This is a genomic window from Pseudomonas sp. NS1(2017) (assembly GCF_002269425.1).
Lineage (GTDB): Bacteria > Pseudomonadota > Gammaproteobacteria > Pseudomonadales > Pseudomonadaceae > Aquipseudomonas > Aquipseudomonas reactans.
Map to the genome: position 1 here is coordinate 926,626 of NZ_CP022960.1, position 45,839 is coordinate 972,464.

The following is a 45,839-nucleotide window of genomic DNA, read 5'->3' on the forward strand; positions in this document are numbered from 1 at the left end:
GGAGCGAGCTTGCTCGCGAAAAACGTCAACGATTACGCGCGCATCCAGTGATGCACGCGGCGCCTGTGAGTTCTTCGCGAGCAAGCTCGCTCCTACAGTGTCTTTTACGTTTGAGCCCGGACCTTGCCTGCGCCAAGGTCCTGAAGGAGCCTGCATGAGCCTGCCGAACCCCGCCGAACTGATCAGCCAGATGGCCACAAGCCTCACGGCCCATCTGCAACACCGCAACATCAGCGAGCCGCGCTTCATCGGCATTCGCACCGGTGGTGTGTGGGTGGCCCAGGCATTGCTGGAAGCACTGGGCAGCGACTCGCCCCTCGGCACCCTCGACGTGTCCTTCTACCGTGACGATTTCAGCCAGAACGGCCTGCACCCACAAGTGCGCCCGTCGGCCCTGCCATTCGAGATTGAAGGCCAGCACCTGGTGCTGATCGACGACGTGCTGATGAGCGGCCGCACCATCCGCGCCGCCATGAACGAACTGTTCGACTATGGCCGCCCGGCCAGCGTGACCCTGGTGTGCCTGCTCGACCTGGATGCCGGCGAACTGCCGATCAGCCCGGATGTGGTCGGCGCCACACTGTCGCTGCAAGCCCACCAACGGGTAAAATTGTCCGGTCCCACGCCGCTCGAACTCGAACTGCAAGACCTCGCCCTTTAAACCGCCTTGTAAAGAGTCCCCGCGATGACGCCTCTCGATGCCAAGCGCCCGCTGCAGCTCAATGCTCAGGGCCAGTTGCAACACTTCTTGTCCCTTGACGGTTTGCCCCGCGAACTGCTCACCGAAATCCTCGACACCGCCGACTCGTTCCTTGAAGTCGGTGGCCGCGCGGTGAAGAAGGTCCCGCTGCTGCGCGGCAAGACCATCTGCAATGTGTTCTTCGAGAACTCCACGCGCACCCGTACCACCTTTGAACTGGCGGCCCAGCGGCTGTCGGCCGACGTGATCACGCTGAACGTGTCCACCTCGTCAGCGAGCAAGGGCGAAACCCTGCTCGACACCCTGCGCAACCTGGAAGCCATGGCCGCCGACATGTTCGTGGTCCGCCACGGCGATTCCGGCGCCGCGCACTTCATCGCCGAACACGTGTGCCCGCAGGTGGCGATCATCAACGGCGGCGACGGCCGTCACGCCCACCCGACCCAAGGCATGCTCGACATGCTCACCATCCGTCGGCACAAGGGCAGCTTTGAAAACCTCTCGGTGGCCATTGTCGGCGACATCCTGCACTCGCGGGTTGCACGCTCGAACATGCTGGCCCTCAAAGCCCTGGGTTGCCCGGATATCCGCGTGATCGCCCCGAAAACCCTGCTGCCGATCGGCATCGAGCAGTACGGCGTGAAGGTCTACACCGATATGGCCGCAGGCCTCAAGGATGTGGACGTGGTGATCATGCTGCGCCTGCAACGCGAGCGCATGGCCGGTGGCCTGCTGCCGAGCGAAGGCGAGTTCTACCGCCTGTTCGGCCTGACCACCGCACGCCTGGCCGGCGCCAAGCCGGATGCCATCGTGATGCACCCAGGCCCGATCAACCGTGGGGTGGAGATTGAGTCGGCGGTGGCCGACGGCCCTCAGTCGGTGATCCTGAACCAGGTCACCTACGGCATCGCCGTCCGCATGGCCGTGCTGTCCATGGCCATGAGCGGGCAAACCGCGCAACGTCAATTCGAGCAGGAGAACGCCCAGTGAAGCTCAGCATTCTTAGCGCTCGCGTTATCGATCCGGCCAGTGGCCTGGATCAGGTTACTGATCTGCACTTGGAAGCCGGCAAGCTTATCGCCATCGGCGCCGCCCCTGCGGGTTTCAGCGCGACTGAAACCCTCGACGCCAAAGGCCTGGTGGCCGCGCCTGGTCTGGTCGACCTGAACGTCGCCCTGCGCGAGCCGGGTTACAGCCGCAAGGGCAACATCATCAGCGAAACCCGCGCCGCCGCTGCCGGTGGCGTGACCAGCCTGTGCTGCCCGCCGCACACCAAACCGATCCTCGACACCTCGGCCGTGACCGAGCTGATCCTCGACCGCGCCCGCGAAGCCGGCAATTGCAAGGTGTTCCCTATCGGCGCCTTGAGCAAAGGCCTGGAAGGCGAACAACTCGCCGAACTGATCGCCCTGCGCGACGCCGGTTGCGTGGCGTTCGGCAATGGCCTGGAAAGCTTCCGCAGCACCCGCACGCTGCTGCGCGCTCTGGAATACGCGGCCACCTTCGACCTGACGGTGATCTTCCATTCCCAGGACCGCGACCTGGCCGAAGGCGGCCTGGCCCATGAAGGCGCCGTGGCCAGCTTCCTCGGCCTGCCGGGCATTCCGGAAACCGCCGAGACCGTGGCCCTGGCCCGTGACCTGTTGCTGGTGGAACAAAGCGGGGTGCGTGCGCACTTCAGCCAGTTGACCAGCGCTCGCGGAGTCGCCCTGATCGCCCAGGCCCAGGCCCGTGGTTTGCCGGTGACGGCAGATGTGGCGCTGTATCAGCTGATTCTGACGGATGAAGCGCTAATCGACTTCTCCAGCCTGTACCACGTGCAGCCGCCGCTGCGCACCCTGGCCGACCGCGACGGGTTGCGCGCGGCGGTGAAATCGGGTGTGGTTTCGGCGATTTCCAGCCATCACCAGCCCCATGAGCGGGATGCCAAGCTGGCACCGTTTGGCGCGACAGAGCCGGGTATCAGCAGTGTTGAACTGTTGCTGCCGTTGGCGATGACGTTGGTGGAAGATGGGTTGCTGGACTTGCCGACCTTGCTGGCACGCCTGAGTGCCGGCCCGGCTGAGGCATTGCGCCTGCCGGCGGGCAAGCTGGCGGTGGGTTCGGCGGCGGACCTGGTGCTGTTTGACCCGGCCAGCTCCACGGTTGCCGGGGAGCGGTGGTTGTCCAAGGGTGAAAACTGCCCGTTCATCGGCCATAGCCTGCCGGCGACGGTGCGTTACACCCTGGTTGACGGCCGCATCAGCTACCAGGCTTGACGCTACCAACACTGTAGGAGCGAGCTTGCTCGCGAAGAACGGACAGGCAACGCGGGCTACCTGAGAGCGCTGCGTTTTCGTTAACGTTCTTCGCGAGCAAGCTCGCTCCTACCGCTTATTTACCGCCCGGAATTGCGTTCGGCATTGCGGATCGAAATCTGCGTATTCAACGTCCAGAAGTCATACAGCACCCCCACCAGGAACAAGCCGCCGGTCAGCAGGTAGATCAGGCCGGTGATCCATTTGCCCTGGTACATGCGGTGCACGCCAAATACCCCCAGAAACGCCAACAGGATCCAGGCCACGTTGTATTCGATGGGCCCGGCGGTAAAACGCATGTCCGCTTCACGGTCCATGGCCGGGATCAGGAACAGGTCGATCAACCAGCCGATTCCCAGCAAGCCGAAGGTGAAAAACCAGATCGTGCCGGTGACGGGTTTGCCGTAATAGAAGCGATGCGCTCCGGTAAAACCGAAAATCCACAGCAGGTAACCGATCACCTTACTGTGGGTGTCTTGCTGCGGGCCAATCTGCTGATAGGTGTTCATCGCGTACCTCTTTTGCCTCAATAGATAAATTTTTTCATTTTCTTTGTGACTTTTTTACAGGCGCCCGACGTACGGCAAATGGTATCTTCCCTGCCCTGAAAGCCTTATGCCACCTGACTTGTGTAGGACAATTGCGGCGAATCGTCGCGTTTTTCCTGATTTTGACGTCAAGGTTCAGTCGACAAACGGCCTGAGAACGACACAAAAAGCTGTTATAAAGTTGCGCGCAAACCCATAAGAGCCACGCCTAATGCGACCATTTTTCAAGACATGGCTAACCATTTGCCTATTAATGCCACTGGCCGCCCACGCCACCAATCGTGAGCAACGACTTCCTAACGTTAACGGTTTCACCCCTAAAGTCCACAGCACGCCAAGCACCGCCAAGTCGGTAAAGCTGACCGTCAACCGCCCGACTCAACTGAGCAAGGCCCACAACGGTAAAGCAGTCCCGGGCCTGGTCGGCGTCAACACCAAGCAGAGCAGCACCGTCCTCAGCCGCGCCGTCAACGTGCTCGGTACTCCTTATCGTTGGGGCGGCAGCAGCCCAAGTAAAGGGTTCGACTGCAGCGGTTTGGTGAAATATGCGTTTAACGACGTCGCTGCCGTGGACCTGCCGCGTACTTCCAACGCCATGGCCGCCGGCCACGGGCAGAAGGTTGATCGCAAGGACCTGAAACCCGGTGACCTGTTGTTTTTCAAACTGAAGAGCCGCCAGGTGAACCACGTTGCCATCTACCTGGGCAACGATCGCTTCATCCACGCACCGCGTCGTGGCAAGGCGGTCAGTATCGACACGCTGAAGAAGCCGTTCTGGGACAAGAACTACGTGATTGCCAAGCGCGTGTTGCCGAAAGAGCAGAACAACAACCTGCGGGTCGTCCAGCGCTGATCGATCTACTGTAGGAGCGAGCTTGCTCGCGAAGAACGATAACGATGACGCGGGCATTCAGAATGAACGCGGCGCCTGTCAGTTTTTCGCGAGCAAGCTCGCTCCTACAGGTCTGTCGGCACCCTCGCCTTCTCCCGTGCGTCCTCGCGGCTGATCACCCCGCCCACGACCAGCGCCTTCAAACTCATATCCAGCGTCTTCATCCCCAACGCCCCACCGGTCTGGATCGCTGAAACCATCTGCGCCACCTTGTCCTCCCGAATCAAATTGCGAATGGCCGGCGTGCCCAGCATGATTTCATGGGCCGCCACGCGTCCGCCGCCGATCTTCTTTACCAGCACCTGGGACACCACCGCCTGCAACGACTCCGACAGCATCGAGCGGACCATGGCCTTTTCCCCAGCCGGGAACACGTCCACCAGCCGGTCTACGGTCTTTGCCGCCGAACTGGTGTGCAGGGTGCCAAACACCAGGTGCCCGGTCTCAGCCGCCGTCAGCGCCAGACGGATAGTTTCCAGGTCACGCAGTTCGCCCACCAGGATCACGTCCGGGTCTTCCCGCAGCGCCGAGCGCAGGGCGGTGGAAAAACCATGGGTGTCGCGATGCACCTGGCGCTGATTGATCAACGCCATTTTCGGCGTGTGGATAAATTCGATGGGGTCTTCAAGGGTAAGAATGTGATGGCGCCGATGCTGATTGAGGAAATCGATCATCGCCGCCAGAGTCGTAGACTTGCCCGAGCCGGTCGGGCCGGTAACCAGCACCAAGCCCCGTGGCAACTGGGCGATACGCTGAAACACTTCGCCAAGGCCAAGGCTTTCCAGGCTCTGGACCTCAGACGGGATGGTGCGAAACACCGCACTCATGCCGCGATCCTGCCGGAACACATTGGCCCGGAAGCGCGCCACGCCAGGCAGTTCGAAGGCAAAATCTGTTTCTAGAGATGTTTCGAAATCCTTTTGCTGGTGCTGAGCGAGCAAAGGGCTCAATAAGTCCGCTACTTGCGTAGGTGAAAGCACCGGCCCCTCCAGCGGCCAGACCTCGCCATCCAGGCGCAGCATCGGCGTCAGGCCGGCGGACACATGCAAGTCGGAGGCGCCACGGCGCACGCTGGCCGTGAGTAATTCAGTGATATCCATAGGGCTTTCCATTTCCAGTAGAATGCCGCGGACTCCATATCCACGGGCGCATCTTGAATGTCGACGATAGCAGACAACATCGGCCAGGTTAGCCAGCGCATCCGCGGCGCAGCCGACGCCGTGCAACGTGACGCAAGCAGCATCCACCTGCTGGCCGTGAGCAAGACCAAACCCGCGCAAGCCGTGCGCGAAGCCTATGCCGCCGGCATGCGCGACTTTGGCGAGAACTATCTGCAAGAAGCCTTGGGCAAACAGGCCGAATTAACCGACCTGCCCTTGAGTTGGCACTTCATCGGCCCCATTCAATCGAACAAGACGCGCGCTATCGCCGAGAACTTCGCTTGGGTGCATTCCGTGGACCGCCTCAAAATCGCTCAACGTTTGTCCGAACAACGCCCGGCCGACCTGCCGCCGCTGAACATCTGCATCCAGGTCAACGTCAGTGGCGAGGCCAGCAAGTCCGGCTGTACGCCCGCCGACCTGCCAGCCCTGGCCGACGCCATCAGCGCCCTGCCGCGCTTGAAGCTGCGCGGCCTGATGGCGATTCCTGAGCCGACTGAAGATCGGACCGCGCAAGACGCAGCGTTCGCCGCGGTACGCGACCTGCAAAACAGCCTGAACCTGCCGCTGGACACACTTTCCATGGGCATGAGCCACGACCTAGAGTCGGCCATTGCCCAAGGCGCCACCTGGGTGCGGATCGGTACCGCCCTGTTTGGTGCCCGCGACTACGGCCAGCCATGAAATGGCTGACTTCCCTCTGAGTAAGGACCTGTCATGAGCAACACGCGTATTGCCTTTATCGGCGCCGGTAACATGGCGGCCAGCCTGATCGGTGGCCTGCGGGCCAAGGGCCTGGACGCCGCGCAGATCCGCGCCAGCGACCCAGGCGCCGACACCCGTGCCCGTGCCAGCGCCGAGCACGGCATTGAAACCTTTGCCGATAACGCCGAGGCCATCCAGGGCGTCGATGTGATTGTGCTGGCCGTTAAGCCGCAGGCCATGAAAGCCGTGTGCGAAAGCCTGCGTCCGAGCCTGCAGCCGCAGCAACTGGTGGTGTCCATCGCCGCCGGCATCACCTGCGCCAGCATGAACACCTGGCTCGGTGCCCAGCCGATCGTGCGCTGCATGCCCAATACGCCAGCACTGGTCAGCCAAGGTGTGAGCGGGCTGTATGCCACCGCGCAAGTGAGCGCCGAACAACGTGACCAGGCGCAGGAGCTGCTGTCTGCCGTGGGCCTCGCCCTGTGGCTGGAGCAGGAACAGCAACTGGACGCGGTCACCGCCGTGTCCGGCAGCGGCCCGGCGTACTTCTTCCTGCTGATCGAGGCCATGACTGCCGCTGGCGTGAAACTGGGCCTGTCCAAGGACGTCGCCGAGCAACTGGCCGAGCAGACTGCCCTGGGCGCCGCGCATATGGCGGTGGCCAGCGATGTGGACGCCGCCGAGTTGCGCCGTCGCGTGACCTCGCCAGGCGGTACCACACAGGCGGCCATCGAGTCGTTCCAGGCCGGGGGCTTTGAAGCCCTGGTGGAAAAAGCATTGGGTGCCGCTGCGCACCGCTCGGCGGAACTCGCCGAACAACTGGGCAAATAAGGAGCCAACATGATTGGTTTGAACACCGCAGCCGTCTATGTGCTGCAAACCCTTGGCAGTCTGTACCTGCTGATCGTACTGATGCGCTTCGTGCTGCAACTGGTGCGTGCGAACTTCTACAACCCGCTCTGCCAGTTCATCGTCAAGGCCACGCAGCCGCTGCTCAAGCCGCTGCGCCGGATCATTCCGAGCCTGTTCGGCCTGGACATGTCGTCGCTGGTCCTGGCGATCCTGGTACAGCTGGCCTTGATGGCGCTGACCCTGCTCCTGACCTACGGCACCACCGGCAACTTCGTGCAACTGCTGGTCTGGGCCATCATCGGCGTGACCGCGCTGTTCCTGAAAATCTTCTTCTTCGCCCTGATCATCAGCGTGATCCTGTCCTGGGTCGCCCCCGGCAGCCACAACCCTGGCGCCGAGCTGGTGAACCAGATCTGCGAACCTGCCCTGGCGCCGTTCCGCAAGCTGCTGCCGAACCTGGGTGGCCTGGATATTTCGCCGATCCTGGCGTTCATGGTGCTCAAGTTGCTGGACATGCTGGTGATCAACAACCTGGCAGCCATGACCGGCATGCCAGAGATTCTGCGCCTGCTGATCTGATGTTCCCTGGCGAGGGAGGCCCCTCCCTCGCCATTGCTTGCCGCTAGGTGCAGCGGTCTTTAGACTTACGCCTCATTTAAACGAGAGCAGGGTCGATGCCAGCTGCCTTCCCCCCCGATTCTGTTGGACTGGTCGTGCCCCAAGTGGCGCACTTCAGCGAACCGTTGGCCCTGGCCTGCGGGCGTTCGCTGCCTGCCTATGACCTGATCTATGAAACCTACGGCCAACTGAATGCCACGGCGAGCAACGCCGTGCTGATCTGCCACGCCTTGTCCGGCCATCATCATGCCGCCGGTTTTCACTCGGTCGACGAGCGCAAGCCCGGCTGGTGGGACAGTTGCATCGGCCCCGGCAAGCCCATCGACACCAACAAGTTCTTTGTGGTCAGCCTGAACAACCTCGGGGGCTGCAACGGTTCCACCGGCCCGAGCAGCATCAACCCGGAAACCGGCAAACCGTTCGGCGCCGATTTCCCCGTGCTGACGGTGGAAGACTGGGTGCACAGCCAGGCGCGTCTCGCCGACCTGCTGGGCATCCACCAATGGGCCGCCGTGATCGGCGGCAGCCTCGGCGGTATGCAGGCGCTGCAATGGACCATCACCTACCCGGATCGCGTGCGCCATTGCCTGGCCATCGCCTCGGCCCCCAAATTGTCAGCGCAGAACATCGCCTTCAACGAAGTGGCGCGCCAGGCCATCCTGACTGACCCTGAGTTCCACGGCGGTTCGTTCCAGGAAGCCGGGGTGATCCCCAAGCGCGGCCTGATGCTGGCGCGGATGGTGGGGCATATCACCTACCTGTCCGATGACTCCATGGGCGAGAAATTCGGCCGTGGCCTCAAGAGCGAGAAGCTCAACTACGACTTCCACAGCGTCGAGTTCCAGGTGGAAAGCTACCTGCGTTATCAGGGTGAGGAGTTCTCCGGGCGTTTCGACGCCAACACCTACCTGCTGATGACCAAGGCGCTGGACTATTTCGACCCGGCGGCCAACCATGACGACGACCTGGCGAAAACCTTCGAAGGCGCCACGGCCAAGTTCTGCGTGATGTCGTTCACCACCGACTGGCGCTTCTCGCCGGCCCGCTCCCGTGAGCTGGTGGACGCGCTGATGGCCGCGCGCAAAGACGTCTGCTACCTGGAAATCGATGCGCCGCAAGGCCACGACGCCTTCCTGATTCCGATCCCGCGTTACTTGCAGGCGTTCGGCAATTACATGAACCGGATTACTGTGTGAGAACGCCATGAGAGCCGACCTGGAAATCATCCAAGAATGGATCCCCGCCGGCAGCCGCGTGCTCGACCTTGGCTGCGGCGATGGCGAACTGCTGAGCTGGCTGCGCGACAACAAGCAAGTCACCGGCTACGGCCTGGAAAACGACCCGGACAATATCGCCCAGTGCGTGGCCAAGGGCATCAACGTGATCGAGCAGGACCTGGACAAGGGCCTGGGCAACTTTGCCAGCAACAGCTTCGACATCGTGGTGATGACCCAGGCACTGCAAGCCGTGCACTACCCGGACCGCATCCTCGACGAAATGCTGCGCGTCGGCCGCCAGTGCATCATCACTTTCCCCAACTTCGGCCACTGGCGCTGCCGCTGGTACCTGGCCACCAAGGGCCGCATGCCGGTGTCGGACTTCCTGCCCTACACCTGGTACAACACGCCGAACATCCACTTCTGCACCTTCGAAGACTTCGAAGCGCTGTGTGGCGAACGTGAAGCCAAGGTGATCAACCGCCTCGCTGTCGATCAACAGCACCGCCACGGCTGGGCGAGTAAACTATGGCCCAACCTGTTGGGCGAAATTGGTATTTACCGGGTCAGCAGCCCTGGCTTGACCGACCACAAGATTGCCGTCTAATCATCTTCAAGAGGGACGCTCATGAGTCGTTTGGCTATTTTTCTATTGACCGCCTGCCTGGGCGCCAGCGCCGTGGCCGCAGACGCAATAGACGCTAACCGCAAGAAAGACTTCGGTGACATCACCGTGCACTACAACACCTTCACCTCCAGCTTCCTGCAACCGGAAACGGCCCAGGCTGCTGGCGTGGTACGCAGCAAGGAGAAGGGCCTGATCAACGTGACCGTGATCAAGGGCGTGACCCCGGTGGCCGCGCAAGTCACCGGCACCATCAAGGACCTGGGCGGCAAGAGCGAGATCCTGACCTTCAAGCAGATCAACGAGAAAGGCGGCGTCAACTATCTCGCGCCCTACTCCGTGACCCAGCGGGAATACAAGACGTTTACCATCAATGTTGAAACCGGTGGCAAAGCCCATAGCTTCCAATTCAACCAAGAACTGTTCCCGGCCGAATGATGAAACTCACCCAACTCGTACTGGCCAGCCATAACGCCGGCAAACTCAAAGAATTGCAGGCGATGCTCGGCGACTCCGTGCACCTGCGCTCCATTGGCGAATTCAGCCAGGTGGAGCCGGAAGAGACCGGCTTGTCGTTCGTCGAGAACGCCATCCTCAAGGCGCGTAATGCCGCACGTATCTCCGGCCTGCCGGCACTGGCGGACGACTCGGGCCTGGCGGTGGACTTCCTCGGCGGCGCCCCTGGCATCTATTCGGCGCGTTATGCCGACGGCAAGGGCGATGCGGCCAACAACGCCAAGCTGCTGGACGCGCTCAAGGACGTGCCGGACGCCGAGCGCGGCGCGCAGTTCGTCTGCGTGCTGGCCCTGGTGCGCCACGCCGACGACCCGCTGCCGATCCTGTGTGAAGGCCTGTGGCACGGGCGCATCCTGCATGCGGCCAGTGGCGAACATGGCTTTGGCTATGACCCGCTGTTCTGGGTGCCGGAGCGCAATGTCTCCAGCGCCGAATTGAGCCCAGCCGACAAGAACCAGATCAGCCACCGTGCTCGCGCAATGGATTTGCTGCGCCAACGCCTGAGCCTGAAATGACCCAGAACACCTCTGCGCAGCCGCTGATCCACGGCGGCGCGCAAACACCTCGGGCGGCCTTGCCGGTACTGCCGCCCCTGGCGCTGTATATCCACATCCCGTGGTGTGTGCGCAAATGCCCTTATTGCGACTTCAACTCCCACACCGCCAGCAAGGTGCTGCCGGAAGAGGAGTATGTGGATGCACTGCTGGCCGACCTCGATCAGGACCTGCACGCCGTGTACGGTCGCGAGCTGAGTTCGATCTTCTTTGGCGGGGGTACGCCGAGCCTTTTCAGCGCCGCCGCATTGGGCCGCCTGCTCAAGGGTGTGGAAGCGCGCATCCCGTTTGCCAGTGATATCGAAATCACCCTGGAAGCCAACCCAGGGACCTTCGAACAAGAGAAGTTCGTCGCCTATCGCAAGCTGGGGATCAACCGCCTGTCCATCGGCATTCAGAGCTTCCAGCAGGAAAAGCTTGAGGCCCTCGGCCGTATCCACAATGGCGACGAAGCCGTGCGCGCCGCCGGCATGGCGCGTCAGGCCGGGTTTGATAACTTCAATCTGGACCTGATGCACGGTTTGCCCGATCAGTCCCTGGACGACGCCCTGAGCGACTTGCGCCAGGCCATCGCGCTGAAGCCGACGCATCTGTCCTGGTACCAACTTACGTTAGAGCCGAACACCGTATTCTGGAACCAACCACCTGCGCTGCCGGAAGACGACACGTTGTGGGACATTCAGGAGGCCGGCCAGGCGCTGCTTGCCGAACACGGTTACGCGCAATATGAAGTGTCGGCCTACGCCCAACCGGGTCGCCCGGCGCGGCATAACCTGAATTACTGGAGCTTCGGCGACTTTATCGGCATCGGCGCCGGTGCCCACGGCAAGCTCAGCCACCCCGACGGGCGCATCGTGCGCACCTGGAAGACCCGAGCACCGAAGGACTACCTCAACCCGGCCAAAAGCTTTCAGGCCGGCGCGAAGGAACTGACCAACGAAGAATTGCCATTCGAGTTCCTGATGAACGCGTTGCGCCTCACCGAGGGCGTCGAGGCCAAGCTTTACGCCGAGCGCACCGGCCTCGATCTGGCGAGCCTCGATGAAGGCCGTCGCGAGGCCGAACAAAGTGGCTTAATGCAGGTCGAACCGTCACGCCTGGCGGCGACCGACCGTGGGCAACTCTTTCTCAATGACCTGTTGCAGAAGTTTTTGAGCTGATCGCTCTTAAGGAAATCGAATGGATTTGGTACTCGACCTGCTCGCCACCGTATCCCGCTGGAGCCGTAGCAACCTGTCGGAAATCTCCCTGGCCCTTGTGGGCTGCCTGCTGGTGCTGTTTGGCGCCGATATCAAAGGCTGGGTGGAAGCGCGTTTGGGCAGCATCGCCGGCGCGTTGCGCGTACCGTTGATGGCGCTGGTGTGCATGATCGGCAGCGGCGCCGCACTGATCTACGCCACGCCGTGGATTGTGCGGGGGTTGAGCCAGTTCAATAACTACAGCCTGGCGCCAGTGTTGGTGGTGGTGCTGGTGTTGATTGGCGTAGTAGCAGACCGCCGCTGATCCAGACCCAACACCACACTGTAGGAGCGAGCTTGCTCGCGAAGAACGTCAACGATAACGCAGCGCTATCAGGTAGCCCGCGTCGCCGATGGTTTTTTCGCGAGCAAGCTCGCTCCTACAAGGGTTGCGTTTAGGTCAGGCCAGCTTCTCGAACTTCAAATCCCAAACCCCATGCCCCAGCCGCTCGCCGCGGCGTTCGAACTTGGTGATCGGACGCTCAGCCGGGCGTGGCACGCATTTGCCGTCTTCGGCGATGTTGCGGTAGCCAGGGGCGACGTTCATCACTTCCAGCATGTATTCCGCATACGGCTCCCAGTCGGTGGCCATATGCAGGATGCCGCCAACCTTAAGCTTGCTGCGTACCAGTTCCGCAAAGGAGGCCTGGACGATACGGCGCTTGTGGTGACGGGCCTTGTGCCACGGGTCGGGGAAGAACAGCATCAGGCGGTCGAGGCTGTTGTCGGCGATGCAGCGGTTGAGCACTTCGATCGCGTCGCAGTCATACACACGCAGGTTGGTCAGCCCTTGGGTGAGCACGCCATTGAGCAGCGCGCCGACACCTGGGCGGTGCACTTCCACACCGATGAAATCCTGGTCTGGCGCGGCGGCGGCCATTTCCAGCAGGGAGTGGCCCATGCCGAAGCCGATTTCCAGGGAACGCGGGGCCGAACGGCCGAACACCTGGTCGTAATCCACCGGCGCGTCGGCCAGGGGCAACACGAACAGCGGCGTACCTTGCTCCAGGCCCTTTTGCTGGCCTTCGGTCATGCGGCCGGCGCGCATCACAAAACTCTTGATGCGGCGGTGCTTGGACTCGTCGCCTTCTTCTACAGTGTTCGGCGTTTCGTTTGATTCAGTCATCAATGGCTCTTACTTGATCAGACCATCCAGCGGCGAGGAGGCGCTGGCGTAGAGTTTTTTCGGCATGCGGCCGGCGAGGTAGGCCAGGCGGCCCGCGACGATGGCGTGGTTCATGGCTTGCGCCATCATGATCGGCTGCTGGGCGTGGGCAATGGCGGAGTTCATCAGCACCGCGTCGCAGCCCAGCTCCATGGCGATGGTTGCGTCTGAGGCCGTGCCTACGCCCGCATCCACCAGCACCGGGATCTTGGCCTCTTCGAGGATGATCTGCAGGTTGTACGGATTGCAGATACCCAGGCCGGAACCGATCAGGCCCGCCAACGGCATCACGGCGATGCAGCCGATTTCTGCCAGTTGGCGCGCGATGATCGGGTCATCGCTGGTGTAGACCATCACATCGAAACCTTCCTTGACCAGGGTTTCGGCGGCCTTGAGGGTTTCGATCACGTTGGGGAACAGGGTTTTCTGGTCGGCCAGCACTTCCAGCTTCACCAGGTTATGGCCGTCGAGCAGCTCACGGGCCAGGCGGCAGGTGCGCACGGCTTCGATGGCGTCGTAGCAACCGGCGGTGTTCGGCAGGAAGGTGTAGCGATCCGGCGACAGCACTTCGAGCAGGTTTGGCTCGCCTTCGATCTGGCCGAGGTTGGTGCGGCGCACGGCGAAGGTGACGATCTCGGCGCCCGAGGCTTCGATGGCCAGGCGGGTTTCTTCCATGTCGCGGTATTTGCCGGTGCCGACCAACAGACGGGACTGGAAGGTACGACCGGCCAGGACGAAGGGCTTGTCGCTACGAACGATGCTCATGGGAAATCCTCGAAATGGGGTGAGGTTCTGCAGAATTCAGGAAGTTGCGCGACTAGCCGCCGCCGATGGCGTGGACCACTTCGACCTGGTCACCTTCGGTGAGCGCGGTCTCGGCGTGCTGGCTACGCGGGACGATATCCAGGTTGAGTTCGACTGCGACACGACGTCCGGTCAGGTCCAGACGGGTCAGCAGGGCCGCAACGGTTTCACCGTCGGGCAGTTCAAAGGATTCGCCGTTCAACTGAATGCGCATGCCACGGGCCGCCATCGTTTTAAGGGGCCCGCATTCTAGCCCGATTGGCGTTGCCGGCCCAAGCCCCTTGGTCAGGCGGCCTGCAAGCGCCACGCCGCCAGACCGAGGAAAAACCAACCTAAAAGGAACGCTAGCCCGCCAAACGGCGTAATGATGCCTAGCTTGCTGATCCCGGTCAGGGTCAGCACATACAGGCTGCCGGAGAACAGCAGGATGCCGACGGTAAACGAGATGCCCGCCCAGCTGACCAACCGGCCAGGAATATGCGCCGCCAGCAACGCCACGCCGAACAACGCCAGGGTATGCACCAGTTGGTAAGTCACGCCAGTATGGAAGATCGCCAGGTACTCGGCGCTCAAGCGGTTTTTCAGGCCATGGGCGGCGAACGCACCGAGGGCCACGCCGGTGAAGCCGAAAAAGGCAGCCAACATCAGAAAGCCACGCAACATGAGGAACTCCAGTCAGACTCAAAGGGCCGGGTCTGTATAATGGCCCGCTCAACGGGTTCGGCCAAGCCATCTCTATGCTGCGTCTCCTCTTCAAACGCTTTCTCAACGTCGTGAAATGGTTTGCCATCGGCAGTGTGCTGCTGGTGTTGCTGTTTCGTGTCGTCCCGCCGCCGTTCACCGCGCTGATGGTGGAACGCAAGGTTGAATCCTGGTTCGACGGCGAACCCATCGACCTGCAGCGCAGCTGGGTGCCGTGGGATGAGATCTCCGACGACCTCAAAGTGGCGGTGATGGCCGGCGAAGACCAGCGCTTCCCGCAGCATTGGGGGTTTGACTTCGGTGCGATCCAGGCGGCGATCCTGCACAACGAGCGCGGCGGCTCGATTCGCGGCGCCAGTACGTTGAGCCAGCAGGTGTCGAAGAACCTGTTCCTGTGGGCCGGCCGCAGTTATTTGCGCAAAGGCCTGGAAGCCTGGTTTACCGGGCTGATCGAGGTGTTGTGGCCCAAACAGCGGATTCTTGAGGTGTATCTCAACAGTGTTGAGTGGGATGAAGGCGTGTTTGGCGCGCAAGCTGCGGCGCAGCATCACTTCGGCGTGAGTGCCAATGGGCTTTCGCGCCAGCAGGCCAGCTACCTGGCGGCAGTGCTGCCTAACCCTCGGGTGTGGAGTGCCAGTCATCCGACGGCGTATGTGGCGCGGCGCGCGGCGTGGATTCGGCAGCAGATGAGTCAGTTGGGTGGGGATGGCTATTTGGTGGAGTTGAACAATTCACGCAAAGCACCTTGGTCCGACTGACCCTACACCTCAAACAAAAATGCCCCGATCTTTCGATCGGGGCATTTTTTTGTCTTTTCGCTGCGTTTTAGGCGGCGATCGACAACTTCAGCTTGTTCATCGCGCTCTTCTCAAGCTGACGAATCCGCTCGGCCGACACGTTGTACTTCTGTGCCAGGTCGTGCAGCGTGGCTTTGTCTTCCGCCAGCCAGCGCTGGTAGAGGATGTCGCGGCTGCGGTCGTCCAGCACTTCCAGCGCTTCGTGCAGGTTGTGGTTGGAGTTGTCGCTCCAGTCCGCATCCTCCAGTTGACGCGCCGGGTCGTACCGGTGGTCTTCCAGGTAGTTGGCCGGCGATTGGAAGGCGCTGTCGTCGTCCGCTTCAGCAGCGGGGTCGAAGGCCATGTCATGGCCGGTCAGGCGGCTTTCCATCTCGCGCACTTCACGGGGCTCCACGCCGAGGCTTTCGGCCACGCGATGGACTTCCTCGTTGTTCAGCCACGCCAGGCGTTTCTTCTGGCTGCGCAGGTTGAAGAACAGCTTGCGCTGGGCCTTGGTGGTCGCCACTTTCACGATGCGCCAGTTGCGCAGGATGAACTCGTGGATTTCCGCCTTGATCCAGTGCACAGCAAACGACACCAGACGCACACCCATTTCCGGGTTGAAGCGTTTCACAGCCTTCATCAGGCCAACGTTGCCTTCCTGAATCAGGTCAGCCTGGGCCAAGCCGTAGCCGCTGTAGCTACGGGCGATATGTACGACAAAACGCAGGTGGGCGAGCACCATCTGCCGAGCCGCCCCCAAATCCTGCTCATAGTAGAGACTCTCGGCCAGTTCACGCTCCTGCTCGGGCGTCAGCAATGGAATGCTGTTGACCGTGTGCACATAGGCTTCCAGGTTCGCACCCGGGACCAAGGCATAAGCAGGTTGCAAAGAAGTGGTCATACGAAAAAACCTCCGACTCACATAACTCGTGCAGTGAAGCACTGCGAAAATTGACCGGGAACCGTAGGACAAGTTCCCTAAACCACCAATACGGTCAATACAAACGAAACCACATTAATCTGACATTAACTACTTCGGTGCCAACTCGCGTAAATGACGAGCGACCGCAATCCAAGCACCGATATACCCCAACAATACCGCGCCAAGCAAGAGACTCAGACCATCGGCTACCGGCACGCCGGCCAGCGCGAAATCACTGCCGTAGAGTCCGGCCAGCCCGACCACCGCGTCATTCAGCCAGTCCAGGCCAAAAGCCAGCACGCCCCAGGACAAAATCCCGGCACCGAAGCCATAAAGCGCGCCCATGTACAGAAAAGGACGACGCACATAGCTGTCCGTGCCGCCGACCAGTTTAATCACTTCTATCTCGGTGCGACGGTTTTCAATATGAAGACGAATGGTATTACCTATCACCAAAAGTAATGCAGACACCAACAGCACCGTCAGGCCGAACACGAAGCGGTCGCCCAGCTTGAGGATCGCCGCCAGGCGCTCTACCCAGACTAGATCAAGCTGCGCCTGCTGCACCTTGGGCATCTCTGCGAGTTTTTGTCGCAGGGCTTCCAGCGCCGGCTTGTCGACTTCATTCGGCGTCACCAGCACCACGCCCGGCAGCGGGTTCTGTGGCAGCTCTTTAAGCGCCTCGCCCAGGCCGGATTGTTGCTGGAACTCTTCAAGGGCTTGGTCGCGGCTGATGTACTCGGCATCCGCCACACCTGGGATGTTCTTGATGTCGTCGCGCAACGCTTCGCCGTCTTTGGCGCTGGCGTCGATGTTCAGGTACAGCGAGATCTGCGCCGCGCGCTGCCAGGAACCGCCGAGGCGCTCCACATTATTGAGCAGCAGCGACAACCCCATCGGCAGGCTCAAGGCCACTGCCATCACCAGGCAGGTGAAAAAGCTGCCGATCGGCTGCTTGCCCAGGCGGCGCAGGCTGTCGACCAGGCTGGCGCGATGGCTTTCGACCCAAGCGCGCAGCAGGGTGCTGAAGTCCGGGCCGTCATCGTCGTGATCGTGTTTTTTCTTCGGTGGTTGCGGATCGGCCGGTTTCGGCGCCACGCGCTCGGAGACTTTAGGGCTGCGTGTCGCACTCATACGCCGGCCTCCCCGTCACCGATCAAGCGGCCGCGTTGCAGGGTAAGCATGCGATGGCGCATGCGCGCGATCAGCGCCAGGTCGTGACTGGCGATCAGCACGCTGGTGCCCAGGCGGTTGATGTCTTCGAACACCCCCATGATCTCGGCCGCCAGGCGCGGATCGAGGTTACCGGTGGGTTCGTCCGCCAGCAGCAGGGCCGGGCGGTGGACGATGGCGCGGGCGATGCCCACGCGCTGTTGCTGGCCGGTGGAAAGGTCGCCGGGGTAGAGGTCGGTCTTGTCCGACAGCGCCACGCGCTCCAAGGCCGAATCCACGCGCTTGACGATCTCGGCCTTGGACAGCCCGAGGATCTGCAACGGCAGCGCCACGTTATTGAACACGGTGCGGTCGAACAGCAACTGATGGTTCTGGAACACCACGCCGATCTGGCGGCGCAGGAACGGAATCTGCGCATTGCTAATGGTGGCCAGGTCCTGGCCCGCCAGCAGCAGTTTGCCGGTGGTCGGGCGTTCCATGGCCAGCAGCAGGCGCAACAGGGTACTTTTGCCGGCACCGGAGTGGCCGGTTACAAACAGAAACTCGCCGCGACGCACTCGAAAGCTCAGCTCATGCAAGCCCACATGCCCGTTGGCATAGCGTTTACCGACCTGCTCGAATCGAATCATGAACGCTCCCGCTCGGCAAACAGTGCCTGTACAAAGGGTTCGGCTTCAAAGGTGCGCAGGTCGTCGATGCCTTCACCGACGCCGATATAACGAATCGGCAACCCGAACTGTTTGGCCAGGGCGAAGATCACGCCGCCCTTGGCCGTGCCGTCGAGCTTAGTCAATGCCAGGCCAGTCAGTTGCACCGTCTGGTTGAATTGTTTGGCCTGGCTGATGGCGTTCTGGCCGGTACCGGCATCCAGCACCAACAGAACCTCGTGCGGGGCGTCTGCATCGAGCTTGCCGATCACGCGACGGACTTTCTTCAGCTCTTCCATCAAGTTGTCTTTGGTGTGCAGGCGACCGGCGGTATCGGCGATCAGCACATCAATGTTACGGGCCTTGGCGGCTTGCACGGCGTCGAAGATCACCGAAGCGGAATCCGCGCCAGTGTGCTGGGCGATCACCGGGATCTTGTTGCGCTCGCCCCACACCTGCAACTGCTCAACCGCTGCGGCGCGGAAGGTGTCACCGGCGGCCAGCATGACTTTCTTGCCTTCGGACTGCAGCTTCTTGGCCAGCTTGCCGATGGTGGTGGTCTTGCCGGCACCGTTGACGCCCACTACCAGAATCACGAACGGCTTGTTCGGGGTGATTACCAGCGGTGCCTCAACAGGCTTTAGCATCGCCGCCAGTTCGGCCTGCAGGGATTTGTACAGCGCGTCGGCATCGGTCAGTTGCTTGCGCGCGACCTTCTGGGTGAGGCTCTGGATGATCACGGCGGTGGCTTCGACGCCCACGTCGGCGGTGAGCAGGCGGGTTTCGATGTCTTCCAGCAGTTCGTCATCGATGACTTTTTTGCCGAGGAACAGGCTGGCCATGCCTTCGCCAATGCTGGCGCTGGTCTTGCTCAGGCCCTGCTTGAGGCGGGCGAAGAAGCCGGTCTTGCTGGTTTCGACGGCAGCTGCCACGGGTTCTGGCTCGATCACCGCGGGCGCAGCGACCTCGACCACAGCCGGAATGGGCGGCGTGACGTGCTCAGCCTGCACATCTTCAACCAAGGCCACAGGTTCTTCGGCCACCGGCAGTTCCAGCCACGGCTTGTGCTCTGGCTCTGGCTCTGGCTCTGGCTCTGGCTCAGCTTCCACCACCGGCTGCAACACCGGCTCGGCCATCGGCAACACCACTGGCGCCGGGGTTTCAACAACCGGTTCGGCTTCTACTACAGGCTCAGGGATGGGTTCAGGCTGAACCGGCGGCTGTTCGTCGACGGTTTCCTGCGGCTTTTTGCGCAGCCATCCGAACAGGCCTTTTTTCTCGCCAGCCGCAGCTGGGGTCTTCTTGTCGTCGTTGGAACCAAACATGGAGACGGCTATCTCAAGGTAGCGACGCGCCACTAGGCGCGTCGGTAAATAAAATTCGATGCGTAACAGACTGTTTTTTAGCCAGCTCGTTCATGCGCAACATTTTGAAGGCCAAAATAGGGCCTCAACAAGACAGCCGCAGTGGCCGTCACTCAGTCGGATCAGTATCCTAGCACCTCCTCGCCCGCCGACGCTAAGACCAAGCGGGCAGCCCAACAGGTTTAAAAACGAATGAATGCTCTAGCCCGCCGCGCCGCAGGCCTGCTGTTCAGCACAGTTTGTCTGCCTCTTTCAGCCTTGGCTGCCGACCCACAACCCACCCATGAATTCACCCTGGATAACGGCCTGAAGGTGGTCGTACGCGAAGATCATCGCGCGCCTGTGGTGGTTTCCCAGGTTTGGTACAAGGTCGGTTCGAGCTACGAAACCCCGGGCCAGACCGGTTTGTCCCACGCCCTGGAACATATGATGTTCAAGGGCAGCGCCAAAGTCGGCCCCGGCGAAGCCTCGCTGATCCTGCGCGACCTGGGCGCCGAAGAGAACGCCTTCACCAGCGACGATTACACCGCCTACTACCAAGTACTGGCCCGTGATCGCCTGGGCGTCGCCTTCGAGCTGGAAGCCGACCGCATGGCCAGCCTGCGCCTGCCGGCCGACGAATTCAGCCGCGAAATCGAGGTTATCAAAGAGGAGCGCCGCCTGCGCACCGACGATAACCCGATGTCCAAGGCCTACGAGCGCTTCAAGGCCATGGCCTTCCCCGCCAGCGGCTACCACACGCCGACCATCGGCTGGATGGCCGACCTGGACCGCATGAAGGTCGAAGAGCTGCGCCACTGGTACCAATCCTGGTACGTGCCGAACAATGCCACCTTGGTGGTGGTCGGCGACGTCACCCCGGACGAAGTGAAAAACCTGGCCCAGCGCTACTTTGGCCCTATTCCCAAGCGTGACGTGCCACCGGCCAAGATCCCGATGGAACTGGCCGAACCCGGCGAGCGCCTGTTGACCATGAAAGTGCAGACCCAACTGCCGAGCGTGATCCTGGGCTTCAACGTGCCCGGCCTGGCCACCGCCGAAGACAAACGCTCGGTGCAGGCCCTGCGCCTGATCTCGGCGTTGCTGGACGGCGGCTACAGTGCACGGATCTCGGAACAGTTGGAGCGAGGTGAAGAGCTGGTCTCTGCCGCCTCCACCAACTACGACGCCTACACCCGTGGCGACACCCTGTTCATGCTGACCGCCACCCCCAACCAGCAGAAGAAAAAGACCGTCGCCCAAGCCGAAGCCGGCCTGTGGCGCCTGCTGGAAGAGCTGAAGGCCAAGCCGCCGACCGCCGAAGAACTGGAACGTATCCGCGCCCAGGTCATTGCCGGCCTGGTCTACCAGCGTGATTCCATCACCAGCCAGGCCACAGCCATTGGCTCCCTGGAGACCGTGGGCCTGTCCTGGAAACTGATGGACACGGAACTGGCCGACCTGCAAAGCGTGACCCCGGACGATATCCAGAAAGCCGCGCGCACCTATTTCACCCGCGAACGTCTCAGCGTCGCCCATGTCTTGCCTCTGGAGACCGCTCATGAGTGATCGCAAAAGCAGCCGCCTGATCTTCCCCAGCCTGATCGTTGTCACGCTGATCGCCGCCAGTGCCGTGTATTTCCTGCGCCCGAGTGACTCCGTCGCCAGCCCGGCACTGGAAAAAGCCCAGTCGAGCAACAAGCTGCAATCCCTGGCAGAGCTGGATGACAAGGCACCGACCAACCGCAAGCTCGACGTACAAACCTGGAACACCGCCGAAGGCGCCAAGGTGCTGTTCGTCGAGGCCCATGAACTGCCGATGTTCGACGTGCGCATCCTGTTCGCCGCCGGCAGCAGCCAGGACGGCAATGTGCCGGGCCTGGCGTTGATGACCAACGCCATGCTCAACGAAGGCGTACCAGGCAAGGATGTAAGCCAGATCGCCCGTGACTTCGAGGGCCTGGGCGCAGACTTTGGCAATGGCGCCTACCGCGACATGGCGCTGGTGTCCCTGCGCAGCCTCAGCGACAGCGATAAACGCGACGCCGCCCTGAGCCTGTTTGACCAGGTGATCGGCAAGCCCACCTTCCCAGCCGACTCCCTGGCGCGGATCAAGAACCAGATCCTCGCCGGCTTCGAGTACCAGAAGCAGAACCCAGGCAAGCTGGCGAGTCTGGAGCTGTTCAAGCGCTTGTACGGCGATCACCCTTACGCACACCCGAGCGAAGGCACGCCAGAAAGCGTTCCGAAGATTACCCTGGCGCAGTTGCAGGCATTCCACGCCAAAGGCTATGCGGCCGGCAACGCGGTGATCGCGGTGGTGGGCGACCTGACCCGCGCCGAGGCCGAAGCCATGACCGGCAAGATTTCCGCCTCGCTGCCTAAAGGCCCGGCCTTGCCGAAAATCGCCCAACCGACCGAACCCAAGCCAGGCTTGAACCGCATCGAATTCCCGTCCAAGCAGACGCACCTGTTGTTCGCGCAACTGGGCATCGACCGCGCAGACCCGGACTATGCAGCCCTGTCCCTGGGTAACCAGATCCTCGGCGGCGGTGGTTTTGGCACCCGACTGATGAGCGAAGTGCGTGAAAAACGCGGCCTCACCTATGGCGTGTACTCCGGTTTCTCGCCCATGCAGGTGCGCGGCCCGTTCATGATCCAGCTGCAGACCCGCGCCGAAATGAGCGGCGGCACCCTGCGCCTAGTGGAAGACGTGGTGAAGGACTACCTCGACAACGGCCCGACGCAAAAAGAACTGGATGACGCCAAGCGTGAGCTGGCTGGCAGCTTCCCACTGTCCACCGCGAGCAACGCCGATATCGTCGGGCAGCTGGGTGCGATGGGTTTCTACAACCTGCCGCTGACCTATCTGGAAGATTTCATGAAACAATCCCAGGCCCTGACCGTAGAGCAGGTCAAGGCTGCCATGAACAAACACTTGAGCGCCGACAAGATGGTCATCGTGACCGCCGGCCCGACGATTGCGCAAAAGCCACTACCGCCCCCCACTGACAAACCCGCCGAGCAGCCGCTCGGGGTTCCGGAGCATTAATGGCCAGTTCATCTCGCCCGAAAAAACCTGTCCACAACGTGCATAACGGTGTGGGCCAGCTGCGCATCATTGGCGGCGAATGGCGCAGCCGCAAGCTGAGCTTCCCTGACGTGGTCGGCCTGCGCCCGACGCCGGACCGCGTGCGTGAAACCCTGTTCAACTGGCTCGCGCCGTACATCGCGGGCGCCAAGGTGCTGGACCCGTTCGCCGGCAGTGGCGCGCTGTTCCTGGAGTCGCTGTCCCGTGGCGCTGCCCTGGGCCAGGCGCTGGACGCCAGCAACGTGGCGGTCTCCAGCCTCAAGGAACACCTGGGCACCCTGCGCTGCACCACCGGCCAGGTCCAGACCGCCGACGCCCTGCGCTACCTGGAAACCCAGCCGGCCAGCCAGTTCGACGTGGTGTTCCTCGACCCTCCGTTCAACCAGAACCTGCTGCCGACCGTGTGCACGCTGCTGGAAGAACGCCAGTGGCTGGCACCGGATGCGTGGATCTACACTGAGAGCGAGACCGCGCCTTCGACACTGGGCCTGCCGGCAGGCTGGCGCCTGCACCGGGAACAGAAGTCCGGGCGGGTGTATTACGCGTTGTGGCATCGTACTGCACACACTGACTCACTGTAGGAGCGGGCTTGCCCGCGAAGATCGACAACGATCACGCTGGCATCCTGAATGAACGCGGCGCCCTTACGTTTTTCGCGAGCAAGCTCGCTCCTACAGGGGGTTTGGGCAGCCCCGTCCGGCATAGAGCATTTCATGACGCCTTCTTCCGATCTGTTCACCCCCGCCTTCGGCCTCGGCAACCCCCACCTGCAAACACTGTGGGGGCCGTTGTGGCGTTCCACCACCCACATCGACCGCCAACGCGAGCGCCTGTGGCTGGACGACGGCGACTTCCTCGACCTCGACTGGCACGGCCCCCACGACGCGCAAGCGCCGTTGGTGCTGGTGCTGCACGGCCTGACCGGCTCATCCAACTCGCCCTACGTGGCCGGCCTGCAAAAAGCCCTGGCTGCGCAAGGCTGGGCCAGCGTCGCGCTGAATTGGCGTGGTTGCTCGGGGGAACCGAACTTGTTGGCGCGCAGCTATCACTCGGGTGCCAGCGAAGACCTGGCGGCGGCGATTACCCATCTGCGCGCCAAGCGGCCGTTGGCGCCGCTGTATGCAGTGGGTTATTCGCTGGGCGGCAATGTGCTGCTCAAGCATTTGGGTGAAACCGGCGCGGCATCGGGACTGCAAGGCGCTGCGGCGGTGTCGGTGCCGTTTCGCCTGGACCAATGTGCGGACCGCATCGGCCTGGGCTTCTCGCGGGTGTATCAGAGGCATTTCATGCGTGAGATGCTGGCGTATATCCGCGTCAAACAGAGCCGCTTTCTACAGGATGGCCGGGCAGACGGGCTCAAAACCCTGGAAGCCTTGGGCTCACTGGAGAAGATGCGTACGTTCTGGGATTTCGATGGCCGGGTGACTGCGCCGCTCCATGGGTTTCTGAGTGCCGAGGACTATTACCGCCGCGCGTCGAGCCGTTATTACCTGGGCGATATCCGCACGCCCACCCTGATCATTCAGGCTGCCGATGACCCGTTTGTGTTCGCCCACAGCCTGCCTGAGGCGAGCGAATTGTCGGCATGCACGGAGTTTGAGCTGCTGGCCAAGGGTGGGCATGTGGGGTTTGTCGACGGCACACTCAAGCGCCCCGGGTATTACCTGGAGCGCCGTATTCCTGACTGGCTGCTCAGTCGCCGGTAGCGATTGCCCGCGCTGGATCGGTAATCCACTCGCTCCACGACCCCGCATACAACTTGCCCAACGGATAACCCGCCAGGCTCAAGGCGAACAGATTGTGGCAGGCCGTCACGCCGGAACCGCAATACGCCACCAGCTCATCCGGCGAGCGGCCTTGCAGTTGGGCGGCGAAACGCTGCTTGAGCTGTTCAGCCGGAAGGAAGCGGCCATCGGCGCCAAGGTTTTCGTTGAAGGCCGCACATTGCGCGCCAGGGATGTGCCCGGCGATCGGGTCGATCGGCTCCACTTCGCCGCGAAAACGTGGTTGAGCGCGGGCGTCGATCAGGGTCAGACCCGGCTGGCCCAGGCGTTTTTGCAGGTGCTCAGCGTCCAGCAGCAGACGGTTGTCCGGCGTACCGGCGAAGCTCCCAGGCTCAACCAGCGGCGCGTCCAGGCTCAACGGGAAACCGGCGGCATGCCAAGCTTTGAGGCCGCCATCCAGGATAAACACGCCGTCGCGCTTGCCCAGCCAGGTCAGCAGCCACCAGGCGCGGGCGGCATAGGCACCGGGGCCGTCGTCATACAGCACGATATCGGTATCTGCGCTGATGCCCCAGGCCCGCAACTGCTGAACCAAAGTGTCCGCCGCCGGCAATGGGTGACGGCCGGTGACGCCTTTGGTCACCGGGCCACTGAGGTGTCGCTCCAGGTCGGCGTATTGCGCGCCTTCGATATGCCCTTCGGCATAGCTGCAACGCCCGTAGTCCGGGTCTTCCAAGGCAAAACGGCAATCCAGGATCACCACCCCGCCGGCCTTCAGGCGCTCGGCCAGTTGTTGGGGGCTGATCAGTTGGGCAAGCGGCATGACGGACTCCTAGTGAACAGATTCGGGAAAGGTCCTACTTCACTTCTTCCAATGCCTGATTCAACGGCACGTAAAATTCCTTGAACAAGGCATCTACCGCCTCTTTGGCCTGGGGCGTGACAAACCCCGCCTCCAGCACCAGCACCTGATACACCCCGCGCTTGATCGCCTCGGCGCTCAAATGGGCAGAGTTTTCATTGGTGGTGCACAGGAAACGCACCCACGAGGTGAGGATGATCCAGGCGTTGAGGGTCAGGGCTTCGGTTTGCACCGGGTCCATATTGAGGATGCCGGCGTCGACAAACCCTTGGTAAATAGCCCCGCCCTGGGTCAGGCAGCGCTGGGAAAAGCGCCGATATCCGGTGGCCAGTTCCGGATCGCTTTCCAGCAGGTGTTCGAGGTCGCGGTGCAGGAAACGGTAGCGCCACATGCCGGCCAGCACGGCCTGCAGGTAGAAACGCTTGTCTTCGACAGTAACGGCGCGGCCTTGGGGCGGGCGCAGGAAACTGTCCACCAGCGCTTCATATTCGCGAAACAGCACGGCGATGATCGCCTGCTTGTTGGGGAAGTGGTAGTACAGGTTGCCCGGCGAAATTTCCATATGGGCGGCGATGTGGTTGGTGCTCACACTGCGCTCGCCCTGCTGGTTAAAAAGCTCCAGGCTGGTTTGCACAATGCGCTCGCTGGTCTTTACTCGTGGTGCCATAGGGGATCAGCTTCTGTACACGTGATGGGGCATCTTACGGCCTAATCTTGCAGGGATAAATCCGCATCTACGTAATGATATTTGACAATTTAGAGCAATGACTCTAAAAATCCAGGCAGACCTATAACAATCGGGAACGCCGCCATGTCTGCCAACGTTGCCTATCTGCAAGATTCCCAAGTGCTGGATCAGCTCCAGGACCTGTTCGACACCCAGCGCCGTGCCTACGCCGCCAACCCGATGCCGCCGGCCGCACAGCGCCAGCAATGGCTCAAGGCCCTGCGTGACCTGCTCAGCGATGAGCGCCAGGCGCTGATCAACGCGATCAGCCAGGACTTCAGTCATCGCAGCGCCGATGAAACCCTGTTCGCCGAACTGATGCCCAGCCTGCATGGCATTCATTACGCCAGCAAACACCTCAAAGGCTGGATGAAACCTTCCCGCCGTGCCGTAGGCATTGCCTTCCAGCCCGCGTCAGCCAAAGTCATTTATCAACCCTTGGGCGTGGTCGGCGTGATCGTGCCCTGGAATTACCCGCTGTACCTGGCCATCGGCCCGCTGGTCGGCGCGTTGGCGGCGGGCAATCGGGTGATGCTCAAGCTCAGCGAGTCCACCCCCGCCACCGGCGAGTTGCTCAAGGCACTGCTGGCGAAGATCTTCCCCGAGGACCTGGTGTGCGTGGTGCTGGGTGAGGCCGAAGTCGGCATGGCCTTCTCCAAGCTGCCCTTCGACCACCTGCTGTTTACCGGCGCCACCAGCATTGGCAAGCACGTGATGCGTGCGGCGGCCGAACACCTCACGCCGGTCACCCTGGAATTGGGTGGCAAGTCGCCGGCCATTGTGTCCGCCGATGTGCCGCTCAAGGACGCCGCCGAACGCATCGCCTTCGGCAAAGCGCTGAACGCTGGGCAAACCTGCGTGGCACCGGATTACGTGTTGGTGCCGGAAGATCGCGTCGAGGGTTTCGTGGAGGCCTACACCCAGGCCGTTCGCGGGTTCTATCCGACCCTGGTCGACAACCCGGACTACACGGCCATCATCAACGAACGACAACTTGCCCGGCTCAACGCCTACGTCAAGGACGCCACCGACAAAGGCGCCACCCTGATTCCGCTGTACGACCAAGGCCAGGCGCGGCGCATGGCCCATAGCCTTTTGCTGAATGTCAGCGACGACATGACAGTGATGCAGGACGAAATCTTCGGCCCGGTGCTGCCGATCGTGCCCTATCGCGGCATCGACCAAGCCTTTGCCTACATCAACCAACGCCCTCGCCCACTGGCCCTGTATTACTTCGGCTACAACAAGGGCGAGCAGGATCGTGTGCTCCACGAAACCCATTCCGGCGGCGTCTGCCTGAACGACACCTTGCTGCATGTGGCCCAGGACGACATGCCGTTCGGCGGCATCGGCCCGTCGGGCATGGGCCATTACCACGGCCACGAGGGCTTCCTCACCTTCAGCAAAGCCAAAGGCGTGCTGGTGAAACAGCGCCTGAACGCGGCGAAGTTGATCTATCCGCCTTACGGCAAATCGATCCAGAAGTTGATCCAGAAGCTGTTCGTCCGCTGAAACCGCCACCCACGGGATAACAATAACAATGAACCCTAGCCTGACTGAAACACCCGCGCTGTCGCGGCGCGGCGTCCTGAAAATCGGCCTGTGTGCCAGCGCCTTCCTGGCTACCGCCGGGCTGGGCGCCAGCCTCAGCGGTTGCTCTAGTAGCACGCCGGCCAGCGGTTTCGTGATGTTGCGTAGCAGTGATCTGCCGTTCCTGCGCGCCGTGATCCCGGTGTTGCTGGAAGGTGTCGCCAGTGCTCAGGCAGTTGCCAGCGGCGTTGAAGACACCCTCAAGAAACTCGACTTCAGCCTGCAACGCCTGTCGCCGGAGATGTTCAAGCTCACCCAGCAACTGTTCGACGTGCTGGGCATGGCCATCACCCGTGGCCCGCTGACCGGGATCTGGGGCAGTTGGGAAAACGCCAGCAGCGAGCAAATCCGCAACTTTCTGCACCGCTGGGAAAACAGCTACCTCAACCTGCTGCGCATGGGCCAGGGCTCGCTGCTCAAGCTGGTGATCATGGCCTGGTACTTCCAGCCGGCGTCCTGGGCCCATTGCGGCTACCCCGGCCCTCCAAAAATCTGACGTTCCTTGTAGGAGCCGGCTTGCCGGCGATAGCGTCCTCAAGACCGCCATCGCCGGCAAGCCGGCTCCTACAGGGGGTTAAACACAACAATAAGAGTGCCTGTTTATGCCCGTACCCGACCTGTTCCGCGACGGCATGGCCCGTGGCTGGAAAACCCACAATGGCGCCGCCCTCGACAACGACCTGACCCTGGAAGCCGATGTGGCGATCATCGGCAGCGGTGCCGGTGGCGGCACCACCGCCGAAATCCTCAGCGCCGCCGGCTACAAAGTACTGCTGATCGAAGAAGGCCCGCTCAAGACCAGCAGCGACTTCAAGCTGTTGGAAGACGAGGCCTACACCAGCCTGTATCAGGAGGGCATCGGCCGCATGAGCAAGGATGGCGCGATCACCATCCTGCAGGGCCGTGCAGTGGGCGGCACGACGCTGATCAACTGGACGTCGAGCTTCCGTACGCCGGACGCCACCCTCAGCCACTGGGCCAGCGAATACGCGGTGAAGGGCCACAGCAGCGCCGAAATGGCACCATGGTTCGAAAAGATGGAGCAGCGCCTGGGCATCGCGCCCTGGGCCCTGCCGCCCAATCCCAATAACGACGTGATCCGCAAAGGCTGCGAAAAGCTCGGTTATAGCTGGCACGTGATCCCACGCAATGTGCGCGGCTGCTTCAACCTGGGGTATTGCGGCATGGGTTGCCCGGTCAATGCCAAGCAGTCGATGTTGGTAACCACAATTCCGTCCACCCTGGAAAAGGGCGGCGAACTGCTCTACCTGGCCCGCGCCGAACGCCTGATCTACAGCGGCGACACGATCAGCAGCCTGGAATGCGTGGCCATGGATAACCTGTGCGTGACGCCGACTGGCCGCAAAATCACCGTGAAGGCCAAGCACTATGTGCTCTCCGGCGGCGGCATCAACAGCCCGGCGTTGTTGATGCGCTCGGATGCACCCGACCCGCACAAGCGCCTCGGCAAACGCACCTTCCTGCACCTGGTGAATTTTTCCGCCGGGTTGTTCGACGAGGTGATCAACCCGTTCTACGGCGCGCCGCAGTCAATCTACTCCGACCATTTCCAGTGGCAGGATGGCACCACTGGCAAAATGTCTTACAAGCTGGAGGCACCGCCCTTACATCCTGCGCTAGCCAGTACGTTGCTCGGTGGTTATGGCACTCAGAACGCCTTGGACATGAGCCAATTGCCCAATACCCATGCGATGCTGGCGCTGCTGCGCGATGGTTTCCACCCCGACAGCCCGGGCGGCAGCGTGGAACTGCGCGGTGACGGCACGCCGGTGCTCGACTACCAGGTATCGGATTACGCCTGGGATGGATTGCGCCGTGCGTTCCACAGCATGGCCGAGATCCAGTTCGCCGCGGGCGCGAAGTCGGTCAAGCCGCTGCATCACGATGCGCGCTACGTGAAAACACTGGGCGAAGCCCGAACGATGATCGAGGAGCTCAACCTGGAATTGCACCGCACCTGTCTGGGCAGCGCCCATGTGATGGGCGGTTGTGCCATGGGGGAGGATCCGAAAAATGCAGTGGCCGACAGCCTCGGTCGCCACCACCAATTGCGCAACCTGTCGATCCACGATGGGTCTTTATTCCCCACCAGCATTGGGGCCAACCCACAATTATCGGTGTACGGTTTAACTGCCCAACTGGCGACAGCTTTGGCCGAACGTCTGAAAACGGCATGAAAAAACGCGCGATTAGCGGTATGTATCTACATAAGTCGACTTGGCCGACCGGGATGGCTGCGATACCATCCGGTTCCCCAACGGACTCCGCCAGGACGACGCGATGAACCGAGTGTTGTACCCAGGAACCTTCGACCCGATTACCAAAGGCCATGGCGATCTGGTCGAACGTGCCTCACGCTTGTTCGACCATGTGATCATCGCGGTCGCAGCCAGCCCCAAGAAAAACCCGCTGTTTCCCCTGGAACAGCGCGTGGAGCTGGCGCGTGAGGTCACCAAGCACCTGCCCAACGTGGAAGTGGTGGGCTTTTCCACGCTGCTGGCGCATTTCGCCAAAGAACAGAACGCCAATGTGTTCCTGCGCGGCCTGCGTGCGGTGTCGGACTTCGAATACGAATTCCAGTTGGCCAACATGAACCGCCAACTGGCGCCGGACGTGGAAAGCCTGTTCCTCACGCCGTCGGAACGTTATTCGTTCATTTCCTCGACGTTGGTCCGTGAAATCGCCGCTTTGGGCGGGGATATCACCAAGTTCGTGCATCCGGCCGTGGCGGATGCGCTGACCCTGCGTTTCAAGAAGTAATCTTGCTGAAGGGCTTTCTGTGGCGAGCGGGCTTGCCCCGCGTTGGGCTGCGAGCAGCCCCAAAACCCGGCGATGAGGTTTCTGCCTGAAACTACGTGGTGCCTTTACTGGGGCCGCTTCGCAGCCCAACGCGGGGTAAGCCCGCTCGCCACAAGTTACCTGCGACGGATAAATGGCGGCTGGCCATAGGTCATGTGCACTCGCACTGCGGGCGCCAATGCGGCACAATTGCGCGCATTAGTTTTCAGATGCCTTGGCTGATAGCCCTGGCAGGAGTTTCCATGTCCCTGATCATCACCGACGATTGCATCAACTGCGACGTCTGCGAACCCGAGTGCCCGAACGCCGCGATTTCCCAGGGCGAAGAGATCTACGTGATCGACCCCAACCTGTGCACCCAGTGCGTCGGCCACTACGACGAGCCTCAGTGCCAGCAAGTGTGCCCGGTGGATTGCATCCCGCTGGATGAAGCGCATCCGGAGACGGAAGAGCAGTTGATGGCCAAGTACCGGTTGATTACCGGTAAAGCCTAAGACTGGCACTTGGGGCAAAACACGCTCGCGCGCTGCCCCAGCACCACATTGCGCAATTCGCTCCCGCAGACCTTGCACGCCTCGCCGCCCCGGCCATAGACGAACAATTCCTGCTGGAAATACCCTGGTTGCCCGTCGCCGCCGATAAAGTCGCGCAGCGTGGTGCCGCCGCGCTCGATGGCAGCCGCCAGCACGCGTTTGATCTCGATCGCCAGCTTCAAGTAACGCGCCCGCGAAATGCCGCCCGCCTCGCGACGCGGGTCGATCCCCGCCGCAAACAGCGCTTCCGTCGCGTAGATATTGCCCACGCCCACCACCACCGCGTTGTCCATGATGAACGGTTTCACCGCCATCGAACGGCCACGGGACAACTGGAACAAGCGCTCGCCATCAAACAGGTCAGTCAGCGGCTCGGGCCCCAGGCGGATCAGCAGCTCGTGGTTGTGCGGGTCCTGGCTCCAGAGCATCGCGCCGAAACGTCGGGGGTCGGTGTAACGCAGGGCCAGGCCCGACTCCAACTCGATATCCACATGCTCATGCTTGGCCGCCGGCATGCCGACTTCCACCAGGCGCAAGTTGCCCGACATGCCCAGGTGGCTGATCAAGGTGCCCACTTCGGCATTGATCAGCAGGTACTTGGCCCGCCGTTCCACCAGCACGATGCGCTGCCCGGACAGGCGCACATCGAGGTCTTCCGGGATCGGCCAGCGCAGGCGCCGCTCACGCACCACCACGCGGCTGACCCGCTGGCCTTCCAGGTGTGGCGCGATGCCGCGCCGGGTGGTTTCGACTTCGGGTAACTCGGGCATGTGTACCTCTTGAAGAAAGGGTCAGTGGGCGCCCAGCTCGCGGATCGACAACTTCATGCTTTCGAAGTCGTAGTCCGACAGGCCCACGTAGTCCAGCACCAGATGGCCGATGGCATTCCACTCATGGTCCACCGCCTGGTTGCCCAGCACGCGATAGGACGAGCAGATGTGCTCGGCCATCTTCAGGATCGCCAGCAGGTTTTTCAGCTGCGAATTGCGCGACGACTCATCGCTGAACACCGCCAGGGCGTTGTGGTGGTTGGCGATGGCGTCGGTCACGTGCTCCGGCAGACGCCAGGATTTGGCGGTGTAGTAACCGACCACGGCGTGGTTGGTGTTGAACGCGTTGTTCTCGGTGTCGACCACGCGGCAGTCGGGGCCGGCATTGGCATAAGCCTGCTCCAGCACCGACATGTAGTTGGGGAAACGCTTGAGCATCAGCGGCACGCCGCAATCGTGGAACAGGCCCAAGGCATAGGCTTCGTCCACCGCCTGGGCGCCGGTACGCTTGGCCAGGGTGAGGCAGGTCATCGCCACATCCTGGGCGGTGTCCCAGAAGCGGTTGAGGGTGACGATGGTGTCGTCGCTCATTTCGCCCTTGATCGACAGCGCGTTGATCAGGTTGATGATCGAACGGCTGCCCAGCAGGTTCACCGCGCGCTGGATCGAGGCGATCTTGTTGCTCAGGCCGAAATACGACGAGTTGACGATCTTCAGCAATGCGCCGGAAAGACCCGGGTCTTGGGCGATCAACCGTGCGATCACTTCCAGGTCCGGATCGGGCATGTACTGCTCCATCTGCAAATCCACCATGATTTGCGGTTGGGGCGGCACGCTGATGCCTTGCAGGGCCTGCTGGATCTGTTCGGAGGAAAGCTCTTGGGACATAAGTACACACTCTGGGCTAGGCGGGGATTCTAACCCTTATCCGCCGCGTGCCGACACCTTCCCGCACATCCGGCTACCCGGCCATTTCCTACACAACAAGGTATACTCCCGCTCTTTTTTCCGGAGCGACGTCATGTCCCTGCCAAGCCTGCGTCTCAAAGCCAACGCCGATCGTCGTTTGCGCAACGGCCACCTGTGGGTCTACAGCAACGAAATCGACGTGGCTGCCACCCCACTCCACGGCTTCCAGGCAGGCGACCAGGCTATCCTGGAAGCGGCCGGCGGCAAGACCCTGGGCATCGTGGCCATGAGCCCGAACAACCTGATTTGCGCCCGCCTGCTTTCGCGCGACATCAAGTTGCCGCTGGACAAGTCGCTGCTGGTACACCGCCTGAACGTCGCCCTGTCCCTGCGTGATCGCCTGTTCGACAAGCCGTTCTACCGCCTGGTCTACGGTGATTCCGACCTGTTGCCAGGCCTGGTGGTCGACCGTTTCGGCGACATCCTGGTGGTGCAGATCGCCTCGGCGACCATGGAAGCGCATAAAGAAGACGTGATTGCTGCACTGACCCAAGTGCTCAAGCCAAGCGGCATCCTGTTCAAGAACGACTCCGCCGCGCGCGACGCCGAAGGCCTCAACCGCTACGTCGAAACCGTGTTCGGCCTGGTGCCGGAGTGGGTTGCGCTGGAAGAAAACGGCGTGAAATTCGAAGCCCCGGTGATCCAGGGCCAGAAAACCGGCTGGTTCTACGACCACCGCATGAACCGCGCACGCCTGGCCCCGTATGCCAAAGGCAAGCGCGTGCTCGACCTGTACAGCTACATCGGCGGCTGGGGCGTGCAAGCTGCGGCCTTCGGCGCCAGCGAAGTGTTCTGCGTCGACGCCTCCGCCTTCGCCCTCGACGGCGTGGAGCGCAATGCCGCACTGAACGGTTTTGCCGAGAAAATGACCTGCATCGAAGGCGACGTGTTTGAAGCCTTGAAAGAACTGAAAGCCAGCGAAGAGCGCTTCGACGTGATCGTCGCCGACCCACCGGCCTTCATCAAGCGCAAGAAAGACATGAAAAACGGCGAAGGCGCCTATCGCCGCCTGAACGAACAGGCCATGCGTCTGCTCAGCAAGGACGGCATCCTGGTCAGCGCGTCGTGCTCCATGCACTTGCCGGAAGATGACCTGCAGAACATCCTGCTGACCAGCGCACGTCATTTGGATCGCAATATCCAGATGCTGGAGCGTGGCGGTCAGGGTCCGGATCATCCGGTGCACCCGGCGATTGCCGAGACCCGTTACATCAAAAGCATTACTTGCCGGTTGCTGCCAAACAGCTGATGCCGTTGGCCTGTAGGCGCTTTAGGGCTCCTACAGGCTTTTAAGAAGCTTCGTACCTCTCCAGTCTTTGACTTTCCCTTACATAAACTTGATCCTCGACCGCCTCACGGAATCGAGGCTCGCCCATGTCAACGGAAATCACACACGCTGAAAAACCCTTCATTGTTTTCTGGCTGATGACCATGACGCTGTTGAGCGTCTTCCCGCTTGACGTCGTGCTGCCTTCCTTTCCCGCCCTGGCGGAACACTTCTCCACCTCAACCACCCAGATCGCCCGCTCAGTCAGTCTGTTCGCCATTGGCTTTTCCTGCTCCATGCTGTTGATCGGCCCACTGTCCGACAGAATCGGCCGCAAGAAGCTGCTGCTGGCCAGCATGGCCGTTGCAATCATGGGCGCGGCCGGGTGTCTGACGGCCAAAAACACGCCTCAATTCCTGTTCTTTCGCGTCATTCAAGCCATAGGCTGTGGTGGTTTCATACTGTCCCAAGCGCTGGTGCAAGACCTTTTCTTCGGCAGAGAACAGGAGCGGCTGCGGATCGCAATGGTCACGGCCGGGGGCATCTTCATTTCGATTTCCCCGCTGATGGGCGCCTGGCTGCAACTGCACGGAGGCTGGCAAGCCAGCTTCTATGTGTTTATAGCGCTTTGTGCAGTCACCTTGATCATGGCTCATCGACTGCTCCACGGCGGTGTGCCTCAAGCGGCACCGAGCCACCAGAGCTTGTTCAAGGCCTACGCCAAGGTCTTCGCCAACCGCCACTTCGCCAGCTATGCCACGATCTCCGCGATTACCTTCTCCTGCCACTTCTCGTTCATCGTGGTGTCACCGCTGATTTTCATGGACCAGCTGCAGCTGTCGCCCCATGAATACTCCTTGACCCTGCTTCTCTACGGCGCCGCTTACGTATTGGGTGGCGTCAGTGCAGGCTTCCTGCACAAACGGCTCCCGGCTGCGACCCAGATGGCCATCGGGCTGGTGCTGATCGCAATCTCGGGCGTGGTCATGCTGTTCCTGGCCTATCAGTTCGGCCTATCAACACTGACCGTGCTGATGCCCATGCTGCTCTGCACCGCAGGCACCACCATCACCCGACCTATTGCCAACTCCAAGGCCATGAGCTTGTTTCCAGACAACGCTGGTACGGCGGCTTCAGCCGTTGCTGCGGAGTTATTCATTGCCGGTGGTCTTATCAGTGCCTTCATCAGCACCTTTGCCCACCACCTGAGCACGGCGCTGGGTCTGTGCTTTCTGATCCTGAGCATCATCGCCTTGGTCTTGAACACATGGGCGCGGCGCCACCCGCACGTCCCGTAGCGGTTATCTTCACGGTTTCGGCCATTCCCTCCAGCCGCCAGCGGTGTAGAATCGGCCCTATTCATCGCCAGTCATCCCCCGGCGGGTTTATGAGCTCGAGGCCCAAGCAAGCGGCGATCCCGCGACGCGAGTGGCAACTTCCGGACACACGGCCATTTTTCGGGTGTTCCAGACGTCAATAGAAGCTCACTCCCCTTTGATACCGATTAGCCGCCCGGAGTGCTCCATGCCAGATTACCGCTCGAAAACATCCACCCACGGCCGCAACATGGCCGGCGCGCGCGCACTGTGGCGTGCCACGGGGATGAAAGATGACGACTTCAAGAAGCCGATCATCGCGATTGCCAACTCGTTCACCCAATTCGTACCGGGCCACGTCCACCTCAAGGACCTGGGCCAACTGGTCGCCCGCGAGATCGAACGCGCTGGCGGTGTCGCCAAGGAATTCAACACCATTGCCGTGGATGACGGCATCGCCATGGGCCATGACGGCATGCTGTATTCCCTGCCGAGCCGCGAGATCATCGCCGACTCCGTGGAATACATGGTCAACGCCCACTGCGCCGACGCCATCGTCTGCATCTCGAACTGCGACAAGATCACCCCCGGTATGCTGATGGCGTCCCTGCGCCTGAACATCCCGGTGATCTTCGTTTCCGGCGGCCCGATGGAAGCCGGCAAGACCAAGCTCGCCTCCCACGGCCTCGACCTGGTCGACGCCATGGTCATCGCCGCCGATTCCAGCGCTTCTGACGAGAAGGTCGCGGAATACGAGCGCAGCGCCTGCCCGACCTGTGGTTCGTGCTCCGGCATGTTCACCGCCAACTCGATGAACTGCCTGGTGGAAGCCCTGGGCCTGGCCTTGCCGGGCAACGGTTCCACCCTCGCCACCCACAGCGACCGTGAACAACTGTTCCTGCAGGCCGGCCGTACCATCGTCGAGCTGTGCAAGCGCTACTACCACGACAACGATGAGTCGGTGTTGCCGCGCAACATCGCCAACTTCAAGGCGTTCGAAAACGCCATGACCCTGGACATCGCCATGGGCGGTTCCACCAACACCATCCTGCACTTGCTGGCCGCGGCCCAGGAAGCCGAGATCGATTTCGACCTGCGCGACATCGACCGCCTGTCCCGCCACGTGCCGCAACTGTGCAAAGTCGCACCGAACATCCAGAAGTACCACATGGAAGACGTGCACCGCGCCGGCGGGATCTTCTCGATCCTCGGCTCGCTGGCCCGTGGCGGCCTGCTGCACACCGACCTGCCGACCGTGCACAGCAAATCCATCGCCGAAGGCATCGCCAAGTGGGACATCACCCAGACGGACGACGAAGCCGTGCACACCTTCTTCAAGGCAGGCCCGGCCGGCATCCCGACGCAAACCGCGTTCAGCCAGTCGACCCGCTGGGACACCCTGGACGACGACCGTGAAAACGGCTGCATCCGCAGTGTCGAGCACGCCTACTCGCAAGAAGGCGGCCTGGCCGTGCTGTACGGCAACATCGCCCTCGACGGCTGCGTGGTGAAAACCGCCGGTGTGGATGAATCCATCCACGTCTTCGAAGGCCGCGCCAAGATCTACGAAAGCCAGGACAGTTCGGTTCGCGGCATCCTCGCCGACGAAGTGAAGGAAGGCGACATCGTGATCATCCGCTACGAAGGCCCGAAAGGCGGCCCGGGCATGCAGGAGATGCTGTACCCGACGTCCTACCTGAAATCCAAGGGCCTGGGCAAAGCCTGCGCCCTGCTGACCGACGGCCGTTTCTCTGGCGGTACGTCGGGCTTGTCCATCGGCCACGCTTCGCCAGAAGCCGCTGCCGGCGGCGCGATTGGCCTGGTGCAGGACGGCGACAAGGTGCTGATCGACATTCCGAACCGTTCGATCAACCTGTTGATCAGCGATGAAGAACTGGCGGCACGCCGGGTTGAGCAGGACAAGAAGGGTTGGAAGCCGGTGGAAAAGCGTCCGCGCAAAGTGACCACCGCGTTGAAGGCTTATGCCCTGCTGGCCACCAGTGCCGACAAGGGTGCTGTGCGTAACAAGGCGATGCTTGACGGCCTGTAAGCTGCGCTCATAAAAATGCCCCGCCAAGTGCGGGGCATTTTTTTGCCTGGCGTTCTGACGCTGTAGTTTTTCATACGCCGGCCGATAACAGGCGCAACTGTATTCTCAAGGAACTTACCCGCATGGATGCCCGCTCTATCGCTCTACACCCGGCTGCATGGGCGCTTTCCCTATTGGCGTTGGCCGGTTGCAGCTCGCTGCAAAAGCCTCAGGTGGACCCAGGCCTGGCACTCTTCAACGAAGCCATGACACTGCCGGCGCTCGACTACACCATCCTGCGCAACGGCGACAGGGTCGCGTACTCCGTCGATTTGCAGCAAAACCCGATCTCTGTGCAGTTCGACGCCTATTGCACACAAGGCCCTGGAAGAATGTTCTACCCCACGCGCTCGGGCCTGCGGGCATTTACTCCCTCACCGGCAGCAGGCTTCGACCTGCCGACGGTACAGGCCCAACAACTGCAGCAAAGCGCTCAATTGCAGAGCGTATGCAAGGCACGCCCCGTCCCCGACTGGCGGATGCTGCAAACCTCTGCCGATCAGGGCTGGCTGCTGATCGACCGTAACAGCGTGCAGCGCCAAGGCAGTCAGATATCCGCCTGGGCCGCCCAGGATTACCTGCACTATCAGGTCGCCAAGAATGCATCGTTGTTTACTCAACGGCAGGAGCGGCTGACGCTCGATTGCACACAACGCACCATTACGTTGGTGAGCCAGTTCAACCTTGATGAAACGCGCCAGATGATCAACGGCGAAATCCGTCGACAATTCAAGCCGCAAGCCTTGGATCAAGCTTCCGGCGAACATGCCCAGCTCTTCAAGGCTCTGTGCCAGGCGCCGGTGGAGCTGACCCATTTACCCGTTTTCAAGGCGCGCCAGCCATTGCCACCCGTTGCCAGCGCAACCAATGCCAACCCGGCCGTGTTGGCGGCCATCCGAGCGCTCGGCCTGCCTGCGCCAACCCGAACCCTGAGCGAGCTGGCGTATGACTATGACGCCGTGCTCTTCAACAACACCCGAGTGGGCGACCAGACCAAACAGGCATTTATCAGTGTCGACAACGCATCCGGCCAGACGCTGGTACAAACGCGCGACTCGGCACTCGGCTTTAACCAGGAGCTGACCTTCCAAGGCCTGTTTGATCTGGACAGCCAAGGTCTCGACCGCAAAACCGGCAGTGACAAGGTGAAGACCCGCCTCTTGGTTGGCCTGAGCTTTCAAGGCGATTGGCGTAACTTGCCCCTCGCCAGTGAGGTGAGCTACACCCAGACATGGTCAAAATCCGTCAACCCCGATGGCAGTCCTTCGTCAGAGACCAGTGAACCAAGAACCGTGACCTGCAAGGTCGCTCGGGAAATCCCGGCTGCCACCCTGACCCCGGACCTGAAGGGGCAAGCTCAGGTACTCGACTGCGTTCAGATGAAAGGTTGGACTTATCAGGCAGCCTATCTGAGCGACTATGGGCTGTTCATCAAATTGCGTGAGAACGCGTTGGTTGCGCAATGGAACTGGCATCTGAAATCGGTGAAGTGACGCGCGATAGGTGGGTTGTTTGAGCCTATGAAAATGCCCCGCCACGTGCGGGGCATTTTTATTCCGGTTGCACTCAGAACTGCGGCGTGTAGGTCATGGTGAACATCACATTGCGCGGGTCGCCATAGTAGTTGCTGCCCCAGTTCGCGTTGTAAGCCGGGATGTAGTACTTCTTGTCGAACATATTGTTCAGGTTCGCCGCGACGGTGAATTCCTGGTTGATCTTGTAGGCCACCCGCGAATCCCAGAGTGCATTGCCCGGCACGCTGAAGGTGCGATCGTAGGCGACGGTGCTGCTTTGCGCCGTCACGCCAGCGCCGACGCTGACCTTCTGCCAGTCCCCTGGCAATTGGTAATCGCCCCAAACCTTGAGCAGGTGCTTGGGCGTCCAGGTGCTGAAGACCTTGCCTTCGTAGGTGTCGTCCTTGAGGAACTTGGTGGTGTTGTAGGTATAGCTGGAGACCAGTTGCAGACCCGGCAGCACTTCACCGCCCAATGTGGCTTCAAAGCCCTGGCTGCGGACCTTGCCCGACGCCACCGAGCAGTACCAACCATTGCAGTTCATCGGCCCTTGCAGGTCCTGGACCGCACGGTTTTCCTGGTCATAGCGGAAGATCGCAAACGAGGTGTTGAGGCGGCCATCGGCCAGTTCACCCTTGATGCCCAGCTCGTAGTTCTTGCCCTCGATAGGCTTGAGCAGCGAGCCGGAGGTGGTCAGGTTGGTTTGCGGCTCGAACGCATCGGCGTAGCTGGCGTAGGCCGACCATTGATCGTTCAGGGCATAGACCAGGCCAGCATACGGGGTGACCTTGCCGGATGTTTGCGTGGTGCTATCCTCGGCGGCGCCGTATACGCCCTGGCGACCAGCCTGACCGATGTAGGAGTACTCGTACCAACTGGTGCGCGCGCCGAGGATCAGCGTCAGCGGGTCCAGCACCTTGACGCGCCAGGTGCCGTAGATGCCTTTCTGGCGAATGTCATACCAGCTCTTCGAGGCGTTCCCGGCCTGAAACAACTGGTATTTGTCGCGCTGCACACGGTTGTGGTCGATGTTGAAAATATCCGCGCCATTCGTTGCCGCCCGCGCCCACTGGTCGTCGGTGGTGAGTTTGGAATAGTTGGCGCCAAGGACCATTTCCTGTTGGAACCCCAGGCCGTCGAACTTGCCGTTGACATACACATCCGCGCCGCGACTTTTGGTATTGAAGTCGGTCACCCAGTCGATGTAGCGCACATTGCCCGTGTCTCCGGGGTTGGGGACGGTATCCCACGTCGCCTGGTAGGTCGCGTCGTTGTGTTCGTCCATTGCCACCAGCGCAGCCTTCACTTTCCAGTCATCGTTGAAACGATGCTCCAGGTCGGCGAACACCTGAGTCTGGTTGTTGACGGCACGGTTCCAGCTGGCGCCGACAAAGGTCGAACGTGGCAGGCCGATATCGCTGCCATTGGCGTAGCGGGGCAACGACATGAAGTTGGGGCGTGAGTGGCCTTTCTGGTTGCTGATGCCCACGCCCACGGTAGTGTCTGGCGTGAAGTCGTAGTCGACGGCGCCATAGACGGTCTGGTTCCAGCCGCCCGCGTAGTCGACGAAGGAGTTGGTGGTGTCGTAATCCGCCACAAACCGGCCGCGCAACGTGCCTTCAGGATTGAGCGGGCCACCGGCGTCCACTTGAGTGCCGTAATGGTCCCAGGAGCCGGCCTTGGCGGTGACGGTTACCGTCGGCGCCAACTGGCCGCGTTTGCGCACCAGATTCATGGTGCCGCCCGGGCTGTTCGCGCCTTGCAGCAAGGCGGCCGGGCCGCGCAGGGTTTCAACGCGATCATAGATCGCCATGTTTTCCGTGAGGTAGCTGCCCAGCGTGTAGGTGTTACGCGGGATACCTACGCCATCGTATTGCAGGGTGCCTATTTCAAAGCCACGGGAGAAGATGAACATGCCAGGGCCGGGAGATTTGGTCGCCGTCAGCCCGGGCGTGCGCTTGACCACTTCGGAGAGTTTGGTGGTGTTCTGGTCGTCCATCTGCTTGCGGGTCATAACGCTGACCGATTGCGGGATGTCCTTGAGTTTCTGCTCGCCCTTGCCCAGGGTCACAGCGCCCGTGGTGTAGGACCCCGTACCTTCGGTGGTGGTGCCCAGGCGTTCGGCGCTGATGGTGGTGGCACCGACTTCAAGGGCGCCGCCTGTGTCCACGCGCTTTTCCAGAGTGACGGTATCCGCGTTGATAAACGCTGCGCTCAACCCCGTGCCGCCCAGCAGTTGGCCCAAGGCTTCACGTTGCCCCCAGTTGCCCTTCACGCCCGGTGACACAACACCTTGAGTCAACTCCCCCGACACCAACACCTGCACCCGTGTCACCGCCGAAAACGCTGCCAGCGCACCGTCCAGGCTTTGCCCCGGAATATCAAAACGGTAGGTCTGTGCCTGAGTGGTCTCAGCGGCCTGCAAGTACAGCGGTGCAGTGCCGCAGGCCATGGAAATGGCCAGTGCCAGCAAAGGCCGTGCGGCGTATCGGTGTGCCATGGATGGTGCTCCCCGGTGCAAAAAAGTCGGTGATCGGCGCCGCACTACTTGAGAGTGCTTACTATTTACGCCTCAGTGATCAAGGACGATGGCTTGCGGAGAAACCCTGAAACTATTTTGAAAAAGTTGTCGTCAGGACGCTTTGCCTTCACGCAACACCAGCAAATACGGGGTGTAGTGCTCGGCCTGCAGGTTGAGGGTGTATTCCAGCGCCTTGATCACGGCGTCGGGTTTGTCGATCTCGAACACGCCGGACACCACGCGATTGCGCAGCGCATCGCCCAGCACCAGGGTTTTGCCGGGCCAGTAGCGATTCAACTCGCTGACCACTTCCGACAGGGGCTGCTGGCGGAACACCAGTTGCCGTTGGCGCCAGGCGAAACCGCTGGCTGGGTCGAAGCCATGTACCTCTGCGAGGTGCTGGTCCTGATACTCCACCGCCCGGCCTGGCTCCAGGAAGACCGGATCACCACTGCCCGCACTGACCTGCACCTTGCCCTGCGCCACCTGCACCCGCGTCTGCGCATCACGGCGCGCCACGCTGAATTGGGTGCCGACCACCTTCACCCAGCCATCGCCGGACTGCACCACGAAAGGCCGCGCCGGGTCCTTGGTCACGCTGAAAAACCCCTCACCACGCAGCAGACGAATCTGACGTTCACCGCCGCTCATGCGCACTTGAATCGCGCTGTCAGTGTTGAGTTGCAACTGGGAGCCGTCGGCCAGTTCGACAGTGCGCGATTCGCCGGTGCGGGTGGCGTAGTCCGCGCGCAGGCGGTCGAGCCAGGGGGTGTTTTGCACGGTCAGGCCCACTGCCAGCAATATGGCAGCGGCATATGCCCAACGGCGCGCAGGTTGACGCCAGGCAGCCTGTTCGGCGCGGCGGAGCACCCGCGCCGGTTCACGCAAACCGCCGAGCATGGCCTGCACTTCCTGCCAAGCGTCATCCTGTGGCTGGCCCTGCCCAAGCCAGGCGGCAAACGCATCCATTTCGCAGGCCGTGACATCTTCGGCCTGCAGGCGGAAATACCAGCCGGCGGCTTCTTCGAACAGCTCGTCGGCAGAGGGTGTGGCGGTCATGACCGACGTCCTTGTGTGTCGCTGGCGAGCCGCGTCTTGATGTAGGCGCGGCATTCAATCAAGGCGCGACGCAGTTGGTATTCCACACTGCGCGGGGTGATCGACAGGCGTTCGCCAATCTCGCGGTAGGAAAGTTCGTCGACATGATAGAGCAGGAAGATCTGCCGAGTCGCCTCGGGCAACGCCAGGATAGCGTCCTGCATCAGTTGCTCCTGCTGATAGGCGGCCAATTGCTCATCGGCACCTGGGTTGGTGCACGGCAGTTCTTCGCTGGGCTCGCCGGCGTCCAGGCGCTCGCGGCGGATGGCCTGGCGCTGGTGATCGCGTACCAGGTTACTGGCGATGGTGAAGAGGAACGCGGGGAGGTTGTCGATCTTCTCGCCGGAATCCAGGCGGGCCAGGCGCAGGAACGATTCCTGAGTCAGGTCGGCGGCCACCTGGGCACTGCCGGTGCGGCGGGTGACGAAGGCTTCGAGGGCTTTCTTCTGCTCCGCGAACAGGCGCGCGATCTGCGAATTCCAGGAGGACACAGCACTACCTTGAGAAGAACGGAGGGTTCAGGAAGTGCGCACGCTAGCAGAGGATGAGATTGGTTCGCAATTGATATCTATTTTGTCGACCTCTGTAGGAGCCGGCTTGCCGGCGATGACGGCCTTGAGTCTTGCATTGATCTCACTGACGCCATCGCCGGCAAGCCGGGCTCCTACAAGGTTGCGTCGGGCTACTGGATTTCGTCAGGCTTGACGATCACCCAGTTCTTGTCCGCCGTCACCGGCAACCCTTCCTTGGCCTGCGCCGCCGCGTGCTTGGCGATCATGCCGTTCAGCTGGGTCATGTACTTGTCCTTGCGGTTGATCCACAGGTGGATGCCGCCCTTGGCCACGTCCACATCGTGGAACAGCATGTAGCCATCGCTGGTCGGCGTGTCACCACCTACCAACACCGGTTTTTTCCACTCGTCGATGTAGGTGAGGATTGCCGCGTGCTTGCCCGCCATCCAAGTCGCCGGGGTCCACAGGTAAGGGGTGAGTTCCAGGCCGAGGTTGGCCTTCTCGTCATATTTGCCGGCGGTGATCTGTTTGCGCGCAGTGGTCAGTTCGCCGGTCTTGCGGTCCTTGAGCAGGGTGGTCACGCCGATGACGTTCTCGGGTTTGACGTTGTAGCCGTACTTCGGATCGGCGGCGACCATGCGCACCAGTTCTTCCGAGGCGGCGGTCATCACATACACCTCGATGCCGTTTTCCATCAGCTTGTTGTACAGCTCGGCCTGGCCGGTGAAGACTTTGGGCGGTTGCACCTCGGACTTCTTCACCACGTCGCCTTCAAAATAGCTGACGGGCACGGGCTTGCCGGAAGCCATCAGCTCATCGACCTGCACTTTGAGTTCCTTGAGGGTGAACCCCGAAAACACCTGGGCGACCCACGGGTAGCAGACCATGTCGTCCACTTCGCAGAGGCGATAGTAGTAACTGAACAGACTTTCCTTATGGTCGGCGGTGTCTTTGAACGGCATCAGCTTGAGCGAAGGATCAAGGCTGTCGCGGGTGATCAGGCCTTTGTTTTCCATGTAGGGCAGCAGGGATTCTTCGAGGTCGTAGCGGTAACTGGTGTTGTCCATGTCGAACACCGCGAAGTTACCCTTGTTGGCGTTGGCGGCGATCATTTCGTTTAGTTGCTTGGCGGCCGGGGCTGGCCAGTGTTTCAACTCGGTGGCGGCCATGGTTTGGCCGGCAAGGCCAAGGCACAGCGCGGCGGCAAACAATCTCGAAGCGAGCTTCATATGCGTTTTCTCCCTGAGTGAAAGACACCGACGCTAACAAATCCCTGTGACAGTTACCGCCCGAGCGCGACCGCTTGCGTCGTGATCGCGCCAACGGCATGTGCCTGAGCGTCAAACGCTTATTCCAAAAACGACAGTCACCATTCCATATCGGTATTAAATCAATATATTTCAAGCTGTTAGGCTTTCCGGTTCGCAATCGCAGGCTCACGCGATTGGCTGCCTTTTCAACGGAGCTTCAATGAATCTGCCCCTGATTCTCAACTTACTGGTGTTCGTGGCCCTGTTGCTGGGCCTGGCACAAACCCGTCGCACTAACTGGAGCCTCGCCAAGAAGGTGTTGTTCGCCCTCGTGCTTGGCGTGGTGTTCGGCACCGTTCTGCACACGATCTATGGCGACGGCAACCCGGTGCTCAAAGCCTCCATCGGCTGGTTCGACCTGGTCGGCAACGGCTATGTGCAACTGCTGCAAATGATCGTGATTCCGCTGGTGTTCGCCTCGATCCTCAGCGCCGTGGCGCGCCTGCACAACGCCTCGTCGTTGGGCAAGATCAGCTTCCTGACCATCGGCACGCTGCTGTTCACCACGGCGATTGCGGCGCTGATCGGTATCGGCCTGACCAACCTGTTCGGCCTCACCGCCGAGGGCCTGGTGGCCGGCACCCAGGAAATGGCGCGCCTGCAAGTGATCCAGAGTGATTACGCAGGCAAGGTCGCCGACCTGAATATCCCGCAACTGCTGCTGTCGTTCGTGCCGGCCAACCCGTTTGCCGACCTGGCCCGGGCCAAGCCGACCTCGATCATCAGCGTGGTGATTTTCGCCGCCTTCCTGGGGGTTGCCGCGCTGCAACTGCTCAAGGATGACGTGGAAAAAGGCCAGAAAGTCCTCAACGCCATCGACACCCTGCAAGCCTGGGTGATGCGCCTCGTGCGGCTGGTGATGAAGCTCACGCCCTACGGCGTATTGGCGCTGATGACCAAGGTGGTGGCCGGTTCCAACCTGCAGGACATCATCAAGCTTGGCAGTTTTGTCGTGGTGTCGTACCTGGCGCTGGGCCTGATGTTCGTGGTGCACGGCCTGCTGCTGTCCCTGGCCGGGATCAACCCGTTGCGTTTCTTCCGCAAAGTGTGGCCGGTGCTGACCTTTGCCTTCACCAGCCGCTCCAGCGCAGCGGCGATCCCGCTGAGCATTGAAGCGCAGACCCGTCGCCTGGGCATCCCACAGTCCATCGCCGGTTTCGCTGCCTCGTTTGGCGCGACTATTGGCCAGAACGGTTGCGCGGGGCTTTACCCGGCGATGTTGGCCGTGATGGTGGCGCCGACTGTGGGCATCAACCCGCTGGACCCGCTGTGGATCGCGACCCTAGTGGCGATTGTGACCCTGAGTTCGGCTGGCGTTGCCGGCGTGGGCGGCGGTGCGACGTTCGCCGCGCTGATCGTGCTGCCGGCGATGGGCTTGCCGGTGTCACTGGTGGCGCTGCTGATTTCCGTAGAGCCGCTGATCGACATGGGCCGTACGGCGTTGAACGTGAATGGTTCGATGACGGCGGGCGCGATTACCAGCCAGGTCATGGGGCAGACGGATAAGGCGTTGTTGAATGCGGACGAGCATGCGGAACTAGCGCAGGCATAAAGGCATATCACCTGTAGGAGCGAGCTTGCTCGCGAAGAACGTCAACGATGACGCGAGCATTCTGAATGAACGCGGCGCCTTCAAGTTCTTCGCGAGCAAGCTCGCTCCTACAGTCAG

At 61.5% G+C, this 45,839-nt stretch carries 46 protein-coding genes and 1 pseudogene; 29 read left to right on the forward strand and 18 right to left on the reverse strand.

Annotated features, from left to right (window positions below):
- Nucleotides 1-154 precede the first annotated feature (154 nt).
- Genes pyrR through CI807_RS04475 form a run of 3 tightly spaced genes read left to right on the forward strand, consistent with a single transcriptional unit; the run spans nucleotide 155 to nucleotide 2,958 of the window.
- Nucleotides 155-661, forward strand: a complete 507-nt coding sequence (pyrR, locus tag CI807_RS04465; RefSeq protein WP_016976043.1) for a bifunctional pyr operon transcriptional regulator/uracil phosphoribosyltransferase PyrR — start codon at nucleotides 155-157, stop codon at nucleotides 659-661.
- Nucleotides 662-685: 24 nt separating this feature from the next.
- Nucleotides 686-1,690, forward strand: a complete 1,005-nt coding sequence (locus CI807_RS04470) for an aspartate carbamoyltransferase catalytic subunit (RefSeq protein ID WP_016976042.1) — start codon at nucleotides 686-688, stop codon at nucleotides 1,688-1,690.
- Entirely contained in the window at nucleotides 1,687-2,958 is a 1,272-nt protein-coding gene (locus CI807_RS04475; protein ID WP_095013871.1) for a dihydroorotase, read from the forward strand. The genes CI807_RS04470 and CI807_RS04475 overlap by 4 nt, the downstream gene beginning before the upstream one ends.
- A gap of 119 nt (nucleotides 2,959-3,077) precedes the next feature.
- Here CI807_RS04475 and CI807_RS04480 read toward each other — a convergent pair whose 3' ends face one another.
- Nucleotides 3,078-3,506, reverse strand: a complete 429-nt coding sequence (locus CI807_RS04480; RefSeq protein WP_095013872.1) for a TM2 domain-containing protein — start codon at nucleotides 3,504-3,506, stop codon at nucleotides 3,078-3,080.
- Between the two features lie 250 nt (nucleotides 3,507-3,756).
- Here CI807_RS04480 and CI807_RS04485 point away from each other — a divergent pair, with 250 nt between their 5' ends.
- Entirely contained in the window at nucleotides 3,757-4,398 is a 642-nt protein-coding gene (locus CI807_RS04485; RefSeq protein WP_016976039.1) for a C40 family peptidase, read from the forward strand.
- A 104-nt stretch (nucleotides 4,399-4,502) separates the two neighbouring features.
- Here the strand turns inward: CI807_RS04485 and CI807_RS04490 are convergent, their stop codons facing one another.
- The gene (locus CI807_RS04490) at nucleotides 4,503-5,537 is read right to left on the reverse strand and encodes a type IV pilus twitching motility protein PilT (RefSeq protein ID WP_095013873.1); all 1,035 of its coding nucleotides are present in this window, start codon (nucleotides 5,535-5,537) and stop codon (nucleotides 4,503-4,505) included.
- Between the two features lie 57 nt (nucleotides 5,538-5,594).
- On the opposite strand from CI807_RS04490, the gene CI807_RS04495 reads away from it, so the two are divergent.
- The 9 genes from CI807_RS04495 (at nucleotide 5,595) to CI807_RS04535 (ending at nucleotide 12,187) form a co-directional block, all read left to right on the forward strand.
- Entirely contained in the window at nucleotides 5,595-6,281 is a 687-nt protein-coding gene (locus CI807_RS04495; RefSeq protein WP_095013874.1) for a YggS family pyridoxal phosphate-dependent enzyme, read from the forward strand.
- A gap of 33 nt (nucleotides 6,282-6,314) precedes the next feature.
- Complete coding sequence (proC, locus tag CI807_RS04500) at nucleotides 6,315-7,133, forward strand: pyrroline-5-carboxylate reductase (protein ID WP_095013875.1); 819 nt, start codon at nucleotides 6,315-6,317, stop codon at nucleotides 7,131-7,133.
- Between the two features lie 9 nt (nucleotides 7,134-7,142).
- Nucleotides 7,143-7,733 carry a YggT family protein gene (locus CI807_RS04505; protein WP_095013876.1) on the forward strand — a complete coding sequence of 197 codons (591 nt, stop codon included), beginning with the start codon at nucleotides 7,143-7,145 and terminating at the stop codon, nucleotides 7,731-7,733.
- A gap of 95 nt (nucleotides 7,734-7,828) precedes the next feature.
- Nucleotides 7,829-8,968: a homoserine O-acetyltransferase gene (locus CI807_RS04510; RefSeq protein WP_095013877.1), complete on the forward strand. Its 1,140-nt coding sequence runs from the start codon at nucleotides 7,829-7,831 to the stop codon at nucleotides 8,966-8,968.
- Between the two features lie 7 nt (nucleotides 8,969-8,975).
- Nucleotides 8,976-9,596: a methionine biosynthesis protein MetW gene (metW, locus tag CI807_RS04515; protein WP_010207236.1), complete on the forward strand. Its 621-nt coding sequence runs from the start codon at nucleotides 8,976-8,978 to the stop codon at nucleotides 9,594-9,596.
- Nucleotides 9,597-9,617: 21 nt separating this feature from the next.
- Nucleotides 9,618-10,052: a DUF4426 domain-containing protein gene (locus tag CI807_RS04520; RefSeq protein WP_095013878.1), complete on the forward strand. Its 435-nt coding sequence runs from the start codon at nucleotides 9,618-9,620 to the stop codon at nucleotides 10,050-10,052.
- Nucleotides 10,049-10,645, forward strand: a complete 597-nt coding sequence (gene rdgB, locus CI807_RS04525; RefSeq protein ID WP_095013879.1) for an RdgB/HAM1 family non-canonical purine NTP pyrophosphatase — start codon at nucleotides 10,049-10,051, stop codon at nucleotides 10,643-10,645. The genes CI807_RS04520 and rdgB overlap by 4 nt, the downstream gene beginning before the upstream one ends.
- Entirely contained in the window at nucleotides 10,642-11,844 is a 1,203-nt protein-coding gene (hemW, locus tag CI807_RS04530) for a radical SAM family heme chaperone HemW (RefSeq protein ID WP_095013880.1), read from the forward strand. Before rdgB ends, hemW begins: the two co-directional genes overlap by 4 nt.
- A 19-nt stretch (nucleotides 11,845-11,863) precedes the next feature.
- Nucleotides 11,864-12,187, forward strand: a complete 324-nt coding sequence (locus tag CI807_RS04535; RefSeq protein ID WP_016972961.1) for a DUF3392 domain-containing protein — start codon at nucleotides 11,864-11,866, stop codon at nucleotides 12,185-12,187.
- A 135-nt stretch (nucleotides 12,188-12,322) separates the two neighbouring features.
- On the opposite strand, the gene trmB is transcribed toward CI807_RS04535, so the two are convergent.
- From trmB to CI807_RS04555, 4 genes are all read right to left on the reverse strand, one after another.
- Nucleotides 12,323-13,048, reverse strand: coding sequence for a tRNA (guanosine(46)-N7)-methyltransferase TrmB (trmB, locus tag CI807_RS04540; RefSeq protein WP_095013881.1), 726 nt, complete (start codon nucleotides 13,046-13,048; stop codon nucleotides 12,323-12,325).
- 9 nt (nucleotides 13,049-13,057) lie between these two features.
- Nucleotides 13,058-13,852 (reverse strand): thiazole synthase, encoded by a 795-nt coding sequence (locus CI807_RS04545; RefSeq protein WP_016976029.1) that lies wholly within the window; start codon nucleotides 13,850-13,852, stop codon nucleotides 13,058-13,060.
- Between the two features lie 52 nt (nucleotides 13,853-13,904).
- Entirely contained in the window at nucleotides 13,905-14,105 is a 201-nt protein-coding gene (thiS, locus tag CI807_RS04550) for a sulfur carrier protein ThiS (protein WP_032865944.1), read from the reverse strand.
- A 71-nt stretch (nucleotides 14,106-14,176) separates the two neighbouring features.
- Nucleotides 14,177-14,554: a DUF423 domain-containing protein gene (locus tag CI807_RS04555; RefSeq protein WP_016976028.1), complete on the reverse strand. Its 378-nt coding sequence runs from the start codon at nucleotides 14,552-14,554 to the stop codon at nucleotides 14,177-14,179.
- A gap of 74 nt (nucleotides 14,555-14,628) precedes the next feature.
- Between CI807_RS04555 and mtgA the strand changes: the two genes are divergently transcribed.
- The gene (mtgA, locus tag CI807_RS04560; protein WP_095013882.1) at nucleotides 14,629-15,351 is read left to right on the forward strand and encodes a monofunctional biosynthetic peptidoglycan transglycosylase; all 723 of its coding nucleotides are present in this window, start codon (nucleotides 14,629-14,631) and stop codon (nucleotides 15,349-15,351) included.
- A gap of 67 nt (nucleotides 15,352-15,418) precedes the next feature.
- On the opposite strand, the gene rpoH is transcribed toward mtgA, so the two are convergent.
- The 4 genes from rpoH to ftsY all read right to left on the reverse strand — a co-directional run bounded on the left by rpoH (nucleotide 15,419) and on the right by ftsY (nucleotide 19,439).
- Nucleotides 15,419-16,273, reverse strand: a complete 855-nt coding sequence (gene rpoH / locus CI807_RS04565) for an RNA polymerase sigma factor RpoH (protein WP_016972967.1) — start codon at nucleotides 16,271-16,273, stop codon at nucleotides 15,419-15,421.
- 129 nt (nucleotides 16,274-16,402) lie between these two features.
- Nucleotides 16,403-17,428 carry a permease-like cell division protein FtsX gene (gene ftsX / locus CI807_RS04570; protein ID WP_033897048.1) on the reverse strand — a complete coding sequence of 342 codons (1,026 nt, stop codon included), beginning with the start codon at nucleotides 17,426-17,428 and terminating at the stop codon, nucleotides 16,403-16,405.
- Entirely contained in the window at nucleotides 17,425-18,096 is a 672-nt protein-coding gene (ftsE, locus tag CI807_RS04575) for a cell division ATP-binding protein FtsE (RefSeq protein WP_003234627.1), read from the reverse strand. The genes ftsX and ftsE overlap by 4 nt, the downstream gene beginning before the upstream one ends.
- Entirely contained in the window at nucleotides 18,093-19,439 is a 1,347-nt protein-coding gene (ftsY, locus tag CI807_RS04580; RefSeq protein ID WP_095013883.1) for a signal recognition particle-docking protein FtsY, read from the reverse strand. Before ftsY ends, ftsE begins: the two co-directional genes overlap by 4 nt.
- 231 nt (nucleotides 19,440-19,670) lie before the next feature.
- On the opposite strand from ftsY, the gene CI807_RS04585 reads away from it, so the two are divergent.
- The 4 genes from CI807_RS04585 (at nucleotide 19,671) to CI807_RS04600 (ending at nucleotide 24,254) form a co-directional block, all read left to right on the forward strand.
- Entirely contained in the window at nucleotides 19,671-21,026 is a 1,356-nt protein-coding gene (locus tag CI807_RS04585) for a pitrilysin family protein (RefSeq protein ID WP_016976024.1), read from the forward strand.
- Nucleotides 21,019-22,509, forward strand: coding sequence for a pitrilysin family protein (locus CI807_RS04590; RefSeq protein ID WP_095013884.1), 1,491 nt, complete (start codon nucleotides 21,019-21,021; stop codon nucleotides 22,507-22,509). Before CI807_RS04585 ends, CI807_RS04590 begins: the two co-directional genes overlap by 8 nt.
- Nucleotides 22,509-23,129, forward strand: a complete 621-nt coding sequence (gene rsmD, locus CI807_RS04595) for a 16S rRNA (guanine(966)-N(2))-methyltransferase RsmD (protein WP_095013885.1) — start codon at nucleotides 22,509-22,511, stop codon at nucleotides 23,127-23,129. The genes CI807_RS04590 and rsmD overlap by 1 nt, the downstream gene beginning before the upstream one ends.
- 132 nt (nucleotides 23,130-23,261) lie before the next feature.
- On the forward strand, nucleotides 23,262-24,254 hold the full coding sequence (locus CI807_RS04600; protein ID WP_095013886.1) for a hydrolase: 993 nt from the start codon (nucleotides 23,262-23,264) through the stop codon (nucleotides 24,252-24,254).
- Here CI807_RS04600 and CI807_RS04605 read toward each other — a convergent pair.
- Together CI807_RS04605 and CI807_RS04610 are read right to left on the reverse strand one after the other, a co-directional pair.
- Nucleotides 24,241-25,095 carry a sulfurtransferase gene (locus CI807_RS04605; RefSeq protein ID WP_095013887.1) on the reverse strand — a complete coding sequence of 285 codons (855 nt, stop codon included), beginning with the start codon at nucleotides 25,093-25,095 and terminating at the stop codon, nucleotides 24,241-24,243. The two genes, CI807_RS04600 and CI807_RS04605, sit on opposite strands and share 14 nt — an antisense overlap.
- Before the next feature lie 34 nt (nucleotides 25,096-25,129).
- Nucleotides 25,130-25,801 (reverse strand): TetR/AcrR family transcriptional regulator, encoded by a 672-nt coding sequence (locus CI807_RS04610; RefSeq protein WP_016976019.1) that lies wholly within the window; start codon nucleotides 25,799-25,801, stop codon nucleotides 25,130-25,132.
- 144 nt (nucleotides 25,802-25,945) lie between these two features.
- On the opposite strand from CI807_RS04610, the gene CI807_RS04615 reads away from it, so the two are divergent.
- The 5 genes from CI807_RS04615 (at nucleotide 25,946) to CI807_RS04635 (ending at nucleotide 30,765) form a co-directional block, all read left to right on the forward strand.
- Nucleotides 25,946-27,373 (forward strand): coniferyl aldehyde dehydrogenase, encoded by a 1,428-nt coding sequence (locus CI807_RS04615; protein ID WP_016976018.1) that lies wholly within the window; start codon nucleotides 25,946-25,948, stop codon nucleotides 27,371-27,373.
- Between the two features lie 28 nt (nucleotides 27,374-27,401).
- Nucleotides 27,402-27,947, forward strand: a complete 546-nt coding sequence (locus CI807_RS04620) for a twin-arginine translocation pathway signal protein (protein WP_095013888.1) — start codon at nucleotides 27,402-27,404, stop codon at nucleotides 27,945-27,947.
- A 106-nt stretch (nucleotides 27,948-28,053) separates the two neighbouring features.
- Entirely contained in the window at nucleotides 28,054-29,649 is a 1,596-nt protein-coding gene (locus CI807_RS04625; RefSeq protein WP_095013889.1) for a GMC family oxidoreductase, read from the forward strand.
- A 103-nt stretch (nucleotides 29,650-29,752) separates the two neighbouring features.
- Nucleotides 29,753-30,232, forward strand: coding sequence for a pantetheine-phosphate adenylyltransferase (gene coaD / locus CI807_RS04630; RefSeq protein WP_003176711.1), 480 nt, complete (start codon nucleotides 29,753-29,755; stop codon nucleotides 30,230-30,232).
- A 281-nt stretch (nucleotides 30,233-30,513) separates the two neighbouring features.
- Nucleotides 30,514-30,765, forward strand: coding sequence for a YfhL family 4Fe-4S dicluster ferredoxin (locus CI807_RS04635; RefSeq protein ID WP_017139475.1), 252 nt, complete (start codon nucleotides 30,514-30,516; stop codon nucleotides 30,763-30,765).
- Here the strand turns inward: CI807_RS04635 and mutM are convergent.
- Both mutM and CI807_RS04645 read right to left on the reverse strand, forming a co-directional pair.
- Nucleotides 30,762-31,574, reverse strand: a complete 813-nt coding sequence (gene mutM, locus CI807_RS04640) for a bifunctional DNA-formamidopyrimidine glycosylase/DNA-(apurinic or apyrimidinic site) lyase (protein WP_016976014.1) — start codon at nucleotides 31,572-31,574, stop codon at nucleotides 30,762-30,764. The genes CI807_RS04635 and mutM overlap by 4 nt on opposite strands.
- Nucleotides 31,575-31,595: 21 nt before the next feature.
- The gene (locus CI807_RS04645) at nucleotides 31,596-32,408 is read right to left on the reverse strand and encodes an HDOD domain-containing protein (protein ID WP_177002757.1); all 813 of its coding nucleotides are present in this window, start codon (nucleotides 32,406-32,408) and stop codon (nucleotides 31,596-31,598) included.
- A 187-nt stretch (nucleotides 32,409-32,595) separates the two neighbouring features.
- On the opposite strand from CI807_RS04645, the gene CI807_RS04650 reads away from it, so the two are divergent.
- The 4 genes from CI807_RS04650 (at nucleotide 32,596) to CI807_RS04665 (ending at nucleotide 38,708) form a co-directional block, all read left to right on the forward strand.
- Nucleotides 32,596-33,792 carry a class I SAM-dependent rRNA methyltransferase gene (locus tag CI807_RS04650; RefSeq protein ID WP_003195152.1) on the forward strand — a complete coding sequence of 399 codons (1,197 nt, stop codon included), beginning with the start codon at nucleotides 32,596-32,598 and terminating at the stop codon, nucleotides 33,790-33,792.
- A 125-nt stretch (nucleotides 33,793-33,917) separates the two neighbouring features.
- Entirely contained in the window at nucleotides 33,918-35,108 is a 1,191-nt protein-coding gene (locus tag CI807_RS04655; protein WP_095013890.1) for an MFS transporter, read from the forward strand.
- 226 nt (nucleotides 35,109-35,334) lie between these two features.
- The gene (gene ilvD / locus CI807_RS04660; RefSeq protein WP_016976011.1) at nucleotides 35,335-37,176 is read left to right on the forward strand and encodes a dihydroxy-acid dehydratase; all 1,842 of its coding nucleotides are present in this window, start codon (nucleotides 35,335-35,337) and stop codon (nucleotides 37,174-37,176) included.
- A 122-nt stretch (nucleotides 37,177-37,298) separates the two neighbouring features.
- Complete coding sequence (locus tag CI807_RS04665; RefSeq protein ID WP_095013891.1) at nucleotides 37,299-38,708, forward strand: surface-adhesin E family protein; 1,410 nt, start codon at nucleotides 37,299-37,301, stop codon at nucleotides 38,706-38,708.
- 73 nt (nucleotides 38,709-38,781) lie between these two features.
- Here CI807_RS04665 and CI807_RS04670 read toward each other — a convergent pair whose 3' ends face one another.
- The 4 genes from CI807_RS04670 to CI807_RS04685 all read right to left on the reverse strand — a co-directional run bounded on the left by CI807_RS04670 (nucleotide 38,782) and on the right by CI807_RS04685 (nucleotide 44,089).
- Complete coding sequence (locus CI807_RS04670) at nucleotides 38,782-41,229, reverse strand: TonB-dependent siderophore receptor (RefSeq protein ID WP_095013892.1); 2,448 nt, start codon at nucleotides 41,227-41,229, stop codon at nucleotides 38,782-38,784.
- Nucleotides 41,230-41,361: 132 nt separating this feature from the next.
- Nucleotides 41,362-42,309, reverse strand: a complete 948-nt coding sequence (locus tag CI807_RS04675) for a FecR family protein (protein WP_095013893.1) — start codon at nucleotides 42,307-42,309, stop codon at nucleotides 41,362-41,364.
- A complete protein-coding gene (locus CI807_RS04680; RefSeq protein ID WP_016976006.1) occupies nucleotides 42,306-42,839 on the reverse strand; it encodes an RNA polymerase sigma factor in 534 nt (177 codons plus the stop codon). The genes CI807_RS04675 and CI807_RS04680 overlap by 4 nt, the downstream gene beginning before the upstream one ends.
- A gap of 191 nt (nucleotides 42,840-43,030) precedes the next feature.
- Nucleotides 43,031-44,089: a hypothetical protein gene (locus tag CI807_RS04685; protein WP_028618332.1), complete on the reverse strand. Its 1,059-nt coding sequence runs from the start codon at nucleotides 44,087-44,089 to the stop codon at nucleotides 43,031-43,033.
- Nucleotides 44,090-44,330: 241 nt separating this feature from the next.
- Between CI807_RS04685 and CI807_RS04690 the strand changes: the two genes are divergently transcribed.
- Both CI807_RS04690 and CI807_RS31670 read left to right on the forward strand, forming a co-directional pair.
- The gene (locus tag CI807_RS04690; RefSeq protein ID WP_028618333.1) at nucleotides 44,331-45,722 is read left to right on the forward strand and encodes an L-cystine transporter; all 1,392 of its coding nucleotides are present in this window, start codon (nucleotides 44,331-44,333) and stop codon (nucleotides 45,720-45,722) included.
- 4 nt (nucleotides 45,723-45,726) lie between these two features.
- Nucleotides 45,727-45,839: pseudogene (locus tag CI807_RS31670) on the forward strand (outer membrane lipoprotein carrier protein LolA); the annotation flags it as partial.

Coding starts and splice junctions, on each gene's coding strand:
- pyrR (WP_016976043.1), top strand. CDS start 155: ATGAGCCTGCCGAACCCCGCCGAACTGATCAGCCAGATGGCCACAAGC.
- CI807_RS04470 (WP_016976042.1), top strand. CDS start 686: ATGACGCCTCTCGATGCCAAGCGCCCGCTGCAGCTCAATGCTCAGGGC.
- CI807_RS04480 (WP_095013872.1), bottom strand. CDS start 3,506: ATGAACACCTATCAGCAGATTGGCCCGCAGCAAGACACCCACAGTAAG.
- CI807_RS04485 (WP_016976039.1), top strand. CDS start 3,757: ATGCGACCATTTTTCAAGACATGGCTAACCATTTGCCTATTAATGCCA.
- CI807_RS04490 (WP_095013873.1), bottom strand. CDS start 5,537: ATGGATATCACTGAATTACTCACGGCCAGCGTGCGCCGTGGCGCCTCC.
- CI807_RS04495 (WP_095013874.1), top strand. CDS start 5,595: ATGTCGACGATAGCAGACAACATCGGCCAGGTTAGCCAGCGCATCCGC.
- proC (WP_095013875.1), top strand. CDS start 6,315: ATGAGCAACACGCGTATTGCCTTTATCGGCGCCGGTAACATGGCGGCC.
- CI807_RS04505 (WP_095013876.1), top strand. CDS start 7,143: ATGATTGGTTTGAACACCGCAGCCGTCTATGTGCTGCAAACCCTTGGC.
- CI807_RS04510 (WP_095013877.1), top strand. CDS start 7,829: ATGCCAGCTGCCTTCCCCCCCGATTCTGTTGGACTGGTCGTGCCCCAA.
- metW (WP_010207236.1), top strand. CDS start 8,976: ATGAGAGCCGACCTGGAAATCATCCAAGAATGGATCCCCGCCGGCAGC.
- CI807_RS04520 (WP_095013878.1), top strand. CDS start 9,618: ATGAGTCGTTTGGCTATTTTTCTATTGACCGCCTGCCTGGGCGCCAGC.
- rdgB (WP_095013879.1), top strand. CDS start 10,049: ATGATGAAACTCACCCAACTCGTACTGGCCAGCCATAACGCCGGCAAA.
- hemW (WP_095013880.1), top strand. CDS start 10,642: ATGACCCAGAACACCTCTGCGCAGCCGCTGATCCACGGCGGCGCGCAA.
- CI807_RS04535 (WP_016972961.1), top strand. CDS start 11,864: ATGGATTTGGTACTCGACCTGCTCGCCACCGTATCCCGCTGGAGCCGT.
- trmB (WP_095013881.1), bottom strand. CDS start 13,048: ATGACTGAATCAAACGAAACGCCGAACACTGTAGAAGAAGGCGACGAG.
- CI807_RS04545 (WP_016976029.1), bottom strand. CDS start 13,852: ATGAGCATCGTTCGTAGCGACAAGCCCTTCGTCCTGGCCGGTCGTACC.
- thiS (WP_032865944.1), bottom strand. CDS start 14,105: ATGCGCATTCAGTTGAACGGCGAATCCTTTGAACTGCCCGACGGTGAA.
- CI807_RS04555 (WP_016976028.1), bottom strand. CDS start 14,554: ATGTTGCGTGGCTTTCTGATGTTGGCTGCCTTTTTCGGCTTCACCGGC.
- mtgA (WP_095013882.1), top strand. CDS start 14,629: ATGCTGCGTCTCCTCTTCAAACGCTTTCTCAACGTCGTGAAATGGTTT.
- rpoH (WP_016972967.1), bottom strand. CDS start 16,273: ATGACCACTTCTTTGCAACCTGCTTATGCCTTGGTCCCGGGTGCGAAC.
- ftsX (WP_033897048.1), bottom strand. CDS start 17,428: ATGAGTGCGACACGCAGCCCTAAAGTCTCCGAGCGCGTGGCGCCGAAA.
- ftsE (WP_003234627.1), bottom strand. CDS start 18,096: ATGATTCGATTCGAGCAGGTCGGTAAACGCTATGCCAACGGGCATGTG.
- ftsY (WP_095013883.1), bottom strand. CDS start 19,439: ATGTTTGGTTCCAACGACGACAAGAAGACCCCAGCTGCGGCTGGCGAG.
- CI807_RS04585 (WP_016976024.1), top strand. CDS start 19,671: ATGAATGCTCTAGCCCGCCGCGCCGCAGGCCTGCTGTTCAGCACAGTT.
- CI807_RS04590 (WP_095013884.1), top strand. CDS start 21,019: ATGAGTGATCGCAAAAGCAGCCGCCTGATCTTCCCCAGCCTGATCGTT.
- rsmD (WP_095013885.1), top strand. CDS start 22,509: ATGGCCAGTTCATCTCGCCCGAAAAAACCTGTCCACAACGTGCATAAC.
- CI807_RS04600 (WP_095013886.1), top strand. CDS start 23,262: ATGACGCCTTCTTCCGATCTGTTCACCCCCGCCTTCGGCCTCGGCAAC.
- CI807_RS04605 (WP_095013887.1), bottom strand. CDS start 25,095: ATGCCGCTTGCCCAACTGATCAGCCCCCAACAACTGGCCGAGCGCCTG.
- CI807_RS04610 (WP_016976019.1), bottom strand. CDS start 25,801: ATGGCACCACGAGTAAAGACCAGCGAGCGCATTGTGCAAACCAGCCTG.
- CI807_RS04615 (WP_016976018.1), top strand. CDS start 25,946: ATGTCTGCCAACGTTGCCTATCTGCAAGATTCCCAAGTGCTGGATCAG.
- CI807_RS04620 (WP_095013888.1), top strand. CDS start 27,402: ATGAACCCTAGCCTGACTGAAACACCCGCGCTGTCGCGGCGCGGCGTC.
- CI807_RS04625 (WP_095013889.1), top strand. CDS start 28,054: ATGCCCGTACCCGACCTGTTCCGCGACGGCATGGCCCGTGGCTGGAAA.
- coaD (WP_003176711.1), top strand. CDS start 29,753: ATGAACCGAGTGTTGTACCCAGGAACCTTCGACCCGATTACCAAAGGC.
- CI807_RS04635 (WP_017139475.1), top strand. CDS start 30,514: ATGTCCCTGATCATCACCGACGATTGCATCAACTGCGACGTCTGCGAA.
- mutM (WP_016976014.1), bottom strand. CDS start 31,574: ATGCCCGAGTTACCCGAAGTCGAAACCACCCGGCGCGGCATCGCGCCA.
- CI807_RS04650 (WP_003195152.1), top strand. CDS start 32,596: ATGTCCCTGCCAAGCCTGCGTCTCAAAGCCAACGCCGATCGTCGTTTG.
- CI807_RS04655 (WP_095013890.1), top strand. CDS start 33,918: ATGTCAACGGAAATCACACACGCTGAAAAACCCTTCATTGTTTTCTGG.
- ilvD (WP_016976011.1), top strand. CDS start 35,335: ATGCCAGATTACCGCTCGAAAACATCCACCCACGGCCGCAACATGGCC.
- CI807_RS04665 (WP_095013891.1), top strand. CDS start 37,299: ATGGATGCCCGCTCTATCGCTCTACACCCGGCTGCATGGGCGCTTTCC.
- CI807_RS04670 (WP_095013892.1), bottom strand. CDS start 41,229: ATGGCACACCGATACGCCGCACGGCCTTTGCTGGCACTGGCCATTTCC.
- CI807_RS04675 (WP_095013893.1), bottom strand. CDS start 42,309: ATGACCGCCACACCCTCTGCCGACGAGCTGTTCGAAGAAGCCGCCGGC.
- CI807_RS04685 (WP_028618332.1), bottom strand. CDS start 44,089: ATGAAGCTCGCTTCGAGATTGTTTGCCGCCGCGCTGTGCCTTGGCCTT.
- CI807_RS04690 (WP_028618333.1), top strand. CDS start 44,331: ATGAATCTGCCCCTGATTCTCAACTTACTGGTGTTCGTGGCCCTGTTG.